Annotated in this window: 35 protein-coding genes and 2 pseudogenes (1 of these 37 only partly in view); 26 read left to right on the top strand and 11 right to left on the bottom strand. The window is 47.5% G+C overall.

What is annotated here, in order from left to right; all coding sequences use genetic code 11:
• Positions 1-289 precede the first annotated feature (289 nt).
• The 5 genes from BMZ79_RS25170 (at position 290) to BMZ79_RS34810 (ending at position 3939) form a co-directional block, all read left to right on the top strand.
• A complete protein-coding gene (locus BMZ79_RS25170) occupies positions 290-1051 on the top strand; it encodes an AAA family ATPase (RefSeq protein WP_090645560.1) in 762 nt (253 codons plus the stop codon).
• Positions 1052-1190: 139 nt separating this feature from the next.
• A complete protein-coding gene (locus tag BMZ79_RS25165) occupies positions 1191-1664 on the top strand; it encodes a hypothetical protein (RefSeq protein WP_090645559.1) in 474 nt (157 codons plus the stop codon).
• Positions 1665-1843: 179 nt separating this feature from the next.
• Entirely contained in the window at positions 1844-2275 is a 432-nt protein-coding gene (locus BMZ79_RS25160; RefSeq protein WP_090645557.1) for a copper amine oxidase N-terminal domain-containing protein, read from the top strand.
• 706 nt (positions 2276-2981) lie between these two features.
• Positions 2982-3524 carry an SMI1/KNR4 family protein gene (locus BMZ79_RS25155; protein ID WP_090645555.1) on the top strand — a complete coding sequence of 181 codons (543 nt, stop codon included), beginning with the start codon at positions 2982-2984 and terminating at the stop codon, positions 3522-3524.
• Between the two features lie 151 nt (positions 3525-3675).
• Positions 3676-3939, top strand: a complete 264-nt coding sequence (locus BMZ79_RS34810; protein ID WP_218154782.1) for a hypothetical protein — start codon at positions 3676-3678, stop codon at positions 3937-3939.
• A gap of 370 nt (positions 3940-4309) precedes the next feature.
• Here BMZ79_RS34810 and BMZ79_RS25145 read toward each other — a convergent pair whose 3' ends face one another.
• The 5 genes from BMZ79_RS25145 to BMZ79_RS35670 all read right to left on the bottom strand — a co-directional run bounded on the left by BMZ79_RS25145 (position 4310) and on the right by BMZ79_RS35670 (position 7253).
• Positions 4310-4540: a CPBP family intramembrane glutamic endopeptidase gene (locus BMZ79_RS25145; RefSeq protein WP_256253107.1), complete on the bottom strand. Its 231-nt coding sequence runs from the start codon at positions 4538-4540 to the stop codon at positions 4310-4312.
• Positions 4541-4896: 356 nt separating this feature from the next.
• A complete protein-coding gene (locus BMZ79_RS35680; RefSeq protein ID WP_371263793.1) occupies positions 4897-5001 on the bottom strand; it encodes an IS3 family transposase in 105 nt (34 codons plus the stop codon).
• On the bottom strand, positions 4958-5071 hold the full coding sequence (locus tag BMZ79_RS35675) for an IS3 family transposase (protein ID WP_090645548.1): 114 nt from the start codon (positions 5069-5071) through the stop codon (positions 4958-4960). Before BMZ79_RS35675 ends, BMZ79_RS35680 begins: the two co-directional genes overlap by 44 nt.
• Before the next feature lie 7 nt (positions 5072-5078).
• Positions 5079-5585: a helix-turn-helix domain-containing protein gene (locus BMZ79_RS25135; protein WP_090645546.1), complete on the bottom strand. Its 507-nt coding sequence runs from the start codon at positions 5583-5585 to the stop codon at positions 5079-5081.
• 807 nt (positions 5586-6392) lie between these two features.
• Positions 6393-7253 carry a helix-turn-helix transcriptional regulator gene (locus BMZ79_RS35670; protein ID WP_090645543.1) on the bottom strand — a complete coding sequence of 287 codons (861 nt, stop codon included), beginning with the start codon at positions 7251-7253 and terminating at the stop codon, positions 6393-6395.
• 117 nt (positions 7254-7370) lie between these two features.
• Here BMZ79_RS35670 and BMZ79_RS25125 point away from each other — a divergent pair, with 117 nt between their 5' ends.
• Positions 7371-9356 carry a beta-galactosidase gene (locus BMZ79_RS25125; protein WP_090645541.1) on the top strand — a complete coding sequence of 662 codons (1986 nt, stop codon included), beginning with the start codon at positions 7371-7373 and terminating at the stop codon, positions 9354-9356.
• A gap of 956 nt (positions 9357-10312) precedes the next feature.
• On the opposite strand, the gene BMZ79_RS25120 is transcribed toward BMZ79_RS25125, so the two are convergent.
• On the bottom strand, positions 10313-11821 hold the full coding sequence (locus tag BMZ79_RS25120) for a response regulator transcription factor (RefSeq protein ID WP_090645538.1): 1509 nt from the start codon (positions 11819-11821) through the stop codon (positions 10313-10315).
• A gap of 31 nt (positions 11822-11852) precedes the next feature.
• A complete protein-coding gene (locus tag BMZ79_RS25115; RefSeq protein WP_256253106.1) occupies positions 11853-13601 on the bottom strand; it encodes a sensor histidine kinase in 1749 nt (582 codons plus the stop codon).
• Between the two features lie 174 nt (positions 13602-13775).
• Between BMZ79_RS25115 and BMZ79_RS25110 the strand changes: the two genes are divergently transcribed.
• The 13 genes and pseudogenes from BMZ79_RS25110 (at position 13776) to BMZ79_RS25055 (ending at position 29700) form a co-directional block, all read left to right on the top strand.
• Entirely contained in the window at positions 13776-15098 is a 1323-nt protein-coding gene (locus BMZ79_RS25110; RefSeq protein WP_256253104.1) for an ABC transporter substrate-binding protein, read from the top strand.
• A gap of 37 nt (positions 15099-15135) precedes the next feature.
• Positions 15136-17124 (top strand): beta-galactosidase, encoded by a 1989-nt coding sequence (locus BMZ79_RS25105; protein WP_256253103.1) that lies wholly within the window; start codon positions 15136-15138, stop codon positions 17122-17124.
• A gap of 111 nt (positions 17125-17235) precedes the next feature.
• A complete protein-coding gene (locus BMZ79_RS25100) occupies positions 17236-18108 on the top strand; it encodes an ABC transporter permease (RefSeq protein ID WP_090645584.1) in 873 nt (290 codons plus the stop codon).
• Positions 18109-18132: 24 nt separating this feature from the next.
• Positions 18133-19029 (top strand): carbohydrate ABC transporter permease, encoded by an 897-nt coding sequence (locus tag BMZ79_RS25095; protein WP_090645528.1) that lies wholly within the window; start codon positions 18133-18135, stop codon positions 19027-19029.
• A 115-nt stretch (positions 19030-19144) separates the two neighbouring features.
• Positions 19145-20923 carry a type 2 periplasmic-binding domain-containing protein gene (locus tag BMZ79_RS25090; RefSeq protein WP_090645526.1) on the top strand — a complete coding sequence of 593 codons (1779 nt, stop codon included), beginning with the start codon at positions 19145-19147 and terminating at the stop codon, positions 20921-20923.
• A 376-nt stretch (positions 20924-21299) separates the two neighbouring features.
• Entirely contained in the window at positions 21300-22946 is a 1647-nt protein-coding gene (locus tag BMZ79_RS25085) for a glycoside hydrolase family 2 protein (RefSeq protein WP_371263792.1), read from the top strand.
• An 86-nt stretch (positions 22947-23032) separates the two neighbouring features.
• Positions 23033-23952: pseudogene (locus BMZ79_RS25080) on the top strand (tRNA dihydrouridine synthase).
• Positions 23953-24271: 319 nt separating this feature from the next.
• Positions 24272-25329 (top strand): annotated as a pseudogene (locus BMZ79_RS25075) (DUF3626 domain-containing protein).
• A gap of 438 nt (positions 25330-25767) precedes the next feature.
• Complete coding sequence (locus BMZ79_RS34435; RefSeq protein WP_177222328.1) at positions 25768-26088, top strand: ATP-binding cassette domain-containing protein; 321 nt, start codon at positions 25768-25770, stop codon at positions 26086-26088.
• A gap of 177 nt (positions 26089-26265) precedes the next feature.
• On the top strand, positions 26266-26706 hold the full coding sequence (locus BMZ79_RS34430) for a DsbA family protein (protein WP_177222327.1): 441 nt from the start codon (positions 26266-26268) through the stop codon (positions 26704-26706).
• A 1082-nt stretch (positions 26707-27788) separates the two neighbouring features.
• Positions 27789-28586, top strand: coding sequence for an alpha/beta fold hydrolase (locus tag BMZ79_RS25065; RefSeq protein ID WP_090645522.1), 798 nt, complete (start codon positions 27789-27791; stop codon positions 28584-28586).
• Positions 28587-28615: 29 nt separating this feature from the next.
• Positions 28616-29065: a YdeI/OmpD-associated family protein gene (locus tag BMZ79_RS25060; protein WP_090645520.1), complete on the top strand. Its 450-nt coding sequence runs from the start codon at positions 28616-28618 to the stop codon at positions 29063-29065.
• A gap of 113 nt (positions 29066-29178) precedes the next feature.
• Positions 29179-29700 carry a hypothetical protein gene (locus tag BMZ79_RS25055; RefSeq protein WP_090645518.1) on the top strand — a complete coding sequence of 174 codons (522 nt, stop codon included), beginning with the start codon at positions 29179-29181 and terminating at the stop codon, positions 29698-29700.
• A 605-nt stretch (positions 29701-30305) separates the two neighbouring features.
• Here the strand turns inward: BMZ79_RS25055 and BMZ79_RS25050 are convergent.
• Together BMZ79_RS25050 and BMZ79_RS25045 are read right to left on the bottom strand one after the other, a co-directional pair.
• Positions 30306-30476, bottom strand: coding sequence for an alpha/beta fold hydrolase (locus tag BMZ79_RS25050; protein ID WP_218154780.1), 171 nt, complete (start codon positions 30474-30476; stop codon positions 30306-30308).
• A 258-nt stretch (positions 30477-30734) separates the two neighbouring features.
• On the bottom strand, positions 30735-30950 hold the full coding sequence (locus tag BMZ79_RS25045; RefSeq protein WP_177222326.1) for an alpha/beta-type small acid-soluble spore protein: 216 nt from the start codon (positions 30948-30950) through the stop codon (positions 30735-30737).
• A 114-nt stretch (positions 30951-31064) separates the two neighbouring features.
• Between BMZ79_RS25045 and BMZ79_RS25040 the strand changes: the two genes are divergently transcribed.
• Positions 31065-31913 carry an ATP-dependent DNA ligase gene (locus tag BMZ79_RS25040; protein ID WP_090645513.1) on the top strand — a complete coding sequence of 283 codons (849 nt, stop codon included), beginning with the start codon at positions 31065-31067 and terminating at the stop codon, positions 31911-31913.
• A 186-nt stretch (positions 31914-32099) separates the two neighbouring features.
• Here BMZ79_RS25040 and BMZ79_RS33790 read toward each other — a convergent pair whose 3' ends face one another.
• Complete coding sequence (locus BMZ79_RS33790) at positions 32100-32279, bottom strand: hypothetical protein (protein ID WP_143089077.1); 180 nt, start codon at positions 32277-32279, stop codon at positions 32100-32102.
• Positions 32280-33032: 753 nt separating this feature from the next.
• Here BMZ79_RS33790 and BMZ79_RS34805 point away from each other — a divergent pair.
• The 3 genes from BMZ79_RS34805 (at position 33033) to BMZ79_RS25025 (ending at position 35984) form a co-directional block, all read left to right on the top strand.
• On the top strand, positions 33033-33191 hold the full coding sequence (locus BMZ79_RS34805) for a hypothetical protein (RefSeq protein ID WP_218154779.1): 159 nt from the start codon (positions 33033-33035) through the stop codon (positions 33189-33191).
• A gap of 1432 nt (positions 33192-34623) precedes the next feature.
• Entirely contained in the window at positions 34624-35205 is a 582-nt protein-coding gene (locus tag BMZ79_RS25030) for an RNA polymerase sigma factor (RefSeq protein WP_090645507.1), read from the top strand.
• Positions 35202-35984, top strand: coding sequence for a DUF4367 domain-containing protein (locus tag BMZ79_RS25025; RefSeq protein WP_143089076.1), 783 nt, complete (start codon positions 35202-35204; stop codon positions 35982-35984). The genes BMZ79_RS25030 and BMZ79_RS25025 overlap by 4 nt, the downstream gene beginning before the upstream one ends.
• Before the next feature lie 44 nt (positions 35985-36028).
• Here BMZ79_RS25025 and BMZ79_RS33785 read toward each other — a convergent pair whose 3' ends face one another.
• Positions 36029-36508, bottom strand: a complete 480-nt coding sequence (locus BMZ79_RS33785; protein ID WP_143089075.1) for a DUF6147 family protein — start codon at positions 36506-36508, stop codon at positions 36029-36031.
• A 370-nt stretch (positions 36509-36878) separates the two neighbouring features.
• Between BMZ79_RS33785 and fabD the strand changes: the two genes are divergently transcribed.
• The 3 genes in view from fabD to BMZ79_RS25010 are tightly spaced (at most 31 nt apart) and all read left to right on the top strand, a layout consistent with a single transcriptional unit that may run on beyond the window.
• Positions 36879-38132, top strand: coding sequence for an ACP S-malonyltransferase (fabD, locus tag BMZ79_RS25020; protein ID WP_090645502.1), 1254 nt, complete (start codon positions 36879-36881; stop codon positions 38130-38132).
• Positions 38117-41686, top strand: coding sequence for a type I polyketide synthase (locus BMZ79_RS25015; RefSeq protein ID WP_090645499.1), 3570 nt, complete (start codon positions 38117-38119; stop codon positions 41684-41686). The genes fabD and BMZ79_RS25015 overlap by 16 nt, the downstream gene beginning before the upstream one ends.
• 31 nt (positions 41687-41717) lie before the next feature.
• Positions 41718-42904, top strand: the 5' portion of a protein-coding gene (locus BMZ79_RS25010; RefSeq protein WP_090645497.1) for an FAD-binding oxidoreductase. The gene runs 172 nt beyond the window's last position; only the first 1187 of its 1359 coding nucleotides appear in the window; it begins with the start codon at positions 41718-41720; its stop codon lies beyond the right edge, outside the window.

Here is a 42904-nt window from a genome sequence, read left to right as displayed (position 1 = left end):
GAACCTTTGCTCAACTAATGGGCACGAGATAGTTCAAATAAAGACACGAAGGCAGCCGATCGGAAAAGATCGGCTGCCTTCGCTCAACTAACGGGCACGATAGTTCAATCCATCTTGGAGCAGTTTGCCGGCGGCAGCTGCTCCATTTTTTCGTTACGCTAACGGGCAGGATAGTTCCAATATGTGGTATTATTTGGTTGATGGAGTAAACTCAAAGGTGTGACATGAGTCAGCGTCGACCAACAAAGGTAAGGATAGGGATTGAAGGCCTAAACGGGAGTGAACTATATTGAATGTTCAGCATTCCTATTTACGACAAATTCAGCTCAAGAGGCACCAAATACCCACTTATAATCGTTATCCCTTTGATTTGGCGGTCATTCGAAGCCTAGATACCCTTGATTTCCACCCCAAGGTAACCTATATCGTAGGTGAAAATGGGATGGGCAAATCAACACTGATGGAGTCCATTGCTGTCGCTTGGGGATTTAACCCGGAGGGTGGGACGATCAACTTTTCCTTCTCGACCCAGGCTACCCACTCGAACTTATACGAATATATACAATTGATCAGAGGTCCGCGACGCCCGAAGGATGGCTTCTTCTTCCGGGCAGAAAGTTATTATAATTTCGCCACGACGATCGATGAGTTGGACAATCAACCTTCACTCGGTCGCCCTATTAAAGATTCGTACGGTGGTAAGTCCTTGCATGAGCAATCGCACGGAGAGTCGTTCTTTTCCACTTTCATTCATCGGTTCGGGGAGAATGGCTTATATATACTGGATGAGCCTGAGGCTGCATTGTCTCCCCTTCGCCAAATGGCGTTGCTGACACGAATCCATGAACTTGTTTTGCAAAACTCTCAATTTATTATTGCGACCCATTCCCCGATCCTTATGGCATATCCAGATTCGATTATTTACAATCTAAAGCCGGATGGTATCGAGGTCCAGGTATTGGAGGAAACCGACCATTTTATGATTATGAAAGAGTTTGTGAATAACAAGGATAGGATGCTCAGAGAGTTATTCGAAGAAGTACAAGATTAACTCCACTGCTATCCTATGGAACCCTACAGCTCGAAAGAGGTCATTTTAGACGAAGAGATTTATTATCAAGATTAAGCTATTTGAGTACGATAGCATAATCAAGTTGATAGTGATGAATTTAAATCTAGGGAGGGATTTTATGGGGTTGAAGAAAAATCGCTCACTTATTATTGGAATTATAGTTGTGGTGGTAATTATTATAGGTATGACATTGCGTCTAAACGCAGAGAATATCGACACAACTTTCAAAGCTGAAGTCATTAATAAAATTGGTGGCGAAGATATAACAAAACTGGAATTAACCTCAAGTATTAATGAAGAACTCGTCCGACTTGCTAATTCAGATAATAAAAGCGAAATAGACAGTCTTTTAAATGAGCTTTCAACTTTGAAATTAAAAAAGATAAAAAATTTCTCTCAAGCCATTACCCCGGAGACTGAAGATTATTCCTTATTGATCTCGATAAACGGGGTGGATACCTATTACGTTAACCTATATAAAAACAACGAGCTTTCGATAATTGATTTCACTAACAATAAAGCGGTAAATCGATATAAAATCGAAAATGAATTTGACCTGGAGAAAATCAAAAAATACTGGAATGCTAAATAAAAAAGTCGTTACACTAACGGGACACGATAGTTCAATCATGACACGACGGCAGCCGGCCTTAGAACGATCGGCTGCCGTTGCGCTAACGGGCAGATTAACTTATTACTTAGTGATATATGTTGCAATGAAACCTTATTATCGTTTGGTCGTCTATTTTATAGGAAGGAGTGAATATTAAGATGAAAAAAATGCTTATAACACTATCTTTGCTTCTTGGGATTCTGGGTGGCGGCAGCTTTACTTATGCATCGCTGGACCATCCAACCATTTATGTGAACGACGAGGAATCCCAACTGGCTGGTGTTGTACCCCCGAGCGGATCTACATTGGTTCCCTTTAGAACAGTTTTTGCAGTAGTGGGCATGGATGTGACATGGGACAACAAAACCAAGAGCGTCACCGCAACAAAAGAGGGGCTGGAAATCAAGATGCAATCCGGTTCGCATGATGCGTACGTTAATGAGAAAAAAGTGCAATTAATTCAAACTCCTGCACTTGAAAATAACATCTTTTATGTCAACTTACGGTTTATTTCGGAAGCTGCCGGTGGAACTGTCTCTTGGAAGAAGCTTTCTGATAATGACGCAGAAATCCGCATTACATTACCATAACGTAACTGTCCAGTTAGCGGAAGATTTTCAATTCCGTAAATTATTAAAGGTTGTCACGTGACAGCCTTTTGTTGAACAAATGGAAAACGATAGTTCAGAACAACACTGCGGCAGCTGACAAAGAATCAGCTGCCGCTTTTATTGAAGTATAGGGCAGGATAGTTCCAATATGTGGTATCATCTAAGCGATTAAAAAATCCAAGGATTTGGAGCTAACCTTTCATATTCCAACTAAGTTCGGACAGGTTATTAAAAGTGAAGTTCAAAGGGGGACAGCAGAATTGAATTTCATTATAATAGTTTTCTCTTTCATTGTATTAACGACGTTATCTGTCGTAGTAATTAGATATAAAAAAAGCAACTGGTTAGGTATGCTCTCGGCTTTAGCAACCAGTGCGTTAATTTTGGGAATAGCATACTGGTTACTTATCAACGTAAACGAGGAATCACGATTGTTTGGAATTAATTTTTCTAATCGATATGCATTGGTAATCTCAATCCCTATAGTAACTTGGGTTAACCTTATCACCTTTTTTTTATAAGAATCAAGAAGTAAGAGTAAAATTATGATTTAAATCTACTGCCTATTGATAAGATTTTCTTTATTTTAAATCCATTCATAAAGTGAATATGACATGTTACTCTAACGGGACACGATAGCATAATGAGAAAATGAAGAGGTGACCTTATAGTGGAATCAGTTATCATGAAAAGTCTGGACGGTTTAAAGAACCAGCTAAATCAAGATGGAATTATGCGTAGATTATCATCAGAAGGCGTGTATGGTGACGTTAAGTTTACGTTTTATCCACCAGCAACTCAAAGCGATATAAATGAATATATGACTAAGTGGTCTATTTCTCTTCCTGAGGATTACATGGAATATTTAAGGCTACATAATGGAGGCTTTATATTTGCGCATCCTCAGTATGGAGGTGGGATTGAACTACTTAGCCTAGAGCGAATTGATGAGCTGTATTCATTATATGACGAGCTGCTTCCAGCGGGGTGGATACCAGTAGCTGTGGAAGAGGGAGAAGAGTTTCTTTTTATCGATACCAATATTGCTGCTAAGCAGAGAGATTACAAGAATATATATTGGTGTGAACTAGCTGATGTTAACAATAGCCCTTCATTATTAAATGCCAATTTTGAACTCTGGTTTGACAGATTTCTTATTGCTCAGGGGAGCAAATACTGGACATGGATGTGGATGAAGCCAGAGATTTATTACAAATATAGAAAATGACCATCGAATTAACGGGACTCGTAGCTCAATAGTGAAACGACGGCAACCGGCCTAATAACGATCGGCTGCCGTCGTTTTGCTAACGGGCAGGATAGCTCAATCATTTCGCGAATTAATCAAATATAAAATTTTGAACATTAAGTTGTTAACTATGCAGGAAGGGAAAAATGGAACAATGTCTTTTACAAAGATTCCGGAAAATCTCCTTAGATCCACCCTTAAGGAACAGTACGATTTAATCCCCACCACGCTTGAGCTTCTTCCAATGGGACTTGATTACAACGCTGCAGTATACCATATGATTAGCGAGCAGGTTAATTATCTTCTTAAAGTCACATCAAGACCCCTATATGAGCCATCTTTTCAGGTACCTGATTATCTTAATGAACAGGGAATAACCTCCGTCGTAGCATAATTCGGTATTGGAATATTACAAGGATAAAATATAATTTAAAAAGCCACCAGTTGAGCCCATAGAAGCGGTAGCCACATAGTGGCTGCCGTTTTGTCTTCCGGCGAGAGGTTAAAGTAACCGGATATAATTGACAAGAAAACAAGGAAACCGATTTTAAGCAGGGATGCACGTCCAATGAGCCTTCTTTAATCGCCGATAAAGGCGTTGTGGGCCAGACGTGATGACCACAACCAATGCCACGAGGAGCTGCGCCACTACCCCTTGCCAATTGAGCGAGAGAGAAAGAGGGAAATAGAGATCCGTGATGTTGAGTGCATTGTGAAACAAGATTGCCAGCAAGACACTCCCTCGCGTGTGATTATAGACGCAGTTAATCAAAATGCAATTCGCAATCGTTCCGAGCATAAAATAAAGAAAGGGGTGGTAGATTGAAAGTTCCCTGTATGAAAAAGAACGGGAGATGCCACATTGTCCACAAAACGCCCAGGATTAGACTCGCCCCCAGGATTCGATACTTTTCCTGCAACTTTGGAAGAGCATAACCACGCCATCCTGGTTCCTCACCGAACGGGCCTCCAAGCAGACTTCCCAGGAGAAACACGGGAACAATCAGCAACCAGGGATTGATGCCAGAGGGACGGGACACGATAGCTCAACGCGTCGCCGATTCGACCAAAAATATGTGTTAGGAATATTCGTATCTAAGGAGGATCCCATGAGATGGAGAATTTGGCTCCTCGGGTGGAAATGGTTCAACCGACAATCCTGATTCTTCCGTGAAAATGCAGGTGTGGTGGAACAAAACGTCGGAGACCATTCAACTTGACCCAATTGGGACGGAATAACCTGCATCGGTCAGAAGAAATTCCGGGGACGATAGCTCATTTATAATACGCGGCAGCCGGCCTTAGAATGAACTGCACCCCGTCAAGTAGACAGTACAAAAAATAAAGTCAATTAGGCGGCCTTCGTTCTGTATTCCATCGGACTGAGGCCGTTTAGTTTTGCTTGTAATCGTTCATGGTTGTAGAAGTCCGATGTAAGCCTGAATATCTCTCTCAAGCTCTTCAAAAGTAGGGTATGTGTGCAAATAATACTTCTCACATTTGAGAGTCCCCCAGAAAGATTCCATTGGACCATTAGATGCACCGCCCTACACGAGACATGCTCTGGATCATGTTATTTTCATCCAAGAGCTTCTTGAAACCCAAAGAAGTGTACTGGTAGCCTCGATCACTGTGAAGCATGGGGCTGCTTCTTGGAGCTGCTTGCAAGGCCTGTCTTAACGTCTGGAATACAAGGGGGTTGTTATTGGAACGCCCTAATACATAAGAGACGATGTTCACCCAATTGAAGAGCTGTCGCGTACTCGCAATCTTGTATTTTTCAATAATCTGGTACTGAGACAATTCCCCCTCAAGGTAATCCTTCACAGCTCGGAGCTTAAGCTCAGCACTATAGCTTCGAAGACGCGTGCGGCGCTCCAAGCCTTCATCCCCACACGACTTATGCCTACGCTGCCACCTCATTAGTGTGGTCTTGTTAATCCCATATTTCTTCGCAGCTGCCAGAAAACCAATTTCTCCATGTGATACTTCTTGGAGAATGGCAAGTTTCTCCAAAGCACTATATTTTCTTTGAGACATGAAAAAGCTCCCCTTACGATAACAGGTTTTATTATTTCACCTGTCTACCGTAAGGGGAGCATATCAGGATATGATACGGCTTTCTCAGGATTTATAAGCACGATTAATTCGTAGTAGTACTAAATTCTAAGGACATAAAAGTGAATGCGTTAATATTTATATAAAGCCCATAACTATGGGCTGAAGGGACCTCGGTAATTAAATGTTGGACTGTTCTTGATAAGGCTGGATCCGAGCCGATCGGAATAGAATACGTTTCTTCCTTTGCGTTAACCGGTCTTGGCAAGGAAGGCCTCCAAGATCGCGACTATACTATGCGGCTTCATATCCCTCATAATTCTTGGCAGAGCGAAGTACAATTGCGTAACCGACTCCCGGAGCTTGGACTATCCCATATCAAAGACAGGAAGTCCAAGCGGATTCGCAATCAGCAATGCGGGCTCTTGGTCATCTGCGGAATATCCCAATGGGGTTCCTTGAGCTTGAGGAGACAGGAGAAGGACTGTTCTGGCAAATCGAGAATAACGGCTCCTGGCGGTTTGGCCGTGTGGCGGTTGCGGTCAGGTGATGGCTGCTTATAGATCCATTGTCGCACTATAAGGCGTGCGAGCTAGATGTCACTATTGGCTATCCGGAAGCAGGGGACAGCGAGTGAAGGTGGAACGATGTTTCTGGCGTGCTTTCTGTCTATCTGCCGAAACCGGAATCGGTACGTTTGTTTAGTTTATTGGTGCGAAAATAAAAGTTGCTTAGACTATTCCGGCAACGAACGGACACGTTATATCCACGGCCTTGTTTGGTATGTTATTAGTTGCTGCCCACGCCTCGCAGTATTCTGAATTGTTCCGGAGTCATCCCCTCTAACTTTCGGAAGCACTGTATGAAATACGTGCTGTTTGAAAAACCGCTGTACTCAGCAATGAGCTTCACAGTCAAGTTTGAAGATACTAGTAGGGTCTTGGATTGGAGGATTCGACATTCTGTTAAATACTCAATCGGCGTTTTCCCCATTAAACGGTGGAACTGTCTGCTGAAATGCGAAGAACTACAATTCGCTTCCGATGCCATCTGCTCTAGCGTGAGCGGCTCGTGGCAGTGGGAGCGTATCCACTCCGCTACCTCGGTTAGCCTGTCCCGCATCCCTGGTTTAGGAATGCCCTCGATAGCTTCCGCATGCTGGACGAGTAAGGCGACCATCTCATAAGTGATGGCTGATAATCTCGCCGATCCCTCTTGAAACGGAGGCGTGCTGCAGTCTAACAAATCTGTCCACAACTGATCCAGTCGCTGGACATCTTCCCACGAGAAGATCCAAACGTCTCGCTCCCCACGTCCTTGCAGAAGTGAGCCAAGCCCGCGCCCTGTAAAATGAACCCATCTGATATCCCAGGGCTCGATGCTATCGGCGTAATATCGTTGCGGAACGCCAGGACCGTAAAGAAATCCAGAGCCGCTTCGTAATTCCACGAATTCCTCTCCGGTCCACACATAACCTTTGCCTGTACGAACGAGATGCCAGTTATAGGTTGTTAATCCGTTAGGTCTATTCTCGTTGTGTTCTGACTCATCTGTATAGTGGCCGAATGATTCCGGATAACAGAGAAAACGTTCGAATCGCGGGTTCGGAACAAAGTGATTGATACGCAACAATCTCACCTCAGATAGCATAATTTTGATATATCGAGCAAAAATGGATGATTTATCACTCTAAGTATAAATAATATAATTATTTTGTCGAATTAAATCAATGCAAAATAATGATATTAGAAAACGGAGGATCTAAACATGAGAATGGGTGTGGATTACTATCCGGAGCATTGGGACCGCTCGTTGTGGGAGCAAGATGCAAAGCTCATGCAAGAGACAGGCGTCAGCTTGATTCGGGTAGCCGAATTCGCCTGGTCCAGACTTGAACCGACTGAAGGCAGATACGATTTCACATGGCTTGATGATGCAATTGATACATTTGCAAAACGTGGTATACAAGTGGTCATCGGAACGCCGACCTGCACGCCGCCGAATTGGCTCGTGAATGCGTATCCTGATGTATTGCCACGGGATGAAAAGCTGCATCCACGTTATCCCGGAATTCGAGGACACCGTTGTTATAACAGTCCTTCCATGAGACACTATTCGGCTTTAATCGTAGAAAAGCTTGCGCTTCATTATGCGAATAATCCGGCTGTCATCGGTTGGCAGACTGATAATGAGTTTAGTCTGAATGAGTGCAACTGTGAGCATTGTAATGCGCGGTTCCGTACGTGGCTTCAAGAGAAGTATGATTCGATCGAAGCCATCAATGCGGCGTGGGGTACAGTTGTATGGAGTGGAGAGTACAGCGATTGGTCTCAAATAACAACTCCGCTTGGAGGAATGAACTATAAGAATCCATCCTTTGTGTTGGATTACAAACGATTCGAGACTGATTCTCTAGTTGAATTCCAACAACTGCAATTGAACATTTTGAAAAAACATTGTCCGAATCATTTTATTACGCATAACATTTGGAGTTATCCGATGGCGCTAGATTATTACAAGCTTTGCGAGAATCTAGACTTCGTTTCGCTTGATTATTATCCGAGCACAAATCCGGAAAAGGCCGAATCGAGTGGATACAGCGGAGCATTGACATTGGATTTGACCCGCGGAATTAAACGGCAGAATTTCTGGATCATGGAGACGATTAGCGGACCTCCGGGATGCTGGATGCCAATGTGGCGAACGCCTCATCCTGGATTTATCCGTGCCTTTGCTTGGCAAAGCATCGCACGCGGTGCGGATACGCTTGTACACTTCCGGTGGCGAAGCGCTCCATCGGGAGCTGAGCAATTCTGGCATGGCCTGATCGATCACAGTAACGTGCCTGGCAGACGATTCGAGGAATACCGCGGGTTGTGTGGTGAAGTTCGGAAGCTTGCTCCGTTGTTGGAAGGAACGGAAGTGCGGGGCGAAGTGGCTATTCTTCATTCGCACGATCAATATAATGCGTTTCAAATTCAATACCAGGTAGATGGTATGGATTATTTCGATAATCTGAAAACGATTCATCGTGCCTTCACTAAACTCGGCATCGTGACAGATGTTTTGAATGAGTCAGATGACCTGAGCGGATATAAGCTAATTGTGGCTCCTTCGCTCTTCCTGCTCGACCCAGAGCTTGCCTCTCGTTTAGAAACTTGTGTCCAGAACGGTGCAATGCTGGTATTGACGCCTCGAACTGGCGTGAAGAACTTGAATAACGTATGTTGGATCCAACCGTTGCCTGGACCGCTCTCCAATGCGGCAGGCGTCACTGTAGCTGAGTATGACCCGATAGGAAGGGATGTACACCATTTCAGCTGGCGGAATAAGACTTACTCCTGCAGCCAATGGTGCGATATCCTAACACCTCAAACTGCTGAGTCGGTGGCATGGTACGAAGACGATTTCTTCGCTGGCAAGACAGCTGCGACCGTCCATAAATTCGGCGAAGGTGAGGTTTGCTACTTGGGAACGGTTCCTGAAGAAGCCTTCTATGTGGACTTTATTCAGGATGCAGCAGTGAAGTTGGGCCTTCAGTTTATCTCTGACCTGCCAGAAGGTGTTCAGATTTCGACACGTGTAAAAGGGTCTACGAGATATTTGTTCCTAATGAACCTTACTCGTAAGGAACAGATTGTGACGCTTGATCGGGTTTACTATAGTCTTCTAAATGAAAGAGAAATCGGCCAAGTACTAACGATGGCTCCATATGCAATCGAAATTGTAGAACTTCCAATGAAAAGCACCTAAATATTTTAACTTATTTCATCATTATATTGGTTGCATAATAACATACGAAGCAAGTCCTATTAGCAGATGCCCCTTTTGCCAGAAGGGGTATTTTGCATAGATAGCTTGTAAAGGACGATTACAAGAACACAAATCAATGTCAGACATGATCGTCGACTAGGTGAATATGGATCACAATGCCCCTGTCATGGTTTCCAAAAACCGGCATCATAGAGCGTTATGCCACCAACGTTCTCACTTCGTTCATCGACTGTAAATCGAAGTGTCCAGAAAGTTGATGCAGCCGAATGTCTGCAATGGTAACGTCAAACATCCGTCCTCCGTCCATGAATGTTCCGGTGCTGTTCATAACGATTGTCTTCCACAAGCCGTACTGATTCACGTTTCGAATCACCAAGAAGGTGTATATTTGCCTCGCGCTGCCCTTCGAAGTCAGCGCGGCTTGTCCATGTACCTAAATGAACACCGTTAAGGAGAATTGAATATCGGAGGGCCAATGATTTTAAGTCCGGCGCTTCCGAGGCAATACGAAATAATTATATTTTGAGGTTGATCCCTAAGGGGAGAGAAGAGGAAGAGAACTATTATTTTCCCTGATGACTTCAGGTGTGGAAGTAAACGGTCGGCAACACCTGCTCATGAAACCGCTGTAACCATCCATGGCTGGAACCCGTTTATAACTTTGCTTCCCTAAAAACCAATATTGTAAGGGATAGAGTATTCATGAAATACATAAACGCAGATGTTTTACTTGAAGCAATATTGAAGGAAATTATTCTCGCAGGAACTGCGCCACCCTTGGCGGGCTGCAGTGGTGAAGTAACGCGAAAGAGAATACCAGTGCGAGTACTCTCTTTTTAGCGTTTAAGAGAAGAGCTGAAAAATGTGTGGGCGTGCGTGAGTTTGCGGTTATGAGGTATATACCATATAAGTCTAGGCTCAACCACGTAATCGCTTTAGCCCTGCTTCGTCTCGTCGTGCCCCTTCACGGTCACCTTATACTCCGTCGGGCTGCACCCTGAATATTCTTTGAACACTTTGGAGAAATAGTGCTGGTCGTAGAAGCAGAGCGCGTCCGACAGTTCCTTGATTTTGATGGTGGGATTCGATCGAATGACCTTGCGCGCCTCGGCGATTTTCAGGTCCAAATAGTACTGCATCAGAGTGGTGTTCGAATGCTTCTTCATCACTCGGCTGATATAGGAGGGACTGACGTGGAAGGCGACAGCCAGATCGTTCATCGACAACGGCGTGTAGAGATTGGACTTGAGATGGGCGTCGATCTTGCGGAACAGTTCGTAGCCGCCCTTCTTGTTCAGCGACTGCTCCTCGGTGAACCGCTGCTCAAAGAGGTCCAGCAGCCCTGCGCAGAAGTCCGTGTAGCTCGGCAGGTCATAGAGCCGCTGCACGCTGGAATGGAACTCTCCATAATTTTTTTCCAAAGACGGGAAAGCATTCACGAGGTATTCAACAATACGGTGTAACAGCGCGATACGCAGATTCTTCTTGCCCCATTTGGCGAGCTGTTCGGAGAGCTGCAAGAGAAACGGCTCCTTCTGCAGCTTGCTGATCATATCAACGTAACGGGCGGCTATCCGCTCCGCATCCTTGGCGGCGTCGGCTGAACGAGAAGCGGAGTGCGCCTCGTCCGCCAGGACAGGTTCCGCGATGGTCATCCGGCTGTCGAGCAGCTCGGACAATGCCTGGCTGCAGCCGGCAAACTCCTTCGGATTCACGGGATAGAAGCGGCCGACGATCGACGCCGACATGCCAGCTTCCTCTAATGCTGCGCGAATGTCTTCGAGGCGTTCCGTCGGACCTGCCTCGTCAAGGAAGGCCGGATCCGTCAGCGTCAGAAGCAGCCGCGGCTTCTTCGCCGCGAACACCCAAAAGGGATGAGGCGCGAATGCCCGGCCGAGCAGGTCTTGAACCTGCTCTGGTTTCCACCCAAGTACGGACGGACAGAAGTATTGCAGCTGCATCATCAGGACAAGCTTCTTGTCTCGGAAGAACTCCGTCCCCAGCATCTGCTCCGGTCCGGCTGCCGGATCGATGATGCCGCTAAGTCCCGTGAATTCCGCCTCATATTCCTCCCTGATCTGGGCAATGACCTTCTCTATGACCTCGATTAAAGCGCTGCGTTCGATCGGCTTCAGCAAGTAGTCGGACACCTGAAGATTGATCGCCTTCCGCGTATATTCGAAATCGTTATACCCGCTGATCAGGACGGCTTTCAGCCGTGAGTTGATTTTCTTCGCTTCACTGATTAGCGCGAGCCCGTCCATCTTCGGCATACGGATGTCCGTCAGCAGGATGTCGACTTCCTGCTCGTTTAATGCCGCCAGCGCGTCCGCGCCGTTCGAGGCCGTATGTACGATCTGGACCGGCAGCCCCGACGTTGTGATCAACTCCTTCAGATTTCGCATAATCGGCTTGCTGTCTTCCGCGATGAGGACTCGGTACATGGTCGCTCTCCTCCTTCCCTCCAGGCTAATTTTAGTAGAAATCCTTCGTCATCGACGCGATGATTTGAACCGTGGCGCCGCCGTTCTCCCCGTTGTACATATTGAAGAATAACCGGTTCCGGTACATCAGCTCCAGTCGGCCCACGGTGTTCACGATGCCCATGCTGCCGATCTTCACCGGCTGCTCAGCCGAGCTTTCGGCTTTGATTCGCTCGAGCGTCCGCTTAATGTCTTCCTCGTCGAAGCCTTGGCCATTGTCGCTGATCTCGATGGCCCACAATCCGTTGTAGAGCTTGATTTTGATCCGGATTCGCCACGGCGGGTCCGTCTGTTCGAAGGCATGCTCGATGCAGTTCTCCACGAACGGCTGAATGATGAGACGTGGAAGCAGAATGGATTCCGCGGCGGGGTCCATGTCGATCTCCCATTCCAGATCGTCCTCGTACTTCTGCTGGATCAGCGCCAGATAATGCTTCGTATGCTCGATCTCATCCCGCAGCGTCACATGCTGGTAGGGCGAGCTAACGATATACCGCAGGCTCTCCGAGAGGTGCTTGCACATCTCGGTCACGACGTTCGTGCGGTTTTCCTGCGCGGCGATGCTGATCAAATACAGTACGTTATGAATAAAATGTGGCGCGATCTGCGCCTGCAGCGCTGAGTTCCTCGCCATGACCTCCTCGTGAAGGGCCAGCTTCTCCCGTTCGATGGAGGACTGCAGCCGGTCGAGCAGCTCGCGGAAGGCCTCGTTGAACAGGAAGAAATCGTTGTTGTACAACCGGCTGTCCGTCTTCAGGCTCAAGTTGCTGTAGCTGATCTGCAGCACCTGCCTGCGCAGCTTGCGGATCGGAAGTACCAGACTCTTGGACGTAAAATGAATGTACAGGAAGCTGAACAAGGTGAGCGAGACGAACAGGATAACCGCGATATTCCGGACGGAGTTGACCGAACCGAGCACGGATTCGCGCGGAATGACGGTATATACGGTCCATCCGGTATGTGAAGACTTATAATAGGCAATATAGTGGTTCTGCGAATCCGTGTAAATCCCCTGCTCCTTCGCAGCGGGCCGAATATTGCCGCGATCCTTCTCGAAGTCGCCGCTGCGGGACTGAATCACCAGCCCGTCCCGGTCATCCATCACGTAGACGGAGCCAAGATTTCCCGCATCGGACAGCTTACGCAAGTCGGTGTCGTCCATCAGAATGGACAGATAGCCGTAGACGGTGCCGTTGATGTCGATAATGGAGCGGATGAACGAGACGGGCAACCCTTCTCCAGAATGGATCAAATAAGCGCTGGTCTGAAGCCGGCGCCTCCACTCGAAGTCGGCCAGCACCGGCTTGAGGGGCGGCGGTGCTTCGTAACCGATATACGTGGCGACTTCCTCGCCCTTGAGACCATAGATGACGATATCGCGAATGTTCTGGCTGGGCCCTACGGCTTGAAACATAATGTCGCTGAGTACCCGGTTCTGGTTCAGGGCTTCTGCGCTCTGGGACTTCCTCGTAAGCGCGCCGAACGAGAAGATCGCGCGGTTCGAGAGAATGCGCTGTGACAGCTGGTTCTGCGTATCAATATAGTCGTCGAGACGCTCGGAGATCATTGCTGTCGCTAGCAGCGTGTCTTTGATCGTTCGTTCCTTGGTCGGCTTGATGACGAGCAGGTTCGTAAAGATAAGGAAGCTGCCGAGAACCAGCGCGAGCAGCAGGCTGAAGATCACGATCAGCCTGCCGCGGAGACTGAACTGAGGCCGTTTTCTTAAGAACGAACGGATCACCGGCAGCAATTCCTTTCTGGACGAATCTTGAGATTTATCACCAAATATAGCACTGACCGGCATGTTAGGCAACCGATGGCGGTTCACAATAATACACATAAAGAGTCAACCACGAACATGTACGCTGACGGCGGCTGGCTTTATAATTCAAGTGACGCTGTGGAGGGTTTCATCGTGAGAAACCAATGGAGAAGACTGGCCAAAGGATTGCTGCTAGGAGGAATGCTACTGAGTTCTGCAGCATGCGCCGGCCCCGGAATACAAGAGTTGAATTCGTATATGGTGCCGCCGGAGCAGGTGGGGGACGATACGCAAACCATCGAACTGGCGATGACCAAGAGCTCGAAGAACGCCATCTTTGTCTCCGAGGCGGTGACGAGCGAATTCGAGAAGCAGACGGGAATCCGTGTCAAGCTTCAGCTTCTGCCCACCGAGCAGGTGTCTTCCGTGCTCAAGACCAAGCTGGCCGTCGGAGAGGCGCCGGACCTGATCTTGTATAACTTGAACACAGCCGCTTTCGAGCTGAACCTCGAGAATAATTTCGAGGCCCTTGACGGCGAACCTTGGGCTCCCAGGCTGGTGAGCAGGCAGCAGCTATCTTATAACGGCCGTATGTACGGTTTCCATCTCACGCAAGACGCCGGGCAACAAGGGATCGTTTATAATAAGAAAATTTTCCGTCGGCTTGGCCTAAAAGTGCCGCAGGACTTCGAGGAGCTTCTGAAGGTATGCGAGGCCATCAAAGCGGCGGGCATCACGCCATTCTTCATGCCCTTCAAGGACGCATGGGCGACCGAGCTATGGACAAGCTCCGCCTTCGCCGACTATGCGAAGAAGAACGACCCGATGCTATGGTCCGATATCAATGCGGGCCGGAGAAAGTCCGCGGACATTCCGGCGTTAACCGCGATTACGCAGCAGCAATACGACCTCTATAAGCTGGGTTATACGAACGGCAACGTTCTAAGAGACAGCTACGATATGGCCGTCGATACATTCATCGGCGAGAAAGCGGCCATGATGACGATGGGGGACTGGTTCATCGCCGACGTCCTCCAGAAGGACCCGTCGATGGACCTCGGGCTGTTCCCGGTCCCCTATGCGAGAGGGGCGGATCTGGCGATCAGCCCGCTTGGGGGCCAGCTGTTCATCCCTAAGAAAGCAAAGCACATGGCCGAAGCGAAGCGCTTCCTTGAATTCCTGGCGTCGCAGAAAGTGGCGCAGGAGATTATAGACCGTAGCAACTTTATCTCGAATCTGCGCGATGTTGCGACCCCGGAACAGCCGGCTTATAAGCAAGAGATCTTTGAGCGATATATCAAGCCGGGGCGGACGGTGATGACGGCCGCTTCCAGCCAGACCGTAGATCCGGGAGACAAATGGAAATATTTGCAGGAAATGTTCGCGGGCGGGATCACGGCTCATGAAGTGTGGGTCAAATGGGATAAACGCTTCCAGCAGCTGATGAAAGAGAAACAGGCGCTGGGTTTCTGGTAAACCGGGTGGAAGAAAGCTGTTACAAGGGGGAATGGGCATGAGAATCGGTATGGACTACTATCCCGAATGGGACGCGGAAGAGATGTGGGAGGCCGATGCAGGCCGGATGAAGGAAGCCGGCGTCTCCATGGTCCGAATCGGCGAGTTCGCGTGGAGCCGGATGGAGCCGGATGAGGACCGGTTCGAATTCGGTTGGCTCGACAGGGCCATCGGGGTCATGCGCCGGCACGGCATCGACGTCATTCTCGGAACGCCGACCTCCGCTCCGCCCAACTGGCTGATGGAGAAGTATCCGGACGCATACCTGATCGAGAGCGGCATGCAGCCGCGTTACGAAGGAATCCGCGGCCACCGGTGCGTCAACAGCCCGTCCTTCCGCATACGTACGGAGCGGATCGTCACCGAACTGGCCGTCCGTTACGGCGGACATCCGGCCGTGATCGGCTGGCAGACCGACAACGAATTCGAAATGACGTTATGCAACTGCTGCTCCTGCGACGCGAAGTTCCGGGAATGGGTGCAGCGGAAATACGGCACATTGGAGAACGTCAACCGGGAATGGGGCCTTGTGGTTTGGAGCGGCGAATACTCCAGCTGGAGCCAGGTGCATACGCCGCGCGGCGGCAGGATTCAGCTGAATCCGTCCTTCCAGCTCGACTATCACCGGTTCCAGAACGAGTCGATCGTGGACTATCAGCGGATTCAGATCGATATTCTCCGCCGGCACTGCCCGAATCAATTCATTACCCACAACATGTGGGAGTCGCCGCTGCCGATCGATTATAACAGCCTCTTCGAGGAATTGGATTTTGCGTCGACCGATTATTACATTACAAGCAGTCCGAAGCGGCTGCCCACTTCGCCGTACAGCGGCGCCTTCTTCCTCGACCGGACGCGCGGCCTGAAGCACCGCAACTTCTGGCTCATGGAGACGATTACTGGCGGAACGTCGGGCGGCTGCTGGGGACCGATGGGACGGACGGCGCAGCCGGGATTCATGCGGGCCGTCATGTGGCAGAGCATCGGCAGAGGCGCCGACAATATCGTGCACTTCCTCTGGCGGGGCGCGGTTGCCGGCGGCGAGCAGCTGTCAACCGGCCTGCTGAATCACGGCAGCAAGCCGCCGGCCCATCGATACGCGGAGTTTCTCCAGCTCTCCGGCGAAGTGAATCGGCTGTCCGGTCTTCTGGACGGTACGACCGTGCCGAGCGAGACGGCAATCCTGTATTCGCATGAGCAGCACCGCGCTTTCCAGATCCAGCCGCATATCGAAGGCGGCTTTCAGTACGAGAGCATCCTGAAGTCCTACCACGGCGCGCTTGTCCGGCTGGGAGCAGGTACGGACGTGCTGCACTGGACGGAGCCTCTTGATGGCTACAAGCTGGTGGTGGCGCCGTATCTGTACCTGATGGACGAAGAGATCGCCGCGAGGCTGAAAGCGTTTGCTGACTCGGGAGGCACACTGATTCTGACGTGCCGCAGCGGGATCAAGAATCTCAATAATACCGTCTGGCCGATGGAGGTACCGGGACCGCTGGCCGAATGCGCGGGCCTGATCGTGGAGGAGTGGGACGCGCTTTCCTCGGACACGGTGCCCGTGCAGATGAATAACGGCAAAACGTATCTCTGCTCGCAGTGGGCCGACATTATCGAGCCGGCCGGAGCCGAGCCGATCGGCTGGTACCGCTCGGAGTACTACGCCGGTAGAACGGCCGTAAGCGTCAACCGGGCTGGCAGCGGGTCCGTCTATTACATCGGCGCGAATTTCGGGCATGACTTCCTGGCCGACCTGTTCTGCGGCATCCTGAACAATTTGAATATTCCGCATATTCAAGGGCTTCCGGAAGGGGTGCAGGCTTCCGTTCGCCGAAGCGACGATGCCTCGTATCTGTTCCTGACCAACTTTACGACTTCCGACCAGACGATCGTGCTGGACCGGGCGTACGAGAGTATCCTGTACGAGGGAACCGCAACCGAACGCATTTCGCTGAAGCCGTTCGGCGTCGACATTTTATCATACCGTTAAACAAGGAGAGGTTCCGAAGTGTCCAATACCATCCAAGCGCAATCCGGACCGGGCGCAGTACCGGTCAAGAAACGGGCGTTCGAAATCCGCAACAAATATAAGCTGTTCCTGATGGCACTGCCGTTTCTGCTGCTGGTCTTTATATTCTCCTATATGCCGCTGTACGGCTGGACTTACGCTTTCTATAACTTCCGGCCGGGCATCCCGCTGGCCGTGTCCGACTTCGTCGGCCTGGAGTGGTTCAGATCGATATTCGGCAATCCGACGCAGCGGGCGGAAGTGCTGCGCGTCATGCGAAATACGATGGCCATGAGCTCGTTGAACATCTTGGCCTCCGTCTTGCCGGTCATCTTCGCCATCTTCATGAGCGAGATGCGATCGCAGCGCTTCAAGAAGTACGTCCAAATTCTGACCACGCTGCCGAACTTCATCAGCTGGGTCTTGGTCTACTCATTCGCCTTCATGCTATTCTCGGTGGATAACGGGCTTGTGAACCACATTCTGATCAACTTGGGTTTTATCGACAAAGGGATCGGCTTCCTCGCCTCCGATAGCCACACATGGCTGAAGATGGCGCTGTGGGATCTGTGGAAGGGACTTGGATGGGGAGCGATTTTGTACATCGCCGCGATCGCGGGGATCGATCAAGAGCTGTACGAAGCCGCCCGGGTGGACGGCGCAGGCAGGTTCCGCACCATCTGGAACATTACCGTACCGGGTATTATGCCAACGTACTTCGTCCTGCTGCTGCTGACGATCGCCAACTTCATCAACAACGGCCTGGAGCAGTATTTCGTCTTCCAGAACGCGATCAACAAGAACCATATCGAGGTGCTTGACCTCTACGTTTATAATACCGGCCTGGTCGGCAACAACTTCTCGTTCGCCACCGCGGTCAGCATGCTGAAGTCGGTCATCAGCATCATCCTACTGTTCTTCGCGAACGGCATGTCCAAATTGCTCCGAGGCGAGAGCATCATTTAATCCGATCAGCAAGGAGAGACACGTATGCAAAAGAAACTTAGCTCGAGCGACGTCGCGTTCCATACCGTGAACTACATCGTCTTCGCACTCATCGCGCTGCTCTGCATTTTTCCGTTCTATTACTTGTTCATCAATACGATCAGCAACAATGACTTGAGCAGCAAGGGACTGATCACCTTTTATCCGAAGGAGGTCCATTTCAGCAATTATTCGCAAGTGCTGAATCTTCCGAACTTCATGCATTCCGGATTCATATCGCTCAGCCGGACGGTCATCGGCACGGCGGTATCCGTATGCGGGGCAGCCTTCCTGGGGTTCCTCTTCACCAAACAGGAGATGTGGGGACGGAAGGTGTGGTACCGGTTCCTCGTCATCACGATGTACTTTAACGCAGGGATTATCCCATGGTACATGACGATGCGCAGCCTGCACCTGACGGACAACTTCCTGGCGTACATTCTGCCGGCGATCGTCTCGCCGTTCTACGTCATCCTGGTCAAGACGTTCGTGGAGTCGATTCCGCTGGCGCTTCAGGAATCTGCCCAGATCGACGGCGCGGGCTATTGGGTCATCTTCACCCGGATCATTTTCCCGCTGATCACGCCGATTCTGGCGACGATTGCCATCTTCTCGGCCGTCTCGCAGTGGAACTCTTTCACCGACACACTGTTCCTCATGTCCAAAGAGAAGTTGTTCACGCTGCAGTACGTGCTTTACAAATATATGAACGAGGCGTCCTCGCTGGCGGCCATCGTGCGGAACTCTTCGGGGGGCCAAGGCCTCGACTTGGCCAACATGCAGACGTCGACCTCGATTCGGACGACCGTGTCCATGATCGTCGTGCTGCCGATTCTGCTGGTCTACCCGTACTTCCAGCGTTTCTTCGTCAAAGGGATCATGATCGGGGCCGTGAAGGGATAACCTTCCGCCCCGGCTCCTCCGACTTTATTGAAAGGGGTGAGGCCCGCCTTAGATTTTCCGTAAGCTTGTTGTTCGAAATGAGGATTTCACTCAACCTAGGGAGGTCTTGTACAACATGTATAAAGCGCTTACAAATTTGAAAGTCGTCGCGGCCGCAACTGTTCTGATGATGGGAGTAGCGGCTTGCGGCAACGCAGAGAATGCGGGCAATGCAGGTTCAAATGCAGGCGGCAACGCGGCAGCAGGTACCGGCAACGCAAACGCACCGAAAGAAACGTATCAGATCGAGGTGCTCTCGCAGCTCGCGAACTTCGCCGGCACGCAGGGCGGCTGGTACGGCAAGGTCCTGAAGGACAAATTCGGTCTTGAAATGAACATTACGGCTCCGAACCTCGCGGGCGGCGCAGCGAAATTCGCGACGCTCATGGCATCGGGCGACCTTGGCGACCTTGTCGTGTTCGGCAATGACGGCCAAGAGTATCGTGACGCCATCAAGGCGGGCTTGCTGCTGGATTGGACGAAGGACGGCTTGCTCGAGAAATACGGCAAAGACATTCTTGCAAACGTTCCCCAAGCGATCGAGAAGAACAAGAAGAACTTCGGCGACGGCAAAGCGGTATACGGCGTCGGACATGATGCGTCGAACATGCCTTCCGGCCCTTCCGAAGGCAACACGATGACATACCAGATCGATATGCGCTGGGATCTGTACCAGAAGCTCGGCAACCCGAAGATGACGGAGATGGAAGACATCCTGCCTGTTCTGAAGAAAATGCAGGAGCTGGAGCCGAAGAGCGATTCCGGCAAACCGACTTACGGTCTCTCGCTGTGGGGCGACTGGGACGGCAGCTACATGACGCTCGCGAAGCAGCCGGGAACCATCTACGGTTATGACATTTCCGACGGCTTCAACCAAGGCACGCTGCTTGAGATTTCCGCGAACGAAGAGAAATACCAAGGCATCCTGGAAGACAACAGCTACTACCTACGTTCGTTGAAATTCTACTACGACGCCAACAAAATGGGCCTCTTGGATCCGGACTCCATGACCCAGAAGTTCGATGACGTCGTCAATAAGTACAAAGACGGCCAAGTACTGTTCTCCTGGTTTCCATGGCAGGACAGCGCCTACAATACGCCTAACCACACGGACGCGGGCAAGGGCTTTGAGATGGTCGGCATCGGCGCGCAGAAGATCTACTCCTACGGTTACTCGCCGTTTGGCGGCAACCGCGTCTGGGCGATTGGCGCCAAGGCGAAGCATCCGGAGCGGATCATGGAATTCATCAACTGGCTGTATACACCGGAAGGCATGATGACGACGCTGAACGGACCGGAAGGCCTGACGTGGGAAATGAAGGACGGTAAAGCCGCGCTGACCGATTTCGGCAAGAAAGCGCTGAGAGACACGTCGCAGCAGGTTCCTGCAGAGTTCGGCGGCGGCACGTACAAGGACGGCGCTGCGCAAATCAACAACACAACGCTGAAGACGACGACGACGAACCCGAATACGGGTGAGCCGTACGACTGGAATATGTGGTCGTCTGTGCTGAAGGATAACCCGAACCCGGTTGATAAATCGTGGCGCGAAGCAACGGGTGCCCTGACTCCGAAAGAATTGCTGACGAAGAACAACCAAATCGCCGTCAACAATGCGGTTTCCTCGACGGAAGCACCGGCGGTTATGGACACGATGCTGTCGCAGAAGCTGAACCAAGTCGGCGCGGTCATCAAGGAATACTCTTGGAAGATGATCTACGCCAACGACGACGCGCAATACGACCAGCTGAAGGAAGAAATGATTAAGAAGGCGAAAGGTCTCGGCTATGACGAGATCATCGACTGGACGGTCGAACAGACGAAGAAAGTATTCGAGCTGCGCAAGCAATCGTAATCAGACATGGGCTGCCGCCCGAATCGACCCCGTCGGTTCGGGAAGTCAGCCCTTTATAATTTAGCGCCTAGCCAAGTTAAGCACTTGCCGGTGGAAGTCCGGTCGAGGTAGGAGGCTGATAAGGTCGGTTGTCAGCATTCCTATTTTCAATAAAATATTCAAAGGGAGCTCAGGCATGACACCGACGCAATACCGCGAACAGAACCGAAATGATAACGAGTGGAACGTTGCGATGCTTGAATGAGAGATTAAACATACTTTGTGAAGCACGAGTGCGATTATTCCCAGCTTGCGGAGTGAACAATGGCACACGGAAGGACGGGAAACGGAAATGATCAGATTATTTGAGACACATCATATTAGGCCTGTAACCGAGTTGGACGGTTTATGGGATTTCGCAACGCTGCCTGGAAATGAGGAGGATAACGGTGAATATCCTTACAGGCTTGTCGTCCCCGGCTGCTGGGAACAGCATCCGGAGCTCGCTACGTATCGTGGGCGGGCCGTCTACAGACGGATGATCCGGATCGACGAAGCGGTCTCCTTGCGATTGGTGTTTAAGGGCGTCAGCCATACGGCCAAAGTCTTCTTCGACGGGGAATTGATCACCGAGCATTATAATGCTTATACAGCCTTCACGGCCAAAGTGCGAGGCGTAAAGCCGGGGCTCCACGAGCTGCGTGTCGAGGCGGACAATTCGTTCGGCGAAGCGTCTTCCTTGCATGTCCCGAACGACTATTACACGTACGGCGGCCTGATCCGGCCCGTTGCGTTGGAGAAGATCGTCGACTGCTATCTAGAGGACATAAGGTTTATCCCGTCTTGCGACGAGTCCGGCTGGAGCGGAGAAATCACGGCCGCCGTGTGCAACGATTCACCTTACGCTAGGACCGTTCAGCTTCGGGGGACATTAGGGCAGGAAATCTTGGATTTCGGTTCGATAACGCTGCTGCCCGGTCCCGGGAAGGTAACGAAGGTAACGCGTACGTTTCGTTTCGCGGACGTTATCCCTTGGTCGGGCTCGACGCCTCAGCTATACGAGTTGCAACTGGAGCTGATGCTGCCGGGAGTGGCGGAGCCAGTGGACGATTTGGTGGAACGGGTCGGCTTCCGGGTCGTCCACGCACGGAAGGGCGCGATTCTGCTCAACAGCGAGCCCGTCTTCCTGAAGGGGTTCAATCGTCATGAAGATCATGCCTTGGCCGGACCTTCGCTGCCGCTTTCTCTCATGGTCGGCGATCTAGAAATCATGAAGGGAATGGGTGTGAACGCCGTCCGAACAAGCCATTATCCGAACGATGAGCGCTTCCTGGACCTGTGCGACGAGCAAGGATGGTTAGTCTGGGAGGAGAATCACGCCCGCGGCCTCAGCATCGAACAGATGCGTAATCCGAACTTCATTTCGCAATGCGAAGCAGTCAATAACGAAATGGTAACGCAGCATGTTAACCACCCGTCGATCATTCTTTGGGCGATTCTGAACGAGTGCGCAAGTGATACGGAGGAAGGACGCGAGCATTACCGTAGACAGCTGGATCAAATCCGCAGGCTAGACTCCAGCCGTCCACTTACCTTCGCCTCGCATCACCGCGAGAAAGAGAAATGCTTCGATCTCGCGGACGTCGTCTCCGTGAATTTGTATCCGCAGTGGTATACGGATGAAGACCCCGGCGAATTATGCGACCGAGCAAGGGCATGGGCGGACGAACTCGGCGGCAAAGGGAAGCCGATGATCATCAGCGAGTTCGGAGCGGACGGCTACTACGGCTTTCGTTCTCCGGCCAGGGTGAAGGGCTCTGAGGAACGACAGGCAGACATCCTGGAGCTTAACCTGATCGCCTACTTGAAGCGCCCGTATTTATCGGGCTTGTTCATCTGGCAATTCTGCGATTGCAGGGTCACAGAAGCAACCGGATGGCTACTCACCCGCGCGATGACAAAAAACAGCAAAGGCGTAGTCGATGAATATCGCCGGCCTAAGCTGGTTTCCGACGTGGTGAGGAAGTATTATATCGGTCAATAACAGCGCGGCAAGTCTGAATCGCTCGCGCTGATGAAGTGGGACAGAAAGAAGCTGAAAGAGCGGTTGCTGATTGTTTGTAGGCACCCATGGAAGATGTAACAGATGTTGTTTTTCGCCATGTGGTAAGTGAGGCGGGCAGACCGGATGTGTATTTTACGGAGTTTGCGACTACGGAGAGTTAATGTCACCCAGAGGGGAACAAAAGTGTACGTGGTCGCTTGACTTTCACCCCAGATGAACAGCCCATTGTAGCACATATCTGGGGAGATAAGCCGGAATTTTTCCGTGAAATAAGCATCGGCATGGCGAAAGAAGGATTCAAAGGCATCGATATTAATATGGGTTGTCCAGTGGCGAATGTAGCAGAGAATGGAAGGGGCAGCGGTCTGATCTGCCGTCCTGAAATCGCAGCGGATACCATCCAAGCCGCCAAAGCCGAAGGACTGCCTGTCAGTGTAAAAACAAGGCTCGGTTTTAGTGACCTAGACGAATGGCATGACTGTTTACCCATATTTTGAAACAAGACATTGTGAATCTGTCCATTCATCTTCGGACAAGAGAGGAAATGAGCAAAGTAAAAGCTCATTGGGAACTGATTCCGGAGAAAAAGAAGGAAGCTTCGTGATGAGGTGGCGCCAGATACACTTCTGACCATTAACGGGGATATCCCTGACCGTTAATCGGTCTGCAGCTTGCTAAGCAATACGGTGTCGACGGTATTATGATTGGCCGCGGTAATTTTCAAAATCCATATGCATTTGAGACAGAGCCGTAGGAGCATAGCAGTGCGGAAATGATTGATCTGCTGCGGCTCCATCTGGGTCTGCATGATCAATGTTCGTTTAGTGCGCTTACCCGTTTCTTCAAAATCTATGTCCGTGGGTTTCGAGGGGCAAGTGAACTCAGAACCAGCTTGATGAACGCCAAATCAAAAAGTGAAGTGCATGTATTGCTGAATAAATATGAAGGCAAGGAGCATGATGGGGCTGAGGAACATGGAAATTAGATGGATAAGGGCTTGCTGGCGACGAGCTTTTGAATCGATTACCGCAGCTCCGCCTGCCGCCTCTAGGAGAGGCGGTTTTCTTTTGCTCGATGGGAATGAGTTGAAATTCAAACCGGATTAGCTGCTTTTGCCGGCGCATTCGGCATGCGTGGGCGAACTGTTAAGACGTCGTAAGTGTGAAAGGAAACGAGGCAAGATGAACGACTCGACATGTGTTATTATCAAAGGAGGCGCTATGCAGGGCTACCGGCATTTAAAGAAAGGTAGATGATGAAAGTTGTTGGATAACAAACAACTAACGAATTCGCAAAGCTTATCGATGAAGTACATTCGTGAGCACGCGCTTACCGAAAAAAAGAAGCTACAACTCTTATTAATGAGATATTACAGATGTCAAATATCCATTGGGACACCTATGAAAATGCGCTTTCCAAACTCCGGTCCAATGCAAGAATCGCATTACATTTTCATCCCGATCGCCCGCTCGCAGATACGAATTGCGTCGCACAAGGACTCCTTGAACAAGGTACGTATAAGAGTCAGTTCGAAACCCATATATCCAATGGGAGCCCTACTGCTTTCTTAGGAGGAGCACGTGATCTCTGGGAGAAGCATTTATTCAATGGTACTTACCATATAGATGGTGCGACCATCCATGAACGTCCCAAATACGGTTCACTTGATGTCATGTCACACGTAGACGGGCCTTCACCGCGATTTGGCTCGTGCTTTTTCCTCCTATCCCCCCGTGTATCCTGGCGTTCAACCTTCACATACGGAGATTCTTACACGGATCGACCTGAAAAAGGGACATATGAGGAATTCGATATGATCATGGCAGCGCTGCTGAAAGATACGTTTTCTCGGGAATTTGCTTTAGGTGAGGGAGGTCTAATCCCTAGCAAATTCATTCATCGTCTTTTATATGATCTTGATAAACCCTATCCGAATCCTATAAATCTTATGCCTAGGCACAACCTTGACCACTATATTGAAGCTCAAATACATGGTGAAATATCGCTTAAGGATGACGTAGAAATCTTAGTTGCCGATCCTTCGTTTAAAGGAACGCCAATTGGCAGCATGTTAGAGCTATTATGCATGAACTATTCAATTAAGTTAATTTGGAATGCAGGATATTATCTGAAGGTGGAAGAGGTGCCAACGGACTTTAGAGGGCCGACCATGCCCGCTTTAGCCAGACGGATAGAACAGGATGGCTATATTAACGCAAGGATTATCGGAGAGGCGGTAAATGATTTACATCGCAATCCAGCAAATTGGAGCGACAGAGGCAGCTATGCAGAGGTACTTCAAGAGTTAAAATTGCTATGGCATGTTTTAGTTCGTTTTGGTAAACCGCATGCTACGGATTGACAATCGAGACTGGCTGTAATGGTTCGAACTTAGATTTTAGGATTGCATGCTGTAATTAAGAAGAGAAAAGCGACCGTAATAATTGAACGTCTTCTAACGGGAAGGTTTGAGTTACCGTTATTTCTTCGTTCAACAATACACGATGGCAGCCGGTCTCAGAACGACCGGCTGCCATCGTTGCGCTAACGGGCAGGATAGCTCAACGGCAGTTTAGTTCAATTCTTAGATATATAAGTCAGAACGTTTCCCATCTCAGTTGGCCTCTGAACGATCGGCTGCCTTCGTTGCACTAACGGTAGTGTAAAAGGTACATGTGCAGGGAGGGCGAACTGTGATATACTGGCCTCAACCTAATTAACATTTTTTTCCTTATTTATCACAGTTAATTACAGAGATGACGTACTAACTAGGCGATTAGCCGAAAATGAGGTTAACCAAATGACGATAAAAAATGATGCGCATGATCGACTCCCCGCGCTAAGGCTGCAAGGACTTTGTAAAACCTATGGCAAGAAGTCGGCGGTCGACGGAATCGATCTTCTCGTCCATGCAGGGTCGTTCTTCGGGCTAATCGGTCCGAACGGTGCCGGCAAGACGACGACGCTGTCGATGGCCACGGGCTTGCTTCGCCCGGACCAAGGCACGGCCCTCATCTTCGGAATTGACATCTGGCGGGAACCGGGTCGCGCCAAAGAAATGATCAGCGTACTGCCCGACGGATTGTCGATGCCCGAACGGCTAACCGGCAAGGAGGTGTAAAATACGCAGGCCTGCTTCGCCGATTGGACGAGAATACCGTGAAGGCGCGCTCGCATGATTTGCTAGAGATACTTGACCTCGTTGAAGCCGAGGATCGCTACGTTAGCGACTATTCCACGGGCATGCGCAAAAAGATAGCGCTAGCTGTAGCGTTGCTGCATCAACCCCCGGTTTCTGGTGCTCGACGAGCCGTTCGAAGCCGTCGATCCGGTCTCCGCTTCGATCATCAAGAAAATTATTCGCAAATTCGTGGATAACGGTGGTTCCGTTCTCTTCTCTAGCCATGTAATGGAGACGGTTGAACAGGTGTGCGACTCGCTTGCCGTCGTTGCAAAAGGCTCGGTTAAAGCCTTCGGGACGATGGAAGCCTTATGTGCCGGACGAACGCATGATACATTAGCAGATATTGCAGAATCAGTTGGAATGAATAGGGACGAGTCAATGGCAGTTCTCCATGATCCATCCAAATATGCTAACGAAGTGCGTTCAGATGAAGCCACAGCAAAGCAATTAGGGATAACAGGAGTACCTTTCTTTGTCATTGATAGAAAATTCGCGATATCCGGGGCACAACCAACAGAGGTATTTATAAATGCTCTTAACCAAGCATCTCAATAAGTAAAGCCAATAAGTATTTGTAAGAAAGAGATATTATGAAAGCATTGTCGAGAACAATTACAAAGTATTTTTAGAACAGCGTGTAGACAGGCAGACCGTGAACAGTCAGGCAGTTCAAGCGAAATAGGCAGAACAATAAACCGCCCAAAATCCTTATTGGACTTTGGGCGGTATATTCTTTTCGTCATAACTCAACGAAAGCAATCTCCAAATCATTAAATGAAGTGACAGTCTGCTTGCCCTTAGTTGTTTTGTTAAGAATCGCGGTACTATCAGAACTTGAAAAGATAATTGTTGTTGATATTGACAAGATAATTTGTCAGTCAGTTTAAATTTAGAAATATACTGAATGAGTGAATCAATGAAGAATTAACTTTTCATAAGATCATATTACACCTCGAAGTATTCGGAAGATTCATTACGCTCCCTTGAAATGATTCAGTTACCTCACTCAGACTCATGAATTCGCAGGATTTCATCTCATAGTTAAGTTGAAGAAAAGGATGATCGAGGATTCGGTGGCCGGGAGATGGAGAATTGGGCATGCGGGAATAAAGGTGAATTGCATGTCACCCATATTGTTCCATATACGCACGTCTCCACTTCGCCCTAGCGATTCTCGCTCCCATGTCTCAACGGGTCATAGCCCTTTCATTCCTTCGTTCCATCTAACTAAGGGGTGGAAGTCGGTGTTTCTAACGGAACGGGTCCGAGCTCTTTTGCGTAACGTCTCCCGATACTCCGTGCTAACGGGGCACGATTCCATTTTTAAAGCTACTCGGGATGCAATCTATCCGAATAGTAAGGGGTATGATATTATTTTCGATGATTTCCAAAGAAGGTGAAAGTAGTCGAGTGCTTACTAGGAGTGAAATCGGCTGTTAAAGAAGCCATTAAAAAAATATTTCAATGTGTCGATTTCGTCAAATCACGTTCGTCGTAAGTGTATAAGGTAAATACCGAAGCGATTTATTATGATAATCATAGTCATATAAGCGTATGACGTTGCAGACGACGCATAATGTCTGAGAATTGTGGTGCAGCCTTTACGCAAATCCAAACAAGTAAAGAAGGAGATTTCCATGAAAGAAGTCATTTCTAAAGACGGGACAAATATTGCTTACGATAAGGTAGGCAACGGACCTGCGCTGATTCTCGTTGATGGCGCGCTTTGTTACCGAGATTCCGGGCCGAACAGACCACTGGCTGCGCTACTGGCTCAACATTTTACAGTAATAACTTATGATCGTCGAGGAAGAGGCGACAGCGGAGATAAGAAACCGTATTCAATCGAACGAGAGGTTGAAGATATAGAAGCTCTGATTGTAGAAGACGGAGGAGCGGTGTTCGTATACGGAATTTCCTCCGGTGCAGCGCTTGCTCTGGAGGCGGCGAAACGAATTCCAGCAATTCGGAGGGTAGCATTGTACGAAGCGCCGTTCGTCGTCGATAACAGCCGCCCTCCAGTACCGGACGGTTACTTGCTGGAGATGAATGAACTGCTCTCTTCAGGCCGTCGAGGCGCTGCAGTTAAATACTTTATGAGCAAAGGCGTAGGTGTCCCGGCCATTTTTGTCGCCATGATGCAATTCATGCCCGCATGGTCAAAGTTAAAGGCTGTCGCGCATACGCTGCCTTACGATACACTACTTACGGTAGAGCAACAAAAAGGAAAACCGTTGCCAGCTAGTCAGTGGTCATCCGTTACGGTACCTGTGCTCGTAGTGGAAGGCAGCAAAAGCCCGGTTTGGATGCGCAATGCGATGCGAGCGCTCGCGAACGTTCTCTCCCATGCGAAGTATCGGACATTGGAAGGACAGACGCACATTGTAAAACCGGCAGCCCTCGCCCCGGTGCTAACGGCATTTTTCAACGAATAAGGATCAATAAATAGGAGGAGTGGAATTTAATGAAATTTCGTGCCACCATCGAGCTTAGCAAAAGGACAGCGACAGGCATTTCGGTTCCGGATGAGGTCATGACAAGCCTCGGATCAAGCAAGCGGCCAGCTGTTCGCGTCACGATAGGCGGACACTCGTATCGTACGACAGTCGGGTCTATGGGTGGAAAATACTTGATTCCGGTCAGTGCAGAAGTTCGAACAGGAGCTGGTGTCGCCGCGGGCGATGAGGTTGATGTGAATATTGAACTGGACACCGAGCCCCGGGAGCTTGCCGTTCCGGAAGACTTCTCCAAAGCGCTTGATAGTAAGGCGGAGGCGAAGCGGTTTTTTGAAGGGTTATCTTATAGCAACAAGCGGCGGTTCGTCCTCAACATCGAGGAGGCTAAGACTGCGGAAACACGGCAGCGGCGTATCGACAAAGTAATATGTTTGTTAAACGAGGGGCGTATCCAATAATTATGGGATCGAGAATTACAATGGATGCGAATCGCCTCCACTGTGATTCTCGCTTAAGCAGCACATTAAACATGCTTCCTATTTAAATCTGGAATTTGCGTGGAGGATGGATCATGAAGAAAAAATACTTAAGTAAGGTTACAGTCATCACTTTTTTTCTCATTTGTTCTATTCTCGTGGGATGTAGCAATGAAAATCCAGAAGAAAAAGATGCAATTCAAGTTGCAACTAAATACAAAGAAATCGAGTATAAAGTGAATGGTTACCATAAAGTCATTATTCCTGAAGATATCCAAGCAATAGCGGATGAAACTAAGCCATATGTAACCGAGGACTTCTTTAACAGTCAAATTGCAAACCGTGTTACTGGTTTATCATTGCAAATAGCTCGGTCGGAAAAGTCGAGTATAAAAGCTGATAAAATTCACTTCGAATCGGCACAGGATGAAGAAAATGGAGTCCTGGGTCTGGACTATGACCTGGTCTTGGTGCTTACAAATGACCAAGGTACTTCGAAGGAAATAAAATTAACAGGTGTATTGACGATGATCAAGGTCAATGGAAAATGGAAAGTAAAATATGACGTAAATCACAATCTAAAGGATTTGTTAAATCTGGCACAAGCTAGAGGGTAGAGTAGAGGGGGCATCATTAAACTAACGAGGATCGATAGCTCAAACACAAAGGCAACCGCCTCGGTTGTCTTTGTTCAGCTAATGGAAGAGTAATTTAGTAAATAGGACAATTCAAAAGATTTTTCACTTTTGGGAAGATGTAATCCAAGTAATTTTAAAGCTATTGGAGTGGCGTGGTTTCAGTTGTTAAGTAATTGAGAGTACATGATGCTAACGACCGTTATGTATTTAACAAGCTTTCTCATAGTATCACCCTCTTTATCAACGTACATTTTTGGCATATGCCTTGTTTTGATTGCCTCCTATGTATTTTATCGTCAATAATCCTATGATTTTCACTATACTAAAGGTACGCCCGTTGATTCACCTATTGAGTCACCAGACGGGGCGTTTAGCGCCCAAGCATTTTATCGTACTTATGGTGGCGCTGCTGGTGGGGTTATGTGATTGTTAATATGATGCTGTACGAACGATCTATTACGAACAAACGCATCATACGCCGACGATCTCCTGGAAAAATAATAGTACGAAAATTTTGGCAGGGCCGACACGGCGCAATCAAAGCTTGTGGCGGAAAGTCCGTACCGCTGCGAGTTTGACCGGCATTAACTCTCGATTTCGGCTCGAAGCTCATCAGCGGTCTGTTTTGGTCCCTGCAGATGCGGATAATAGCCGAGACCAGGGAGAATCGTTAGCTCTAAATTATTACGCTCAGCGAACTCGACGCCCATTTCCTTCTTGACATAGCTATCCTTTTCGCCCCATACGACTTTCACGGGCACCTTGAGCTTCGTTTCTTGGACTCTTGTAGGCACAGATATGAGGGATGAGTTGATAAAGGAATTCGAAGCAAAGTATTTGATGCCTTCTTCAGTTGACTCAAGAGGAATCGTTGGGGAGTTAAATAAACAAAAGAGTTACTCTAGTTCCACAGTTACTGATCTCAGAGACGTTAGATCTGAATTTAATAGGAGAAGTTACTAAATATCCAAATAGATCTTAAACCACCCTCCAATAGGAAGGTGGTTTTTTGATTAAATTCTTACATTGCCACTCAATTGTTGTTCAGCGATTTGAATAAGTCTTTTCGTTATGTAGCCACCCAGTGACCCCGTATCACGAGTCGTCATGTTACCGTAGTAACCATCTTGAGGGAACTGGATACCAAGTTGTTGAGCGGCTTCCATTTTCAATTGTGCGATGCCTTGTTTTGCTTGAGGTACTACCAATTGGTTAGAACGACGTGCCATTTCGATTCACCTCCTTGGTAAATTTATTGTGTGGTGCTGATGGGCAGCTTATGCATAAATTACCGACAATTTTGATAAATAGCCGTGATAAAATGGTGAGATGGAGGGGATCACATGTTTATCTCACCAATGTTACTTCAAAAAGTCGAGGAACCCTTCGATTCATCTGACTGGTTTTTTGAGCCTAAAATGGATGGGCATCGTCTGATTGTTTCTTTCATCAATGGGCATGTGAAAATGTATACAAGACATAATAATGAAGTGACTAGGCAATATCCCGAACTCTTCAATGTGCCTGTTCCAGATGGAGTAGATGTTGTTTTGGATGGGGAAGTAGCTGTCGTAAACGATGATGGAACGAACGATTTTGAGGGCGTTATTCAAAGGTTGAAGATCACCAAGGCCATGAAAATTCGTGATGCTTTTAAGACCATGCCCGTACAGTTGTTTGTATTTGATATCCTTTTTCTAAATGGTAAAAGCCTGATGCATTTACCGCTTGCTGAGAGAAAGGAAATTCTACACAAGATACTTACTCCGAATCAATATTACAAGTTAACGATGTTCATTGAAGGCAAGGGTAAAGCATTATTTGAATTAATTCAACAGAAGAATTTAGAAGGTATTGTTTGTAAGAAGAAAAACTCAAGATACGTCAGTAGACGGTCTGATACGTGGCTTAAAGTAATCAACTACAGCTATGCAATAGTTTCAATATGCGCCTACTCTAGAAGGCAATTCGGATGGCTCGCAGAACACAATGGAAAGCCCGTAGGGGTTATTGAACTTGCCATTCCTGCGGACGTTAGAAAGTCATTCTACAAAGTCGCACAGCAGCTAATAAATGGGCAGGATAAGCATTATGTATATGTAAAGCCTTTGATTAAGGTCCAAGTGAGATTTCGCAACTGGACATCAAATGGAATGCTCCGTTCACCAGAGTTTGTGAAGTTTATCGTATGAGCAGGGATGTATGTCTGTTACAGTTGACTGTACCATAAAGCCAACAAAAAAAGAGCTCCCGTAGGACCCTTCGTGCTTATGCCAGTAAGGCGACCGCTTCTTCATCCTTGACGAACTTCATCTTGAATCCGAGGGCCAATGCGACCCGTTCGAGCGTATCGCGCCGGGGGATCTCCGACTCGCCCTCTAACCGTGCGATCGTCGGCTGTTTGAGGCCGGAGCGCTTGGCCAGTTCGGCCTCAAACAGCCGAGCTCGATGCGGCGCGCCTCCAGCGCGGAAGCGTTTTCAGCGATTTGCTCGATGACTTGTTTTTCGATTTCACTGATCGATGTGATACTCTTTTTCACATCGCTCCACTTTTCCATGTCTCCCGGTTCGCCATGAGGACGCGCAGCTTCGGCGGCAACGCTTCCAATAAAGCTCTAATGTAATTTCTTTAGAATAGTTTTAATAATCTGGTCTCGAGTGACTTGAAGCTTAAATTGTTCCAAATCGAATATAAACAGGGAATCTTGGACATATTAATTTATGTTAACTGTGACCAATAATATAACAAGTAAAAATCGTTTTATGATTAAGAATAGGAGTGCTAAATTAATGTCGAATTAAAAAAGTTGGCACTAAAACACTGCATCTTTTACGGCTAATGTCAAAGCATAAAAGTGCAGTGTTACACAGGAATCTCAAATTTACCAGATCGAGTGACATGAATATTATCAAATAGGCTCTAATTGACCTTTTGCTTGGAGAGACACACCTCTCCCGAAAAGAGTGAAACTATGAAAACACCTAAACCGATAGAGTTACAATACATAAAACGACTCAGTGATGAGGAGAATACCCTGGTCGAAGCGCTTCGGACGATTGATATGCCTCCCGCGGCTGCATTGCTACTGGTTAGAAACGAGCTAAAAGGACCATTGGAAGACAGACCAATGGCAGAGATCCTGGACAGGTTCTTGGCTAGACATACTATTGGAGATACTAATTCGTAAAACTCCAATACCAATAAGATAAGCTTCAGTTCTGAACTAGCGGAGTCCGTAGCAAGCAATGTTCCTACGGAATCGCAATGATGTAATCATAGTGTATCTGGTCACAATTTAATCAATGTTCTTTTGTCTGACATCAATGCTAAAGTCGATGCTGTCAAAGCAAAAGGCGACATTACGCAAGAACATGCAGACCAGAAGAAGCAAGTTGCACAGAAGGAAGTTGAAGACTTCGTTTATCATACTGCTCCGATGGTTGAGAGGAAGATAAGAAATATAGCGTGAGGCTACTGTTGGCGGTGGCCTCTTATTTGTGCATGTCAGTTCATTTGTTAATCCTATCTGCGGTATCTTATTTGAATAGGCAAAAGGGATTTCACTTTTGCCTTTTTACATGTTCCCACCTACATGTAACGGTGAATTAGTGTACTAGTTCATTAATTCACTAGATCATTTGAATAAGGAAAAGGGTGAAACAGATATGTGGCAGTGCTCAGCTTTTATTCATGAAGGATTTCAAGTTAACAAGAACTGTGTTTTTCATCGGTCTCGTCTTGAATGCATGAGTTGCCATCCTGACGTTATACATGGAGAAGGCAGATTCCTTGCTTATGTTCGTTCTCTTAACGATTACCGTTGCATTCATGTTATCTACATTCCTCTTATGGTGATCATCGGATTAAAGGCGGAGGGCAACCGTCGTTTAAATTGTTATTAAGCAAAGTATCAAACGGCTTGGCGATGGTCGTCATTTCATTCGCCTCGTGATATGCGTTCACCGGACTGCTGACCATCCACAAGCTAAGCTGGATTGAGCCGTATTGGACAGATATCTGGAGGGTGGGATGGTTCATTATTCCTCACGTGATTTGGATATCCATCGAACTCAGCGTATGGGTGATGGAACTTTGGGCCACATACCAGTCCCTTAAGCTGAGAATCGGGCGTTGGTGCTGGGCTGCGGTGGTTGGTGCAGCCCGGCGGGGTACATACTTTATTTAAATCCTGCCTTGTATCGGCACGTGGCGGACTGGGGAGGCAGAACTTTTCAATTTCCCGCTCTATTATCCGAGCATAACACACTTACGCAGGAGGCTACGTATACGACATGATCATTATGGTCGGACTATTCATACTAACCGTATGGATCGTGGACAACAAAGTCGAGGGATAACGATGGATGAATTTAATACTTCAAGGCCGATGTATTTGCAATTGGCGGATCGTATACATCGGCAAGGATAGGTGGAGAAATACAACCGGCGAGAAACTCCCTACGATCCGCGATATGGGCATTAAATACAATTAATGACTCGGCAGCTAAGAATTGCAGCCATAGACTTCGCATATCTTTCCATTCATTGCGTGATCTGCTAAATCAATTCTAGATCTTCACACCGCAGCTTATATACCAAACATAGACGATTACTACTACGTGCAAAAGACAGACTTAAACGCATCATATGCACATGGCTTTCCTGGGAAAATTTTAAAGAAATTAAATCTTAGACAATAGACTAAAGTGTTAAAATTATAGAATAGAGATGACAGAAGCGTCAATTTACTTAACATAAAGCATTCATATGCCACATTCCCGCACTCAATTTGAAAACCATTCCAGAATAAAATTAAGCATTAATAAGTACGACAAAAAAGTATCGTCTGATGGGTAGGAACATATGTTTGCACGCCTCTCGCTTGAGGCAGTGAAAGGGGAATGAGCTTGAAAAACACATTACTCCTCTTATCATCGGCTAATTTCGGAGCACTTGATTCTTCTTTGCAGCGGGCTGTTTATCACGAATATTACATGATGGTTTACAGTGTTATCATGTACATGGTGAAAGATCACGGTATAGCAGAGGATATTATTCAAGAAACATTTCTCAAGGTGGTTAAACACATCCCTGTCGTAGAAAATGAAGGGCAGCTAAAAGCCTGGATAAAAACGGTTGTTCGCAATACTACCTATTCCTATTTGAAGAAGAATAAAAAAAACCGCAAAGAAATGGAAACAGACATTTTCTCTAAAAATGAGTGCATGGAATTATCTTCCGATAAGGAAGCTATCGAAGTAGAAATCGAATTGAAAGCAATGTCGGAGGGCATAGGCACTTATTTGAATGAGCTTAAACCGGAGAACCGGATTCTGATGGAGATGCGCTGGAAACAAGATTTATCTTACAAAGAAATCGCGGCCGAGCTTGGATGTACGGAACAGACTGTGAAGTATAAATTACATCGGGCAAGGGAAGCAATCAAAAAACGATTTCTTAAAGAGTGGGGTGGAGGAAGGTGAAAAAAGAGGAATTCGACCGTGCATTTGATTTTGCTTTTGAGGATGCGGTAAAGAAACATTTACCGTCTCCTGATCCCGACCCATCTTGGGCAAGGGTTGAAATGATTCTAAAAAAACGGAGAAACATCCGCAAATATAGATTTATTCCATACGCTGTTGCAGCAATGGTCATTATCGGAGCTTTTCTTTTCGCAACTCCTTCGGTATCAAAAGCATTTACCCCTTTTTCACAAGCTATAAAAAGTATTCAATCAGGCGTATCAAGCATCATCTTCGGAAACGACAGCGAGTACCAGGGCAAAGCTAAAACAGCTCCGCCGCCTGACAATGGCAACTCCAGTGAGGGACAAGTATTAGATAACGGGCTTCTAGGTGAAAAACATTATTCCACGTGGGAAGAGGCCTCGCAGAATATTGCTTTTTCTAATCCGAAAATCGGCTTCGTGCCCCAAAAATATAAACTTGAGGATGTTGTTTTGTTTTTCAGAAATGGTCAAGCGGAAGCCACGAGGGCCGTATTAATATACACCAATACAAAAGAAAAGAAAAACTTCTTACTTACTTTCCGAATGCTGGAGCATAACGAAACCGTCACATCTGGAACGGATAACATTGCAGGTGAATATACGGAAGTTCAAGTTAACGGCCAGAAGGCTTATCTGCTCATAACGAAGGATACGCGATCCAGCCTTGACTACATGATAGGGAACATTGTCGTCTCTATTACCGGATCATTAACGAAGGACGAGATCATCCAAATTGCGGAAAAGATAAAATAAGGCTTCCTAAAGGGAAGAGCGGTCTATCGCTCTTCCTTTTTCATTTATCTCGCAAGGATCGTATTCGTATATCGCTCACCTTGTTCATATGTACCATTATGATTTACCCAGTGAACAGTACGTGCTCTGTAATAATAGCCAGTGGTGATTCTAAATATGGCATATCCGCTCATGATCATTTTGTTTGATGCGCTAACCGTGCTTGATCCAATTTGCACCCACTCAGAGCCAGTCCACTTCTCCAGATAAATATTAACCCCAATCGAAGCAACGGTTTGTTTTGCAATTGTAGATACATCAATTTCTGCATTTTCATTGCCTCTGTCGAGTGTGTTGCTATCCCCTTGATCCAAATATTTAAATATAGGATCGAAAAAACCCAGAATCGATATTTCTGTAGGCGGAGGAGATGTTTTTACACCTGGCTTTAAGCCGGAAGCCTGCAAACTTGGCGGTATTGAAATCGTAGTAATAAGAATAACTAAAGTGAAAATCAAGAAGATCAATTTGGACAATTGTTTCATGAGGGCACCCTTTCAATAAATCGGTATTCTTGCTTCTTTAATAGTAAACAGCATTTACTTGATCCGGGTTGCAAAATTATTATCATTTATTTCTTAAGCGTATATTCGCCAATTTTTTTAACTTTTTTGCAACCAACCCCCTTATGCGAAGGTTTACATCTATAGACCTGAAAAAATCGCCGTTTTCTATCACCTACTCGTAATCGGAGCTACTCAAGAGATAATCCCAATTTCGCTCTAAATTAAATTCAGAATATTATGACTCTTTGTTCTATCTATTTGATTTATATAGCGTTTTGAAAAGATGATTATGAGGGGGGTATTACACAGAAAATGAGATCCGAAAATTACCGAAAAGGAGGCTATATCATTGATTGCTCTATTATTTCCTGGTCAAGGTTCCCAATACATAGGAATGGGTAAGAGTCTTGCCGACCAATTTTCTGTAGCTAGGAGAACCTTTGAAGAAGCGGACGAAGTGCTTAAGTTCAAGCTATCTTCTCTATGTTTTGAGGACGGGTTGTCCAATTTATCAAGAACAGCGTATACGCAGCCTGCTTTATTGACAGCAAGCGTAGCCGCATATCGTGTTTATATGGACGAGATTGGGCTTCGGCCGGACTATGCTGCGGGGCATAGTTTGGGGGAATTCACTGCATTAACCTGCAGTGGAGCGATTTCGTTTGCTGATACGCTGCAAATCGTGCGTCATCGCGGGATATTGATGCAAGAAGCGGATCCAAACGGTCTGGGCGTCATGACAGCAATTGGCCAGGCAGATCAAAAGCGGGCTGAGCACTTGTGTGTGCAAATCTCGACCAAGGAGAAGCCGGTGGTCATTGGATGTTACAACGCACCTGAACAATTCGTGCTGTCCGGTCATCAAGAGGCGGTTAATAAAGTCGCTGAACGGTTAGGTTCCGAGATGGCGACAGTTAATCCCTTGAGAGTGAGTTCATCTTTTCATAGCCCTATGATGCAGCCTGCAGCCGAACCATTTAACAAGATCCTGTCCTCGTATAGCTTTCGCCAGGGAGACTACCCCGTGATCTCTAATGTGACTGCTCTTCCGCATGAGTCGGATCATCTCATCGAACGCTTGACCAGGCAATTGACTGAGCCGGTTCGATGGCAGGAATCGATCGATTATTTACGGCTTCAAAATGTCAAAATCGCGATTGAGCTAGGGCCGAAACAAGTGCTGCAAAACTTAATGAAAAAAATGACAAGTTCCATCATAACCGTGTCTCAAGGAGAGGCAAGTGATATTCCAAAGGCAAAGGGAGTGTTCAATCGAGAGAATACCGAACCTTCTTTTATCGGAAAGTGCCTGGCGATCGCGGTAGCGACCAAAAACCGCAATTGGGATATAGAGGCTTATCGGAAAGGTGTAATTGAACCTTATCAGAAGGTGAAGCAGCTAGCCATGCATTTGGATCAAACCAAGCAAGATCCGACCAGAGAGCAGATGGCAGGAGCTTTATTGATGCTGCAATCTGTATTTGAAACAAAAGGAACACCACATTGGGAGCAGCAGAAACGGTTGAAACAACTGCTCCGAATGCCGGTCGTAAAAGAGTTTACGCTGTCGGAACAGGGGGATTTCACATGGCCAAGCTTCTGAACTTTGATAAACAAAGCAACAGCAGCACAACGGGATCATTCTCGACAATCATTCATGAAGAATCGACAAAAGAAATCGCGATCATCGGTATGGCCATGCATTATCCCAAAGCGGCGAATCAGAAAGAGTTTTGGAGTAATTTAATTCACGAAATGGATTGTTCAGGTGATTTCCCAGAAGAACGCAAAGGTGACATTGAAGCCTACTTACGCTTTAAAAACGCGTTGAATGATACCGTCAAGTATTTTCGAGGATCGTATTTAGAACAAATCGATGAATTTGATTATGCGTTTTTCGGGATCACGCCGAAAGAAGCCGAACTGATGGATCCCAATCAACGCTTGTTCCTGCAAACGGTTTGGAAGGCAATAGAAGACGCTGGATATGGCGGTAAAAAACTGATCGGATCAAAAACAGGCGTGATTGTGAGCAGTGAAGGAGCCAAGCCGTTAAGTTACCAAACGATCATCCAGGAAGTAGAGCCGGAGTCCACTTATTTGGCGTATCCAGGCAATTCAGGGCCAATGACAGCAAGCCGTATATCTTATTTATTAGATCTGCATGGACCCGCGTTGTTGATCGATACGTCTTGTTCTTCATCACTTAGCGCAGTCAATGCTGCGGTTCAGATGCTGCGCAATGGTCAGATGGATCAGGCGATCGTGGGTGCAGTGAAGATTAACATGCTTCCGATCGATATTGGATCTCGTGTTGGTATGGAATCCTCCGACGGCCGAACGCGAACCTTTGCGGATAACTCGGATGGAACCGCAGTCGGTGAAGGTTCTGCAGCCTTGATCTTAAAGCCGCTTGGCAAAGCGGTTCGGGATCATGATCATATTTATGCGGTGATTAAAGGAAGTGCATCCAATAACGATGGGCGCGCGGTTAGCATCACGGCTCCTAATCCGATTACGCAAGAAGCTGTTATCGTCGAAGCGTGGAAAGATGCAGGAATCAACCCTGAACACATCTCTTATATTGAAGCGCATGGGACGGCAACCCGATTGGGTGATCCCATCGAGGTTGAGGGAATCACGAATGCATTTAGGCGTTACACCGACAAGAAACAATTTTGCGCAATTGGATCCGTTAAATCCAACTACGCCCATACTTATAGTTTGGCCGGTATTACAGGGGTTATAAAAGCTGCCTTGAGTTTACAGCATAAGAAGATTCCTGCCAGCTTACATTTCCATAAACCGAACCAAAATATTTCGTTTGAAGAGTCCCCTCTTTATATTAATGATCAATTGGCAGAATGGGAAACGGAAGAAAGACCTCGTCTTTGTGGCGTAAGTTCTTTTGGGATGAGTGGAACCAACTGTCACATTGTGTTGGAAGAGGCTCCCCAAAGGAAAGAGGATCAGACCGTACAAAACGGTCCGCATGTATTCTTGCTTTCTGCCAAAACCGAAACAGCCTTACACCGATTGCTAACTGATTATGTACGTGATCTTACTCGGAAACAGAGCGAACAGGTCAATCTAAGGGATATCTGTTTTACAGCGGGAACAGGAAGAGCGCATTATCCATATCGTATTGCAATGGTTGTCCATAATATACGGGACCTTGAATGCAAGATAATGAAATTAGCCCAGCATGGCTGGGAAGAAACCGAACAAAATGTGTTTTACTGGCATGCAGCGCAGTCATTTGAGAGTAAAGAAGCAAGTCAGTACGTGGAGCAAGTACTTGGAACCGACATTGGGAAAGAGAACTTGCTTATCAAGGTGGCAGACTTATATGTAAAAGGAGCCGACATTGATTGGGACAAGCTATATCGCAACGATTCCGCATATAAAGTGCCGCTACCATCTTATCCGTTTGATCGCGTTCGGTGCTGGATTGAGGTCCCTGAGACGCACGCAATCCATGCGGCAAATCCGGAACTGCTCCAAACCATACGGGAGGTGGCAGGTTACTTAGAAGAACGTAGTCTGGATCCTCTTGATGCAACAATCGGATCGAAGGCAGAGAAGTGGTTAGATACGTTGAAGAAGCTTCTGCCGAGTGAATCAACATCATCATCGCAAACGATTAAAATGACTGGCAAAGAAGATAACAGCTACAGTAAAAAAGAACTTGATATCGCCGTTGTATGGCAAAAGATATTAGGGCTAAAAGTTGTGAATATCCATGAAGACTTCTTTGATCTGGGAGGAGACTCATTCGTAGCCATACAATTTGTCTCGAAACTCCATGACCAATATCAAGTGGCACTTGGCGACCTGTTCACCTATCGAACAATCTATCAACTTGCGAAACACATTAAAGCGCAATCAGACAGCCCTGAAGTCAAGCTGGAGAAATTAAAGCGTAGTTCGCAGTCCCCGTCAGCGGTTTCTCCGGAAATGCAGCGGTATATTCAAGAAGAAACTCATAAATATGAGATGAAATATACGGAAATGGAACGTTTGGATCTTACTGAGGTTCACCATTATTCCCATATCTTCTTGACTGGCGCAACCGGGTATTTAGGCATTCACTTGTTAAGTGATTTGCTGAAAGGGACCAACAGTCATCTCTATGTCCTTGTCCGAGGTAAGACACAAGCAGAATCTGAGGCGCGATTAACAGAGAAATGGACGTATTATTTTGGATTTCGTCCATTTGATCGGGATCGAGTAACGCTTATTAATGGGGATTTGGTGCATGAGAGGTTCGGTTTGGCGGACGAAGCTTATCAATCGCTCGCTCGAACGGTAGATTGCATCATCCACTCTGCTGCGAAAGTGAAGCATTTTGGCGATTACACGGATTTTGAAGTGAACAATGTCAAAGGTACGAAGCGCATCATTCAATTTGCGCATGATCAACAACCCAAAGCGATTAACTTTATTTCGACTACCGCTGTTTCCAAAGGGATAATAAAAAATCGAAAGTGCGTTGTGTTTACGGAATACGATCATGATATCGGTCAAGAAGTAGGCCATCCGTATGGTGAGAGTAAATTAGAAGCGGAAAAGCTGATCGTGGAGGCAAGAAACCAAGGATTGAACTGTAATATCTTCAGGGTCGGTAATATTATGGGCCATTCCATAACGGGTAAATTCCAAGAAAACATTCAAGACAACGGTTTGTACACGATTATCCAATCCATGATTAAAATGAATATTTTCCCTGACAGCAATCAAGGAGAGATCGATTTTACTTATATCGATTATGTGAGCCGCAGTATATGCCTGCTGTTTAACCGGGAACAGTTAAGCAATGAAACCTATCATCTGATGAACATGGATAAGACCAGCTTCCATGAACTGGGGGAAGCGGCCAAATCATCCGGATTACCTGTGAAAATGGTTTCGTATGGACAATTTATAGACTTTATGAGCGATCACTACGCAGATGAACAACTTGGTCCTTATATTCACCAATTATTGCTTCATTTTGGGTTCTTTGAGGAACCGGAAGAGAAAGAGCGCGCACATGTTGTGATGCTCTCCGATAAGACAGAGTGGCTATTGAAGCAGTTTGGACTGGTTTGGAGGAAACCGGACCAAGAGCAATTGAAAAAGATACTAAATCATTGCATAGAGGTTCAATTCATCTAACGGATTATAACGGGAGGAGAATCGGTAAGCATTGGTAGAAGATCTGATTCAAATCATAGGCGACCCCGAACGATTGAGCACGAATGCAACCGTACGTCAGCAACACAGCCAGGATCTTACTTCTTACCATGCACAGCATCTACCTGATGTGGTGATCTACCCTAAGGATAGAGAAGAATTAAGAGAGATTGTCGCTTATGCCAATAGGACCAGGTGTCCCATCGTGCCTTTTGGATTGGGAACAAGCGTAGAAGGTCAAGTCGTTCCCGTTAAAGGAGGTATAAGCTTAAATTTCACGCATATGAATCGGATTTTGGAGATCCGGAAGGATGATTTTGCTGTACGGGTAGAGCCGGGCGTGACGCGACTGCAGCTGAATCAAGCGCTGAAGAAATATGGACTCTTCTTTCCCATTGATCCTGGAGTAGATGCAACGCTCGGAGGAATGGCGGCCACCAACGCCAGCGGCTGCAGTGCAGTACGTTATGGGACGACAAGGGAGCAAATTTTGGGGATGGAGGCCGTATTGGCGGATGGCTCGTTCATGCGCACAGGAAGTTTGGCGAAGAAATCTTCAGCGGGTTATAACTTAACCCAACTGCTGGCGGGATCAGAAGGAACGCTTGCTGTAATTACAGAGCTTACATTGCGTGTATACGCCATGCCGGAGACATTTCTTTATGCAAAGGTGGTTTTTCCTGATTTGCATAAAGTTTGCAAGGCCGCGAATCAAATGCTGTACCGTTCGATACGACCAAGCAAGCTGGAGCTAGTAGACGAATATACGATTCAGGCGATCAATTCATATACGCAAACGACATATATGGAGAAACCAACCTTATTTTTAGAATTAAGCGGATGGAAAAGCACGGTCGCCGCTGATTGGGAACGGGTCTACGAAATTATCCGGGATGAGGCAGCAATAGAATGGAATTATACGTTTGATGAGGCATACGGTCAACAATTGTGGGATTCAAGGCGACAGGCGGCTCTTGCCATAGCAGCTGCTGCACCGGGGAAGAAGTTAATGACGACGGATGTATGTGTTCCCTTATCCGTGTTGCCAGAAGCAGTCAGCTATGCCAGAGAAGCCATGCAAGCGGAGGACCTGCAGGGCGCAATTCTTGGACACATTGGCGATGGCAATTATCATGCGGTTTTTCCGATAGATCTCTCTCTTCCGGAGGAGGTGGCCAAAGCGGACAAGATAAATGGGTT

It is taken from the genome of Paenibacillus sp. UNC496MF, assembly GCF_900113915.1.
Taxonomy (GTDB): Bacteria; Bacillota; Bacilli; order Paenibacillales; family Paenibacillaceae; genus Paenibacillus_Z; species Paenibacillus_Z artemisiicola.
This window is presented reverse-complemented; position numbering and strand designations above follow the sequence as displayed.

Bases quoted from the DNA above. Each gene is read 5' to 3' on its own strand.
- BMZ79_RS25165 (WP_090645559.1), top strand. From the start codon at position 1,191: ATGGGGTTGAAGAAAAATCGCTCACTTATTATTGGAATTATAGTTGTG.
- BMZ79_RS25160 (WP_090645557.1), top strand. From the start codon at position 1,844: ATGAAAAAAATGCTTATAACACTATCTTTGCTTCTTGGGATTCTGGGT.
- BMZ79_RS25155 (WP_090645555.1), top strand. From the start codon at position 2,982: ATGAAAAGTCTGGACGGTTTAAAGAACCAGCTAAATCAAGATGGAATT.
- BMZ79_RS34810 (WP_218154782.1), top strand. From the start codon at position 3,676: ATGCAGGAAGGGAAAAATGGAACAATGTCTTTTACAAAGATTCCGGAA.
- BMZ79_RS35675 (WP_090645548.1), bottom strand. From the start codon at position 5,071: ATGGAATCTTTCTGGGGGACTCTCAAATGTGAGAAGTATTATTTGCAC.
- BMZ79_RS25135 (WP_090645546.1), bottom strand. From the start codon at position 5,585: ATGTCTCAAAGAAAATATAGTGCTTTGGAGAAACTTGCCATTCTCCAA.
- BMZ79_RS35670 (WP_090645543.1), bottom strand. From the start codon at position 7,253: ATGCTATCTGAGGTGAGATTGTTGCGTATCAATCACTTTGTTCCGAAC.
- BMZ79_RS25125 (WP_090645541.1), top strand. From the start codon at position 7,371: ATGAGAATGGGTGTGGATTACTATCCGGAGCATTGGGACCGCTCGTTG.
- BMZ79_RS25120 (WP_090645538.1), bottom strand. From the start codon at position 11,821: ATGTACCGAGTCCTCATCGCGGAAGACAGCAAGCCGATTATGCGAAAT.
- BMZ79_RS25105 (WP_256253103.1), top strand. From the start codon at position 15,136: ATGAGAATCGGTATGGACTACTATCCCGAATGGGACGCGGAAGAGATG.
- BMZ79_RS25100 (WP_090645584.1), top strand. From the start codon at position 17,236: ATGGCACTGCCGTTTCTGCTGCTGGTCTTTATATTCTCCTATATGCCG.
- BMZ79_RS25095 (WP_090645528.1), top strand. From the start codon at position 18,133: ATGCAAAAGAAACTTAGCTCGAGCGACGTCGCGTTCCATACCGTGAAC.
- BMZ79_RS25090 (WP_090645526.1), top strand. From the start codon at position 19,145: ATGTATAAAGCGCTTACAAATTTGAAAGTCGTCGCGGCCGCAACTGTT.
- BMZ79_RS34435 (WP_177222328.1), top strand. From the start codon at position 25,768: ATGACGATAAAAAATGATGCGCATGATCGACTCCCCGCGCTAAGGCTG.
- BMZ79_RS25065 (WP_090645522.1), top strand. From the start codon at position 27,789: ATGAAAGAAGTCATTTCTAAAGACGGGACAAATATTGCTTACGATAAG.
- BMZ79_RS25060 (WP_090645520.1), top strand. From the start codon at position 28,616: ATGAAATTTCGTGCCACCATCGAGCTTAGCAAAAGGACAGCGACAGGC.
- BMZ79_RS25055 (WP_090645518.1), top strand. From the start codon at position 29,179: ATGAAGAAAAAATACTTAAGTAAGGTTACAGTCATCACTTTTTTTCTC.
- BMZ79_RS25045 (WP_177222326.1), bottom strand. From the start codon at position 30,950: ATGGCACGTCGTTCTAACCAATTGGTAGTACCTCAAGCAAAACAAGGC.
- BMZ79_RS25040 (WP_090645513.1), top strand. From the start codon at position 31,065: ATGTTTATCTCACCAATGTTACTTCAAAAAGTCGAGGAACCCTTCGAT.
- BMZ79_RS33790 (WP_143089077.1), bottom strand. From the start codon at position 32,279: ATGGAAAAGTGGAGCGATGTGAAAAAGAGTATCACATCGATCAGTGAA.
- BMZ79_RS25030 (WP_090645507.1), top strand. From the start codon at position 34,624: ATGAGCTTGAAAAACACATTACTCCTCTTATCATCGGCTAATTTCGGA.
- BMZ79_RS33785 (WP_143089075.1), bottom strand. From the start codon at position 36,508: ATGAAACAATTGTCCAAATTGATCTTCTTGATTTTCACTTTAGTTATT.
- BMZ79_RS25015 (WP_090645499.1), top strand. From the start codon at position 38,117: ATGGCCAAGCTTCTGAACTTTGATAAACAAAGCAACAGCAGCACAACG.